This window comes from Thermodesulfobacterium hydrogeniphilum, from assembly GCF_000746255.1.
Classification (GTDB): Bacteria; Desulfobacterota; Thermodesulfobacteria; order Thermodesulfobacteriales; family Thermodesulfobacteriaceae; genus Thermodesulfobacterium; species Thermodesulfobacterium hydrogeniphilum.
The window spans coordinates 115,344-162,843 of sequence record NZ_JQKW01000009.1 but is presented as its reverse complement, the minus strand read 5'-3'; the positions used below and the strand labels follow the sequence as shown (position 1 = coordinate 162,843).

The window sequence follows — 47,500 nt, the reverse complement described above, 5'->3', positions numbered from 1 at the left end:
CAGAGAAAGCCAGAAGATGTCGTCCCTGCACAATAATTAAGCATTTTTTAAGAGTGGCAGCCAAAGTAGTAAAACATGCTCGGCGATTAAAGATATGGTTTACCAAACAGATAGTGCATATTGATTGGATATATTTTGCTGCTACTCAATTAGAAAGGGGATTAGTTTTTAGATAGTTTTTATTTAAGATTTGAGAGTAGGAGTAAAAGGGGTTTTATTTAAAAAATGGGGGTATTGTGCTTAGAAAATAATTAAAGTAGGGATTTTAATTGGGTTTATTTTTAATTTTTACGAATTTTTTAAGAAGAATTAATTTTTGGGGGAGATTTTTTTTTTAAAATTTTTGGATAGGGCTTCACAATAAAGTTTCAATTTATAGCATGAAAAAAATGATTTTGGGTAAATTTTTTTTACTCCTTCAACCTTAAGCGGGAATTTTGGTTAGTATATCTTGACAAAATGAAAAAATATAATATTTTATAAACTGGTTGCCGGGGTAGCTCAGTCGGTAGAGCAGCGGACTGAAAATCCGCGTGTCCCTGGTTCGATTCCGGGCCCCGGCACCTCCAATCAGGACTTCAGAGTAGTCAAAAATTTGACTTTAACTTGGTGCCGTAAAAATTTTTTATAGTTATAAATAATAATTAATCTTATTTTTTCTCAAAATTGGATCTACGCTGGTTTAACCAGCTATCTTTATGTTCTCCGTTCTTTACTTGATACTCTTTTAATTGATAAAACTAAAACAATCCTTGAAAAGCCCCAAAAGTCTTCTATAATAAAATCCATTCTTAAATACCAAATAAAAAATGGAAATATATATCATTTCTGGACAAAAGGGCTGTGAAAAAGTAAATGAACTTAATGGTATAGCTATTATTGTAGATGCTTTAAGAGCAAGTGCTACCTTGGCTGTTTTATTGGAAAAAGGGATAAAAGAAATTTTTGTGGTAAGTGAAGTTAATGAAGCATGGCAATTAAAAAAGAAAATCCCTGAAGCTTTACTTATAGGGGAAAGAAATAACTTTAAAATAGAAGGTTTTGATTTTAGCAATAGCCCTTCTGAAATTTGGAAAATTGAAAATTTAAAAAATAAAAAGGCAATTTTTACCTCTACCTCTGGAGCAAGAAGGATTGTATCCTGTAAAAAGGCTACTAAAATTTTAATTGGAACTACAATAAATGCTTCTGCTATAGCCAGAATTGTTAAAAATTATGTTTCTAAATATCAAAAACCTGTAGTAATTATTCCTGCTGGAGTTTATGGTAAAGAAAATTTTTTATCTGAGGAAGATCTAATAGGAGCATGGGAAATAGCCAAAAGATTAGAATTACCTTTAAAGGAATATCCTGAAATTTTAATTTCTGGTTTTTTTAAGAAAAGTGTAGAAGAAATATTCTTAACAAGCAAACATGGTTTAGAATTAATTAAAGCTGGTTTAGAAAAAGATGTAAGATTTTGTTCTAAAATAGACATAACTAAAAAAGTCCCAGAAGTAATAGAATTTTTAAATAAAGCTGCTAAATTAAAAGAAGCTTGAATTTTTTATACATTTAAAAACATGTTTAATTCAAAAACACATCGCTTAGAAAAGCTCTATCAGGAACTAAAAAACTGTCAGAAATGTCCATTGGCTTTAACAAGAACGCAGGTAGTCTGTGGAGAGGGAAATATTAATTCCAATGTATTCCTTATTGGTCTTGCTCCTGGGAAAGATGAAGATAAAAAAGGAAGAATGTTCGTGGGCAGAGCTGGAAAGGTTTTAGATGAGCTTTTAAAGAAAGCCTCTTTGCATAGAAGTTATTTTTACATGAGTAATCTCATAAAGTGTATGCTTCCTAATAATAGACCTCCCAAAAAAGATGAAATAGAAGCCTGCACCTCCTATCTTGATGAAGAAATAGAAATAATTAATCCTGATATTTTGGTTCCTTTAGGATTTTTTGCTACTAAATATATATTTTCAAAATATGGAATCTCTTGTAAAATTGAAATGAACAGCATCTGCGGCAAAATATTTTTTGCAGAAAATAAAAAAATTATGCCACTTCACCATCCAGCCTCTCTTCTTTATTCACCTAATTTAAAATCAATTATGGAAAGAACTTATATTAAACTCAAAAATTTCTTATAATGAGTTTCTTATAAGCTTGCATTTTATATAAAATCTTTTAATATAAATTTTCAATGAATATTAAAGAAAAATGGAAAAAAATTGAAGAAGCCAGAAAAATTTTGAAACTTCCTCTTAAAACAACCAGAAAAGAAATTATTACTCATTATAAGGCTTTAGTAAAGGATTTGCATCCTGATCGTGGAGGAGATGAAGAGTTAATGAAAAAACTTAATGAAGCTTATGAGATTTTAATGGATTATTGTGATAATTATTTTATAATTTTAGCTCCTAATGAAAATATATCAGATCCTGAAGATTGGTGGTTTGCTCATTTTGGAGAAGATCCTATTTGGGGAAAAGGAGGATAATATTATATGCTCATAGTTCAGAAATACGGTGGAACCTCAGTTGCTAATTTAGAGCGTATCAAAAAGGTAGCAGAGAAGATTATTAACTATAAAAAACAGGGACATGATTTGGTAGTTGTTGTTTCTGCTATGGCAGGCGAGACAGATAGATTAATCAATCTTGCTAAACAGATTACTGAAGAACCCCCTTTAAGAGAACTGGATTTACTTGTTTCAACAGGAGAACAGGTTAGTTCTTCTCTTCTTGCTATTACTCTTCACTCCTTAGGGTTTCCTGCTAAAGCTCTTTTAGGCTACCAGATTCCTATTTACACTACTAATCTTTTTACCAAAGCAAAGATAAAGGATATAAAAGTTAATAAAATAAAAAATGAACTTTACAAAGGAAATATTGTAGTAGTAGCGGGTTTTCAAGGAGTTACGGATAAAGGAGACATTACAACCCTTGGTAGAGGCGGTTCAGATACTACAGCAGTTGCTTTAGCTGCTGCTTTAAAAGCAGATCTTTGTGAAATCTATACAGATGTGGAAGGTGTTTATACAGCTGATCCAAGAATTGTCAGCAAAGCAAGAAAGCTTAAAAAGATATCCTATGAAGAAATGCTGGAAATGGCAAGCAGTGGAGCTAAAGTTTTAGAAATGAGATCTGTGGAACTGGCTATGATCTATAAGGTTCCTTTAGTGGTAAGGTCCTCTTTTTCAGATGCAGAAGGTACTCTTATAACCGAGGAGGATGAAGAAATGGAAAAAGTGGTGGTTTCAGGAATAACTTACAATAGAAATGAAGCCAGAATAAGTATCTATGGAGTTCCTGATAGACCTGGAATAGCTGCAAGTATTTTTGGGCCTATTGGAGAGAAAGGAATAATTGTAGATATGATTATCCAAACCACTCATCCTGATGGAAAAGCTGATATTACTTTCACAGTTCCTCGTACAGATTATAAACAGGCTGTGAAGATTATAAAAGAGGTTGCTAAAAAACTAAAAGCTGAAAGAGTGGAAGGAGATGAGCATATTGCAAAGGTTTCTATAATTGGCGCAGGAATGAGAACCCATTCTGGAGTTGCTACAAAAATGTTTGAAACTTTGGCTAAACATGGTATAAATATTATGATGATTTCTACTTCTGAAATTAAAATATCCTGTGTTATAGATGAAAAATATACAGAATTGGCAGTAAGAGCTTTGCATGAAGCTTTTAATTTGGAAGAAGAAATTCCTATAAAAGAAGAAATTATAAAAAAGGTAAACTAAAAATGAAAAAAATAGAAATTTATGATACCACTCTAAGAGATGGAAGTCAGGCAGAAGAAGTTAGCTTTTCCTTGGGGGATAAAATCAGAATTGCGTTAAAACTTGATGAATTCAAAATAGATTATATAGAGGGTGGTTGGCCTGGATCAAATCCCAAAGATTTGCAGTTTTTTAAGGAAATAAAAGATTATCATTTAAAACATGCTAAAATTGCAGCTTTTGGAAGCACCCATCATCCACGAAAAACTCCTGAAACAGATGAAATTTTCAAACAACTTCTGGCAGTAAAAGTTTCTGTAGTCACCATTTTTGGAAAAAGTTGGACTATTCATGTAAAAGAAGCTTTAAAAATTTCCTTGGAAGAGAATTTAAATCTAATAGAAAATTCCATAAAATATTTAAGACCTCATGTAGAAAAACTTTTCTATGATGCTGAGCATTTTTTTGATGGATTTAAAGAGGATCCTGATTATGCTATAGCAACTATCAAAAAAGCTAAAGAAGCTGGAGCAGATTGTATCATTCTTTGTGATACCAACGGAGGAACATTACCTTATGAACTTGCAGAGATTATAAAAGAAGTTAAAAACAAATTGGGAAAAGATTTTCCTTTGGGAATTCATGCCCATAATGATTCTGAGTGTGCAGTAGCTAATAGTTTAGAGGCTGTTAGACTTGGAGCTGTTCAGGTTCAGGGAACTATAAATGGTATAGGAGAAAGATGTGGAAATGCTAATCTTTGTTCTGTTATCCCAAATTTGGTTTTAAAGATGGGTTATACCTGTAGTTCTGCTGAAGTTCTTTATAAATTAACCGAAGTTTCTAAGTATGTATTTGAAATAGCTAATTTGTCTCATCCTCCGAGACTTCCTTTTGTAGGTCGTTCTGCTTTTGCTCATAAAGGCGGGGTTCATGTATCTGCTGTATTAAAAACTCCAAGAACCTATGAGCACATAGATCCTGCTTTAGTAGGTAATACCAGAAGAGTGCTTGTTTCTGAACTTTCTGGTAAAAGCAATGTTCTTTATAAAATAAAGGAATTTGGCATTAATTTGGAGTTTGAAAGTCCTCTTTTGAATAAAATTGTAGAAGAGATCAAAAAATTAGAGGCGATGGGTTATGAATTTGAAGCAGCAGAGGCTTCTTTGGAACTTCTTATTTATAAACTTATGGGAGAACCCAAACAGTATTTTGAACTTTTAAGCTATAAGGTTTTTGATCTAAAAGTAACTAAGGATGTGCCTCAGTCTGAAGCTACTGTATTGGTAAGGGTTCCACCTGGAGTGGGAGAGGTTGAACATACTGCAGCACTTGGAAATGGACCTGTTAATGCTCTTGATAATGCATTGAGAAAGGCTTTAGAGAGATTTTATCCCCAAATAAGAGAAATGGAACTGGAAGATTATAAAGTGCGAGTCCTTCCAGGACTTCCTGGTACTTCTTCAAAAGTAAGAGTTTTTATTTTATCTAAAAGTAAAGATAAAAAATGGGGAACTGTTGGAGTCTCAACAGATATTTTAGAAGCAAGCTGTCAGGCTCTTGTAGATTCTTACACCTACAAATTATTCTTGGATAAAAGGAAACATTAATTTAAATGCCTATAAAGATCTCTTTTGTAGGTAAAGGTGGAACTGGTAAAACTACATTATCTGCCCTTTTGGTAAATTATTTTATAGATCAAAAACAAACTCCCATATTAGTAGTTGATGCAGATCCTAATTTTAATTTAAATGAACTTCTTGGAGTTGAAATAGAAACTACTTTAAGTGAAATAAGAGAAGAACTATTAAAAGGTGATACTCCAGAATTTATGTCTCGTTATGACTATGTAGAAATGAGAGTAAATGAAGCCCTTATTGAAACAAAAGACTTTGATCTGTTAGTAATGGGATATCCAGAAACCTCTGGTTGTTATTGCCCTGTGCATGCTTTTTTGTCTAATTCTTTAGAAAAACTTATGAATAACTATCCTTATGTTATAATAGATAATGAAGCAGGAATGGAGCATATCTCTCGACTTAATTTAAGAGAAATGGAACATCTTATTATTGTCTCTGATGCCAATCCAAGAGGCATACTTACAGGAGGAAGAATAGCGGAATTGGTAAGAGCTTTAAAAATTCAAGTCTCTAATTTATGGCTAATTGTTAACCAAAGTCCTGAAATTATCTCTGAAGATTTAAAATCTTACACCGAAGAAATAACTAAGAAATATAACATTAAACTTTTAGGATTTTTACCTGAAGATCCCAATATCTTAAATTATGAATTGAAGCACATACCTGTTTTTGAATGGCAAACTCTTTTAAAAACCAAAGCTTATGAACTTTTTAATCTTCTTTGGGAGTAGAGGCTATGGAAAAAACTACTTTAAAAATTTATAACACTCTCTCCAAAAAAATAGAAACCTTTATTCCTTTAAACCCACCTAAGGTAACCATGTATGTTTGTGGAATCACAGCTTATGATTCTCCTCATTTAGGTCATGCCAGATCAGCTGTGGTTTTTGATGTTCTTTATAGATTTTTACAGTATTTAGGCTATAAAGTTATTTATGTTAGGAATATTACAGATATAGATGATAAAATTATCAATCGTTCCAATCAAGAAGGAATTTTCTGGAAAGATTTGGTAGAAAAGTATATAAAAGAGTATGAAGAAGCTTTAGAGGCTTTAAATGTTTTAAAACCAACTTATGAACCAAGGGCTTCTGAGCATATTTCTGAAATAATTGATCTTATTCAAAAGCTTATAGATAAAGGTTTAGCCTATGAAAGTGATGGAGATGTTTATTTTGAGGTGCAAAAGTTCCCTTCTTATGGAAAACTTTCTGGAAGAAAAATAGATGAACTTATCACAGGCGTGAGAATTGAGGTTTCTGAAAAAAAGAAGAACCCTTTAGACTTTGCTCTTTGGAAATCAGCTAAACCCGGGGAGCCTTTTTGGGAAAGTCCCTGGGGAAAAGGACGCCCTGGCTGGCATATAGAATGCTCTGCTATGGCTCTTAAATATCTTGGAGAAACCATTGATATTCACGGTGGAGGACTTGATCTTATCTTTCCTCATCATGAAAATGAAATAGCTCAAAGTGAAGGAGCAAATGATAAACCCTTTGTGAGATACTTTATTCATCACGGACTTATTACTGTAAATGGAGAAAAAATGTCTAAAAGTCTTGGTAATTTTGTAACCATGGAATACCTTTTGAATAAGTTTCATCCAGAAGTAATAAGAGCCTTCTTACTCTCTACTAATTATAGAAGTCCTTTAGATTATTCTGAAACTAATATTAAAAATATGGAAAAAGCTATATATCATTTTTATGAAACCCTGTATTGGCTTAAAAAGGTGCAACCTCTTAGAGAAGGTCTGCTATCAGATAAAGCAAGAAAACTTGAAAGAGTCTGGCAGGAATTTGAAAAGAAATTTTTAGAAGCACTCTCTGATGATTTAAATACTGCTTTAGCTCTGGGCCAACTATTTACCCTTGAAAACGAAGTTTATAATTTTATCAGCAGAAATCCTGCTATAACTACAGAAGAATCAGTATTATTGGAAAAAATAGAAAAGAGTATAAAACAAACAGCAGGAAAAATTTTAGGAATAGGAATAAGTGATCCTTCAGACTTTTGGCAAAAAGAAAGAGATAAAAAATTAAAGTCCGTAGGTAAAACTGTGGAGGAAATAGAAAAACTTGTTAAAGAAAGGGAAAAAGCAAGAAAAGAAAAAAATTTTGCTCTGGCAGATCAAATCAGAGATAATTTACAAAATCTTGGTATAATTTTAAAAGATACCAGAACGGAAACATTCTGGTATGTGGAGTAAACCATGATATGGTTTGATTATGTAGCTTTAGCTATATTAGCTTATTTTATAATAAGAGGATTCTTAGGGGGCTTTGTTAGAACAGTTTTTTCTTTTATAGGAATGATTATAGCATTTTTATATTCTGGATGGCTTTCTATTAAAATAAGTCCTTATGTAGGAAATTTAACCACTAATAATCCTAAAGTTTTACCTATTTTGAGTTTTATCATAGCTTTTATCCTGATTTATCTCAGCTTTGTTCTTTTGGGTTTTATAATTAGAATTATCTTGGGAACAATGCAACTCACTATAGCAGATTATATCTTAGGAGCTATACTGGGATTTATTAAAGGTGCTCTTTTTATCACCCTTTTTTATCTTGTTTTGGTAATACCCTATCCTAAAGCACAAGAATATTTAAACAAAGCTTTAACTTATCCTATAGTAAAACACACCTGGAAAATCTCCTCACAGTTTTTACCCCAAACTTGGCGAAGTTTCCTTAAAAAAAGAAATATTAAAATTGATTAGCTTTTACATTTTACCTTTAGTAGAAAGAATGTCTATATTTACAGGTTTTAAAGCCCTTTTAAAGGCATAAGCAAGAGCTTTAAAAATACTTTCTGCTATATGATGAGCATTTTTTCCATAAAAGTTTCTTACATGTAAGGTGAATTTTCCATTAATAGAAAAAGCCTTCAAAAATTCTTCTATGAGTTCTGTATCAAAATTTCCTATTTTTTCTGTAGGAAATTTTACATCATAATAAAAATAAGGTCTTTTTGCAAGATCAATTACTACCTGGCTCAGGGCTTCTTCCATAGGGATAGTTGCCTCTCCATAACGGGAAATTCCTTTTCTTTCCTCAAGTGCTTCATCTAAAGCCTCTCCTAAGGTAATACCTATATCCTCCACAGTATGATGAAAATCCACTTTTAGATCTCCTTTTGCTTCTATCTGAAGCTTTACACCTGAATGATATGCAAAAAGCTCAAGCATATGATCTAAAAAACCAATTTCAGTATTTATAACATTTTTTTCTAAGTCTTTTCCACTTAGATCTATTTTCAAACTGATTTCTGTTTCCAAAGTAGTTCTTTTTTTATATACCAATTTCATTTCAACCTCCCTATTCTTCATTTACCAATCTAAAAGCCTCTAAAGCAAGGATCCCTGCTTCTGTAATAGAATTTGTTCCTACCAATCCAGCCATTCTGAGGACTTTTAATTCTTTATTAAAAGTTTCTGGATCAAGTCCAGCTACTTTGTAAGCAGTAGCCCAGTTCTTGGGTAAAACTCTCACCTTTTTCTCCTTAGTATAAAGAGAGCCTATTTCCTGCAAAGCCAAAAGAATACGCATTCCAAGGGGCGTTAAAGGATTACTCATTCCTAAAGGAGCTCCTGCTATAGCACGTTTAATAAGTTTTCCTGCTTCTGTAAGAACTATAGCATGATTAGGTAATATATTTATAAAACCACGTGCTTCTAATTTATCTAAAGCATATTCTATTTCTTCATGCCAAACCTCATCAAAATTAGCATAAATATCTTCCACAAAAAAGCGCTTTTCAGGAATAGCTTGAAGAACCATCTTTTCAAATTTTGTAATATGTGGAAGCCTTTTCACATTATAAGCTAATTTAGAATAAAGTTCTCCAGAAGTACTAATCTCTCCATTACCAACTAAATGCGCTTCTACTGCTTTTTCATGCCATTCATAATTAGGTGCTGTAAATTCGCTATAATTCATATTTATAGCTTTAACAGCTGTAGCATGGATTTCTCTAACTCCCTTTTGCTTGATATCCTCTAAAACCTCTTTGCCATATTCTGTAAGTATATAAACTTCTTTGTTTTTTTCAAAAGTGCTTTTTACTAAATTAAAAGCCTCTAAAGTATAAAGAGAAGTTCTGGTTACATCTCCTAATTTTTCATACCATTTTCCACCAGCCTCATAAAAGCTTTTAAATAATTCTTCTGTAGTTTTAACTTCAGCAAATTTAGCCTTAATCTCTTCTTTTTTCTGATATCCAAGATCTTGATATAAACGACGTCCATAAAAACTATGTAAATGTTTATATTCTTTTAAAGGCTTTTCATATAAAAATTTTGCTATTTCATCTGGAGTGGGTAAAATTTCGGGATTGCTTTTATTTTTTTCCCATAAAATATCTACAATTTTTAATATCTCCTCATCAATTTGCTCAAGATTAAAGGTTTTTACAGGCTTTATACCTTTCCCTTCTTTCCAGATCCAGTAAACCTCAGTTAAATATTCTCCTGCTGGTAAAAATTCACCTTTATCATTAATATAGCCTAAACTCATTAAAGTTTCCTTTTCTGCATCTGTAAGAACTGAGATATCCTCAGCATCCCATAGTTTTATCAAAGAATCCATAATATCTTCGGAAATTATGGTGTTAAATGCTGGAATAGCATATTGGGTAACTTTTTTAATAGCCCTTCCAAGAGGAGTTAAAGTAAAAATATCTGATTTCGGAACTGAAAAGGCTATAAGTCTCATAGCTTCTAACTTGAGAAGCTCTCTACCTCTTACAGGAAGAATAGAAGCTGGTCCAGGACCTGCTGGCATATCTTTAAGATATTTAAATGTATCACCAGTAATAAGAAGTCTAGGATGCATATTTCTAAAAATCTCTAAAACCCTTCTTCCATATTCATTAACTGTATCATTTTTTAGAAATCCTCTTTTTTCCAGAAATTCTTTAATGTAAGGTCCTGGAAGTCCATCATTAACCTCAGCGTTTTGAAGCATAGTAATTACTTCAGAACCAATCCAACGAAAACCCTCTTCCCAATTAGCAGGATGTTCCAAAAGCTGTTTTTTTATCATCTCTTTGATAATACTCACTAAATATTTACTCCAATAAGTTAGAGAATAAGTAGAGGGCTTTTCTAACCTAATCAATCCCTGTAATTCCAATTCAATATAAGGATTTTCTTCTGGAGTGGGTATAGTTAAAGTTGTTACTCCAGTATGAACTGCTTCATCCAGATTTAACAAAGCAAGAACATGCTCCTTTCTTATAATCATATTTCCCCTCCTGCTTTCATTTAGACAAATATAAATTCTTTTTGTTAAAAAATTAAGTCTCATCTTTATAACTTCAAGACTATTTTATTACATTTTTATACTTTCACTTTTACAATTTTTGAGTTTAAATTATATTTATGATGAATTATTTAATTAATGGACTGTTTATTTTTATTGCAAAAATTTGTGATGTAAGTCTTGGAACTATAAGAATTGTCCTTTTAGCAAGAGGGCTTCAACTTCAGGCAAGTATTATAGGTTTCTTTGAGGTATTAATCTGGGTTATTGTTGTATCTCATATTATAAACCATTTAGATCATCCTTTTTATTATGTAACTTTTGCAGCCGGCTTCGCCTTTGGTAATTATATAGGTTTATATTTAGAGAATAAAATAGCTATGGGGAATGTTTTAATAAGAGTAATGACAAGATCAGAGCCTGAAAAATTACTAAAGCTTTTAAGAGAAAAAGGATTTATTGTTACTTCAGTTAATGCTGAAGGAAGAGATGGTCCTATAAAGATACTCTTTTCTGTTGTAAAAAGAAAACAAATTCCTAAATTTTTAACCTTAGTTCAAAAAAATTGCCCTCAAGCCTTTTATACTATAGAAGATATAAGAGATGTTAAAAGATACGGCGGAGAAACTCCACCTCCTAAAGCTGATTTTTTAGGTTTATTTAGAAGATTCATCTGGATAAAAAGAAGATAATTATAATTCCAACTTTCCTTTGGGATAGCTGTCTATGATTTTTATCTCTGGGTATTCAATTTTCTTTAAGACCAATCCCTGTGGGGGAGCTGGAGGAGGAGCTACTTTTCTATCTCTTGCTTCCATAATTTTCTGAAAATCCTCTACTGTGAGATTCCCTCTCCCTACCTCAACTAAAGCTCCTACAATATTTCTAACCATATAACGCATAAATCCTCTTCCTGTAATCTCAAAAACAAGTACATGCTTCCTTCCAGGAACTCTTTTTATGTTGGCATCATAGATAGTTCTTACTGTAGTTTTTATATCTGTCCCAGATTTTCTAAAACTAGCAAAATCCTTTTCTCCAATAATTAACGGTAAACACTCTTTCATAGCTTCTATATCAAGTTTCTCAGGAACCCACCAAGAATAAAGTCTTACCAAAGGATTTCTTACAGGATAGTTATAAATATAATAAACATAGGTTTTTTTAAGAGCATGCCTCTGAGAATGAAATTTGAAATCCACCTCCTCCACTTTCCAAATAACTATATCCTGTGGAAGCATGGCATTTACTGCTTTATAAATCACTTCAACAGGTCTATCAGAGGTTGTTAAAAAATGAGCTACTTGATACAAAGCATGAACCCCTGCATCTGTTCTTCCTGCTGCCTTGAGTTTTACTTTATGTCCAAAAAGCTTGGATAACACTTCTTGAATAACACCCTGTACAGTCGGACCTTTTGGCTGAATCTGCCAGCCTAAATAATTTGTTCCATCATAGGCTATAAATATGCGAATATTTCTGATGTTTACTTCATTCATAAACTAAAAGCCTTTTTTATTTCCTCTATAAAACTATCAAAATCACTAAGACGATCTTTAAAAACGATATGAATAAGCAAATTTCTGAATTTTACCATATTCTTATACTTATCTAAATTTTCTTCAGACACTATTCTCTTTTCCTCCAAAATCTCAAAACAATCTGCATAAGAAATAGGTTCTCTTAAATTTAATCTGCTAACTATATGTTTACATACATCTATCATTTGCTGGATCGCAAGCTCCAAGTTTCTTTCTATAAATTGCTTTATTACTATATTTTTTGAAACTCCTCAAAGCTAAGCTCTTTGATATTTTTGAGTTCTTCCACATATTGCTCTATTTTTTAAGCTTATTTCTTACTAAAGTTTTATCTATCATTTTAGTCTACATATTTAGAATATCCTGTAATATCTAAATATTCTTGATAATCATCTATAGTATTTTCTCTAAATTTGCTATATACTAAAAAATCTTTTATAAAAAGTTCTTTTCTATTTTTCATCACTTGATGTCTTAAAAGCGGACTTACCTCATTTAAAACTACAATTTCTACTTCCCTTTTTATCAAATCACTAAGTTTTTGCATAAGAGATAAAAGCTCATATTCTGAAACAGGGTTCTTTACATAAATAGCTACATCTATGTCACTATCTTTTCTAAGTTTTCCAGTTGCTGCAGAACCAAACACTAATGCAAACACTATATTAGGATCTTTTTCTAAAAAATCTTTTATTTTCCTGAAAATATTTTCCAAATTTCCTTGTGTTTGATGAGGCATATTAGAGAGTTATTTTACACAAAAAGAGGGAATTTGGGAAGTCCCATATCTTCTGGGAAACCAAACATAAGATTAAAATTTTGAATTGCCTGACCACTTGCTCCTTTTATTAAATTGTCTATAACAGAAGTAATTATACCCCAGCTTCTTTTTTTGTCCTCAAATATTCCTATTTTGCAAAGATTAGTACCTCTAACTTCTGAAATTCTCGAAACCTTCCCTAAAGGGACTACCTCTACAAAAGGACGATCTTTATAAAAATCTGTTAAATAAGTATGTATTTTTTCTATATCAGCTTTAAATTTTACATAAATAGTTGAAAATATACCTCTATTAATAGGTAAAAGATGAGGTGTAAATACAATTTTAACAGATTTTCCAGAAAATAAACTGAGTTTTTCTTCTATTTCTGGATTATGTCTATGGGAAGCTATTTTATAAGCTTTGAAATCTTCATTTACCTCACAAAAACTATAATAATTATCTGACTTTCTTCCAGCTCCAGAAGTCCCGCTTTTGGAATCAACAATGATAGGTTCTTCTATAAGACCTTCTTTTAAAAGGGGAATTAAAGGTAAAAGAATAGAAGTTGGATAACACCCTGGATTAGCAATTAAATCTGCTTTTTTAATTTCTTCTTCAAAAATTTCAGGTAAGCCATAAACAGCTTTTCTGCAAAGTTCAGAAAATTTATGTTTTATTTTATAAGTATTTTCATAGGTTTCTACATTTTTAAATCTGAAATCTGCTGAAAAATCAATAACTTTTATGCCTTTTTGTAAAAAAGCATGAGCCATTTCCTGTGCTTTACCAGAAGGGACACAAAGAAAAGCCACTTGAACTCTTTCTGCTATTCTTTCAACCACAGGTTCTTCAAAAACAAGATCAGCATATTTCCCACTCCAATTACAAAACTCTTTTAAAGTTTTTCCAGTTTGTTCACGAGATGTTATAACAGAAATTTCTAAATATGGATGTTTTTCAGATAATCTTAAAAGTTCTAATCCTGTATAGCCTGTGGCTCCAATGATAGCTGCTTTGACCATTTTTAAAAAAGACTTTGGCAGGGATAATCCCTGCCATTTTTATAAAAATATTTAAAACCTAACGTTTGGAGTATTGCTGACCTCTTCTGGCTCCCCTTAATCCATATTTCTTTCTTTCTTTCTTTCGAGGATCACGGGTAAGAAAACCTGCTTTTTTAAGAACAGGTCTTAAATCAGGAGAATAAGCCTCTAAAGCTTTAGCAATGCCATGTCTTATAGCTTCAGCCTGAGCTGACTTTCCTCCACCTTCTACAGTGCACTTCACATCAAATTTTCCTAATAAATTGGTAATTCTAAAAGGTGCAAAAATAACATCCTCAGCTACAATATGATCATAAAAATACTCTTTAAAATCTTTACCATTAACTATTACTTTCCCATCACCAGGATAAATCCAAACTCTGGCTATAGAAGTTTTTCTTTTTCCAGTAGCATAAAATCTATCCATATTCTTCTACCTCCTTATATTTCCAAAGGTTTGGGATTTTGAGCTATGTGAGGATGAGTTTCTCCAGCGTATATTTTAAGCTTTTTAAGAAGCCTCTTTCTCATTCTATTTCTTGGAAGCATTCTTTTAACTGCTAAATAAATAAGCTTTTCAGGATGTTTTTCTAAAAGCTGTCTGGCTGTTTCTAATTTTAATCCTCCCATATATCCAGAATGACGCCAATAAATCTTTTGATCAAGCTTTTTACCTGTCAGTTTTACTTTGTCAGCATTTATAATAACAAAAAAATCCCCCTGATCTACATGGGGAGTATAATCTGGACGATGTTTTCCCTGTAACATATAAGCTAATTTAGAGGCTAATCTCCCCAAAACTTTATCTTTGGCATCAATTATATACCATTCTCTTTTAACCTCTTCTTTTTTAACCCATGGAGTTTGGGTTGTAAAAATTGAAGACATCTTTACATTCCTCCCTTTATAATATTTCTAAAAAATTCCTCCAGAAAGTATTTCCTAACTTTATGACAAATTTTAAATTTGTCAAGATATGAATAAGATTCATATTCCCTTATTTTCAAACCACACCTTTTACATCAATAATAGGTTTGTTAATCTCACCCTCTATTATAAGTACAGGTCTGTTGTTTTTCATAAAAGTCATTATAAATTTTGAATTCTCCATTTTATTTCCTGCTAAGATATAACCTTTGCTTCTTATGGCTTTTTTAATTTCATTTTCTAAAATTGTTATATCTTTCTTTTTTATATTTCTATTCAAATGATAAGTCAAACGGGAAAGCATCATTGGTCCCATACTCATCTCTGAACCATCTATTAATTTGACTTCTCCAAAAATTGATATTAAAACAGGTCTTATCATATTATCCAATTTTTTACTTTTACTTCCTATTGTTAAAGTGTTAGTTTTGGAAGTAAACATATTTTTAGAACTTTTAGAAATCTCAGGAAGACGACTATAATTCATCACTACCAGAGTATATTTTTCTGAATTTTTGGACTTTAAAACTCCAATAGTTAAAAGAATTCTTTCTTTGCTTTTTTTATATGAAGCTGTATATCTTCTTGTAATTTCAAATTTAGGCATAGAAAGAGGGCCTTCAGATTCTGATTCTTTTTTATAACCACATTTTTCCATCTGAGAGGTAAAATAACTTTTGACATTTTTATAAATATCTCCCTTTTTATAATAAACAAGATTGATCACCAATCCTTTTCCTACCTGATCTTTTTTGTATGCTCCTCTTATCATATCATCATATCTTCCAATACAAGCCAGATCTTCTCCAGGAACCTCTTTTCCTGTAAATACTCCCCATGGAGTAACTAAGGAAATTTTTTCCTTTTTAGTTTCTTTAAATGCCTTTAACGCAAAAATTAAGCCAATTCCTATCAAAACTATTGCTAAAATTATGAACCACTTACCTTTGTGCATCATTTATTATCCTCCTGCAATTTTATTTAATGTGGTAAATTTTCTATTTTGGGGATATTAGTTTCTTTAACATTTTCTAAAGGTTGTAATACAAAAAGGAGTTGCCCCTCTTCTACCATTTGATTGAGTTTAACGCATATTTCTACAATCTGGGCATCAAAAGGAGCAAGAACTGGATTTTCCATTTTCATAGATTCTAAATTAGCAATTTCTTCTCCTTTATGAACAATATCACCCACTTTAAGAGTTCCTCTTTGAGGATTACCTATTCTCCATACTGTTCCACTAATTGGAGCTCCTACTTCATTTGGTTTGGTAGCCTTTCTAACTTCCTCTTTTTTAGCTCTGGGGGTTTTCACTTCAAAAACCCTTGCTTTATTATTTACTTTTAAAACAACATGAACAACTCCGTCACTTTCTGTACCTATAGAAACAAGTTCAATACAATAAGGCTTTCCTTCATATTCAAATTCTACCTTATCTCCAGGTTTTTTTAACACCTCTCTCCAAACCTTAGTAGGTAAAACTAAAGGAGCATCTCCATATTTTTCTCTAAACTTTATAAAATCTATGGCATCCTTGGGATGCATAAGATAAAGAATAAATTCTTCTTCTGAGGAAGGTCTTCCAAGCTCATTTTCTAATTGGTTTTTTAAAGCATCCAAATCTTCATCAGGGATAGATTCTAAAGGAGAAGTTTCTTTTCTTTCTTTAATTTTTTGCTCCCATTCATTTCCAAAAGCACTTTTATAAACCCAATCATCAGGCCAACCTATAGGAAGCTTTCCATAATGACCTAATATTAAATTCTTAAAATCACCCGGAGCCTGTCTAAAAAGTTGTAAAAGCTCTTCCTGTTCTTCTGGTTCCATAGCAGATAAATCTTGATTTTTCTCCTCTACAAATTTCTTTAAAAGCTTTATAACATGCTTTACCCCTTCTTCTCCTTTTTCCTTAGCATATCTATTTACTATTCCGCTACAGGTAACCCACGTGATCTGCGAACCAGGAGTAACATCAAAATATTTTACTATTTGATTGTAAAGAGACATAACTTGCAAAATGTAAGGCATTAAATGTAAAAAACCTCCTTTTTCTGCTTGTTCAAAAGAACTTGGAAAGGCTCCTCCAGGCATTTTGTGTCTTGTTACCATATGATCAAAGCCTTTAAAAGGAGATTCAGCCCATTCATAATCTCTTATCCATTCTCTAACCTTTTCAACTGCTTTTTCAGCAAGTTTTCTATCTAAATTAACAGGAATTCCATGTTCTCTAAATAAAGCCTCTACTCCTAAAATTGGAGAATGTCCATAGAATCTCACCAAAGTATCTTCCTCTACATCTATAATCTTTGCCCCTGCTTTAGCTGCAGCTAATAAAACAGGCATAGCAAGACCATCTGTAATATGCCTATGGTAATTTATTACCAAATCAGGATATTTTTGTTTAATAGCATCTATCAATTCTGTAACAGAGGTAACTGTTCCAACCCCTGCCATATCTTTAATACAAAGCACTATTTCATCTGTTCCTCCACAAAGATCTATTATCTCATCTACCACTTTTAAATAATATTTAGTATCAAACCATGGAGCCACTGTATAAGAAATAGCTGGCTCAAAAAGTTTACCTTTTTTCATTACCACTTCTGCAACAGTTCTCATATTTCTAACATCGTTAAGAAAGGAAAAACATCTCCATACATCTATATCTACTCTTTCTACCACATACTCTATTATGTTTTTAGGATAAGGACGGTATCCCCACATATTAGTTTCTCGAATAAGGGTTTGAAGAAGCACATTGGGCATAAGTTCTCTAAGAAGTTTTATTTCTTCAAAAGGGCTTTCTCTTCTATTCATTATTCCCACATGCCATCTCGCTCCACCATGACACTCAGCAGCAAAAAGTCCCATTTCGTTATAATAAGGTGCTAAAGTCTTTAAATCATACATTCTTAAACGATTTTTATAATCTGATTGCCCGGCATCTCTCATTCCAACTGAAACCAAACAAACTCCTGGAAGATCTCTTACCTTTTGAACAATTTCTTTTGGACTCATTCCAGGTTTAACAAATACATAACCCATTTTATACCTCCTGATTCTTCTTTTTACATCCAGTTCTGAGGTCCTAAAACTGAAATTTCAGCTACATATTGAGCTATTTTTAATACCTCATCATCTGCGGTTTTTTCTTTAAACATAGCTAATAATTCCTGAAAATGTTCCTCTATAAATCTGGTAGAAAAATTTCCTGCAATAAATTCTGGATGTCTTATAATACTCAAAAGAAGTGGTGCTATAGTTTTAACACCTTCTACTCTCAATCCTCTACTTAAAGCTCTATCCATAACTCTAATAGCTTCATTTCTATCTGCTCCTGCGGACATAACAAGCATTATTAAAGAATCATAATAAGGTGGAACATCAGCTCCTTCATAGACACCAGAAGCTACTCTTATTCCAGGACCTTGTGGTATTTCAAGTCTGGTAATAGTTCCAAAAGAAGGATTAAAAGTTTTAGGATCTTCTGCATTAATTCTAACTTCTATAGCATGTCTGTTGGGATAAATGTCATCTTGATTAAAAGGAAGTTCTTTACCCTCAGCAATATCAAACATAAGACTTACTATATCAAGACCTGTTATAAGTTCAGTTACTCCATGTTCTACCTGGAGTCTGGTATTAACCTCTAAAAAGTAAAATCTTTTTGTTTGAGGATCTAATAAAAATTCTACTGTTCCTGCAGAGTAATAGCCAATTTCTCTCATTAATCTTACCGCAGTAAAACATATTTCTTGTCTTAAATCCTCATCTATACTTGGAGAAGGAGCTTCTTCTAATATTTTTTGGTTTCTTCTTTGAATAGTGCATTCTCTTTCATAAAGATGAACTATATGTCCATGCTTATCTGCACAAACCTGAACCTCTATATGTCTTCCTCCTTTTATATATTTCTCTACTAACAAAGTATCATCTCCAAAAGATTTTTTAGCCTCTGATTTTGCTTTTTCAAAAGCTATAGACAATTCTTCCTTGTTCTCTACCCTAACCATTCCTTTACCGCCACCACCTGCTGCTGCTTTAATCATTATAGGAAATTCTATTTCTTCTTCTTTCATCCATTCTAAAATATCATCTACACTTTTTACTTTTAATAAAGCTGGTATAGCAGGAACATTAGCTCTCTGAGCTATTTTTTTAGCTTTTATTTTATCTCCCATAAGCCTGATAACTCTTGGTGGAGGACCTATCCAGATGAGTCCAGCATCTTCAACCATTTCAGCAAAATTAGGATTTTCTGCTAAAAAACCCCACCCAGGGTGGATAGCATCACATTTTTTCTCTAAAGCTGTATTTATAATTTTTTCCATATTTAGATATGAATCATGGGGGGGAGCCTCTCCTATATGTACAGCTTCATCTGCTAAGAATACATGATAAGCAAGCCTATCAGGGGTGCTATAAATAGCCACTGTTTTTATCCTCTTATCTCTACAGGTGTTCATAACTCTTACAGCTGGCACCCCACGATTAGCAATAAGAACTTTTTTAATTTCTTTCATTACTTCCCTCCTAAAAAATTTTACACATTTTGATTATTATAACATAAAAAATTTCTTTTCAATTTTTTTTATTCTCAGAGAATTTAAGGTTATATTTATTAGCTAAAAATATAGCTATTCTGCTATAAGAGGATTTAAAAGACCCTTCATAGCTATGGGAACAAATTATAAAAAAACCAAAAAAGATTCTGTTTCTATGCCCAGTTTTTTAGCTACAAAACTTGCTATCTGATAATTGTCCCCCTGTTATCATAACAGTTTTTATTCCCAAGGTTTTTAACTTTTGAATAGCCTCATAAGAATCTTTTCTCAATGGATCCTCTATAGCTAAATAACATAAAATTTTTCCATTTTCTCTTATCTTTATAACTATTTTTTTCATCTTTTAATAACCTTTCATAAATAATTTTTACCTTTCTGCAATAAATTGACACCTGCGAGCTGTTATAATTTGGAAAAGTTATAAATTAAAACTTTTTATAGAAGCTATAAATTCCTAAGATTCTATCTATAAAGATTGAGGCTGCGGAACGAACTGAAAGATGATTATAGGTATCAAGCCTTCCCCAGATAGGTTCTAAAAAATAATCGCACCTGTCAAGCACTTCCTCACAAAGACCCCAAGCAGTGCCTAAAACTAAAGCTAAGGGCTTTTCCCATAAAAGATTTCTTATCTCCTCACACCTTATATACTGCCTTTTAGGAGAAGCATCTGTTCCCAAAAGTAAAGGCTCCTCCCCTTCTATCTCTTTAACTTCAAAGATAGCCTCTTCTAAATTCTCAAAAATCTTTACCAGTTTGATAGCTTCTTTCCTTAAAGGATTATATTTAGCCCCTCCTCCTTCTAACCAATAATCTATAAGCTCATTCCCTATTTCTCTTTGATCTTCCAAGGGCTGAATAATATAAACTCCTTTTAGTCCATAAGTCCTTGCCAGTCTTGATAAATCATGAAGATCTATATTGGTAATAGCAGAAGCTATAACTTCTTTTCTTTTGTTATACACAGGATAATGTAGCAAAAATATATATAATCTCTGCCTGCTTAAAATTTCATTTAAAATTTTTCTATCCTCTTCAGATAAAACAATATCTTTAAATAAATATGGTTTTCTTTTAATAGTAGCTTTTAAAGACTGTTTTCTTCTATATTCTTCTATTTTTGCATGATTTCCGCTTAAAAGAATATCTGGAACCTTTAACCCCATGAAATCTCTGGGACGAGTATAACAAGGGTATTTCAAAAAACCTGCTGTAAAAGATTCTTTTTCCACAGAATCCTTTTTCCCTACCACTCCTGGAATAAGCCTTGCTACAGCTTCTATAATCACTAAACTTGCTACTTCTCCTCCAAAAACCACATAATCTCCTATAGAGATTTCTTCATCTATAAAATTAGCTCTTATTCTTTCATCTATTCCTTCATATCTACCACAAATTAAAGCAATATGTTTTTTCTGAGCTAATTTTTCTGCTTTTCTTTGATTAAAAACTTCTCCTTGAGGTGAGAGATAAATTATGCAGGCTTCTGGATCTTTATTTTTTATAAATTTAATAGCTTTATAAAGAGGCTCTGGTTTAAAAACCATTCCCTCACCACCACCAAAAGGCTCATCATCTACAACTTTGTGTTTGTCTTGTGTAAAATTTCTTAAATTGTAAATATTAATATTTAAAAATCCTTTTTTTATAGCCTTTCCTAAAAGACCTATTTTTAAAGGTGACTCAAAGTATTCTGGAAAAATGGTAATTATATCTATCTGCATTTTAAAAAAATTTTTAGATTTTTTGACTTTCTACCAGATCTTTTATATCTTTAACAAGAATAATACCTGCTTGAAAATCTATTTCTTCCACATATTCTTCTACTAAGGGAATATAGAACTCTTCTTTATCTTTTTTCACTAAAATTAGATCATATTCACCAATAGGCATAATCTCTTTAACTTTTCCCCAATAATTTCCTTTTTTATCTTTTACCTCAAAATTTAAAATTTGATGATAATAGAATTCATCTTCTTCTAAGGAAGGTAAATCCTGCAAATCTACATATAGGGTTTGATTTATAAGAGTTTTAGCTTTTTCAAAGTCTACATTTTTAAATTTTATAAGTATAATCTCAAAACCAGGACCTTTACGAACGCTTCTAACCTCTAAAAGATCAGTTTTATTCTTTGATAAATAGAACTTCTTAATCCTAAATAAAAGTTCAAAATTAAAAGTTAAGGGAGAGACCTTAACCTCTCCCTTAATTCCATGAGTAGTTAATATCTTTGCAATAGGAATCAGCACTATTCTATAATTTCTAATACCACCCTTTTACGCAATTTACTTCCTGCTGCTCCTAAGATAGTTCTTATAGCTTTAGCAGTTCTACCTTCTTTTCCTATAATTTTACCAAGGTCTTCTTTTGCTACTTTTAATTCAATTACAGAGGTTTGTTCTCCTTCAATTTCATTAATCTGAACTGCTTCAGGATTATCCACTAATACCTTGGCAATGTGCTCTACCAGATCTTTGAGTTTGCTCATTCTTACCCCCTTTAGCGAATTCGTATTTAAGCCTTTCTATCCACTTTAATTCCTATTTTACGAAGCAAAGCTCTTACAGTTTCTGTAGGTTCTGCTCCTCTTTCAAGCCATTTTTTAACTTTTTCTGGATCTACTTTAAATTCATAAGGTTCTTTTAATGGATCATAATAGCCTAAGATTTCCAAAAATTTTCCATCTCTCGGAGCCCTGGAGTCTGCAGCTACAACTCTGTAAAAAGGCCTCTTCCTTCTCCCAAATCTCATTAACCTTATCCTTACAGGCACTTTTCTCTACCTCCTCAATATAAGTTTTAGCTTCCCTATTTTAACACCTCTTTTATTTTTAGCAATCCTTATTTACATACCAAACATTCTTCTAAGAAAATTTTGCATTCTTCCGGGTTTCCTCATCTGTTTAAGCAATTTTAACATTTCTTCATAACTTCTTAAAAGCTTATTTACATCCTGAACAGTTGTCCCACTTCCTCTGGCAATTCTTCTTTTTCTGCTGGCATTTATAATTTTAGGATTTCTTCTTTCTTCTTTAGTCATAGAGTTAATAATTGCTTCCATCTTTACTAATTCTTTTTCATCAAATTCCATTTCACTCAATTTTTTACCAATCCCTGGTAAAAATCCTAAAATATCCTTTATAGATCCCAATTTTTTCATCTGACGTAATTGTTCTCTTAAATCTTCCAAATCAAATTCTAATTTTTTTATCTTCTTTTCTAACTCTTTGGCTTTTCTTAAATCAAAAGCTTCTTGAGCTTTTTCTATAAGTGTAAGAATATCTCCCATTCCAAGAATTCTTCCAGCTAATCTTTCAGGATAAAAGACCTCCAAAGCATCAAGCTTTTCTCCAACTCCCAGAAATTTTATAGGACAACCTGTTACCTCTTTAATGGATATTGCAGCTCCACCTCTGGCATCACCTTCTACTTTAGTAAGAATTATGCCTGTAACCCCTACTCTTTCATTAAAGGTTTTAGCTACATTTACAGCGTCTTGTCCCATCATAGCATCAGCAACCAATAAAACTTCTGAAGGATTAAAAGTATTTTTAATCTCCACTAACTCTTCCATAAGAACTTCATCTATATGAAGTCTTCCTGCGGTATCTATTATCACTATGTCTCTTCCATTATTTTTAGCCATATCTATAGCATTTTTAACAATCTCTAAAGGTTTTTCTCCTTGTTTAGCTTCATAAAAAGGAACATTTACTTTTTGTGCTAAAATCTTAAGCTGTTCTATAGCTGCGGGGCGATAAATATCTGCTGAAACAAGCAAAGGATGATAACCTTTTTTCTTTAAAAATCTTGCAAGCTTTGCTGCAGTTGTGGTTTTACCAGAACCCTGAAGACCAGCAAGAAGAATTTTAACAGGCTTTTGCCCTCCTAAATCTAATCCTTTAGCTTCACCCCCCAAGGTTTTAACAAGCTCTTCATAGACTATTTTTACTATCTGCTGAAAAGGTGTAAGACTTTCTATTACCTCAGAAGAAAGAGCTCTTTCCTCCACTCTACTGATAAGATCTTTTACTACTTTATAATTAACATCAGCTTCCAAAAGTGCTAATTTTATCTCTCTGAGACCTTTTTTAATATCATCTGTGCTGAGTTTACCTTTTTCTTTAAACTTATTTAAAGCTTCTTCTAATCTTTCACTTAGATTATCAAACATATCTTTTTATCACCTCTTTTTGATCTTTGATTTTATGTTAAAATTTAATGTAAAAATTAGCACAGCTTTTGGTTTTTACAAGGTTTTTGCTAAATTGTAAAATTTTCTTTGAAATTGATTAAAAAGGCAATTCTAATTTTAGAAATCGCCGCTTTTTATAAAAAATCCAAATTGACTTTTACCAGGTTAGGATTATTCTAATATCTAAATATAGTGGTATTGTTTAAACAGGCAATACAAGATATTGTGGTGGGAGGTTAAAATATGGAACCTTTAGTTAGGAAAAGAAATGGAAAAGTGGTTCCCTTTTCAAGATTCAGAATTATAAATGCTGTTTATAAAGCCATGAAGGCTACTCATAAAGGTTCTAAGGAAGATGCTGAAAGAATTGCAGATGCAGTAGCAGTTTATCTCTACAGGCATTATTTCAAAAAAGGTGATATTCCCCATGTAGAAACTATTCAGGATATTATAGAAAAAACTCTAATGGAAAAAGGATTTTCTGAAGTTGCTAAGGCTTATATTCTTTATCGTGAAAAAAGAAGACAGGCAAGAGAAATAAGTAAGGCTCTTGTTGATGGAATAAATCTTATTGAGGAATACTTAGGAAATGAAGACTGGAGAGTTAGAGAAAATTCTAATATGAGTTTTAGTTTGCAAGGACTTAATTTCCATGTCTCTTCTTCTATAATTGCCCGTTATTGGCTTGAAAAACTTTATCCAGAGGAAGTAGCACAGGCTCATAAAGATGGAGATTTTCATATACATGACCTTGGATTACTTTCTGCCTATTGTGTAGGATGGGATTTATATGATTTACTTCTTAGAGGATTTGGTGGAGTTTATGGGAAAGTGGAAAGCAAGCCTCCTAAGCATTTTAGAAGTGCTCTCGGTCAAATTGTGAATTTCTTTTATACATTGCAAGGAGAGAGTGCAGGTGCACAGGCTTTTTCAAATTTTGATACCCTGCTTGCCCCTTTTGTAGCCTACGATAAACTCTCTTATCAAGAGGTAAAGCAATGCATGCAGGAGTTTCTTTTTAATGTAAATGTGCCTACAAGAGTTGGTTTTCAAACACCGTTCACCAATTTGACCTTTGATCTTAAACCATCAAAGCTCTATGCTGAGCAGGCAGTTATTATTGGAGGAAAGCCGCAGGAAGCTGTTTATAAAGAATTTCATAAAGAAATGTCCATGCTTAATAAAGCATTCTGTGAGCTCATGATGGAAGGAGATGCTAAAGGAAGAATTTTTACTTTTCCTATTCCAACTTATAATATAACCAAAGATTTTGATTGGGATAATCCTGATTATGAACCTATCTGGGAAATGACCAGAAAATATGGAATTCCCTATTTTGCAAATTTTGTAAATAGTGATATGGATCCAGATGATGCTCGCTCAATGTGCTGCAGACTTAGACTTGATCAAAGAGAACTTAAAAGAAGAGGAGGAGGCTTATTTGGATCTAATCCTCTTACTGGTTCCATAGGTGTTGTAACTATTAATCTTCCTCGTATAGGATACCTTTCTACTTGTGAAGAAGAATTTTTTGAAAGACTTGAGCATCTTATGAATCTTGCCAAAATCTCTCTTGAGATTAAACGGAAAGTTATTGAAGATTTTACAGAAAAAGGACTATATCCTTATTCTAAAGTCTATTTGGAAACTATCAAACAATCTCAGGGACAATACTGGGCTAATCACTTTTCTACTATAGGTGTTATAGGTATGAATGAAATGTGCTTAAACTTTCTTGGTAAACCTATCTATGACCCTGGTGCTAAAGAATTTGCTATAAAAATTTTGAAATTTATGAGAGAAAAAATAGCGGAATTTCAGGAAGAAACAGGAAATCTTTACAATCTTGAAGCAACCCCTGCTGAGGGAACAAGTTATAGACTTGCTAAAATTGACAAAAAGAAATTCCCAAGAATCAAAACTGCAGGAACTGAAAAAATTCCTTATTATACCAATTCCTGTCATCTTCCAGTTAATTATACTGATGACATTTTTGAAATCCTTACTCATCAGGATGACTTACAAATCCTGTTTACAGGAGGAACAGTAGTTCATCTTTTCGTAGGTGAAGAAATTACTGATACAAAGATAGTAAGAGAATTGGTTAAAGCTATTGTAGAAAGATTTAGATTGCCCTACTTTTCTATTACTCCTACTTTTTCTATTTGCCCTGTGCATGGATATATTCCTGGTCGCCATGATTTTTGCCCTTATCCTCATACTGAAGAGGATTTACAAAAATATGGTATAGAAATTGAGTTGCCAATTACTGTTATTTCTAAATTACCTGCTAAAGCTTATAAAGAAATAAACTAAAAAGGAGGAAAAATTATGAAAAAAAATGAAACCAAAAAGGTAAAAGTTGTACCTTGTGAAGTGTATTCCAGAGTGGTTGGATATTTCAGACCTGTGCAAAATTGGAATTTAGGTAAGCAACAGGAATTTAATGAAAGAAAAACAGTAAAATTGGATAGTTTTATAAAGCTAAAAGCTGCCTCCCAGATGTAAATGTCTGAGAAGAAAAAACGAAAAAAAATTGGCAAAGGGGTTTGTGATTGGTGTGGTAAAGAACAACCTCTTTGTTTTATCTGCATCAATTGTGGCTTTACTATTTGTCAAAAATGTTTTATAGAAAATCAACACCTTTTTACCAGAAGTGGAGTTACCTGGGTTTGTATAAATTGCTGTTCGTGGCAAAGTTTATAATTCTTCTAAAAATTTTGTAATCTTTTCTCCGTATTTGTCTAAAAATATTTTAACTTCTTCTTCTGTAGGTGGTTCTATTTTTTCAGGATTATCTTTATCTATTTTTACCAGCATTATTCTTTGGATATTCTTTTTAAAAAAGGTTAAAGTAAAATGAAAATTCTGAGAGGAGGTATAATCAAACATTAATTCTAATTCATCAAAATCTTCTAAATTTTCAGGCAAATAAGCATATTTAAAATCGTATTTTTTAATTAAATCTTCAAGTTCTTTTTGGGTCTTTATTTTTAACTCTTTTCCTACAAATTTTTTTAAACTTTCCATAATTAGACCTCCTAAAAATTAAACTTGGCTAAAAGTGGAGTGTGATCAGAAGGCTTTTTCCAACCTCTGGGAGTCTTTTCTACCCAGATATCTTCCAGTTTATCAATCAGAGGGTGGGTAATAAGAATATGATCAAGTCTCATTCCTTGATTTTTTTGAAAAGCAAAAAATTGATAATCCCACCAAGTAAAAATTCCCTGTTTATCAGGATATTTTAATCTCAAAGCATCAAATAAACCAAATTCAAGAAGTGCTTTAAAAGCATTTTTTTCTCTTTCTGTGCAACAAATTGTCTCTTTTAATATTTCAGGATCATAAACATCCATATCCTCTGGAGCTACATTAAAATCTCCCATAATGATTAAAGGTGTATCCTTAGAAAAATATAATTCTAAAAAATCTCTGAATTTCCATAAAAACTGAAGTTTATAAAAATAATAATCTGAATTTACAGAACCTCCATTAGGAATATAAACAGAAAAAATCCACAATTCTTTTAAAACTTCATTAGAAATTTTTATTCCTAAGATTCTTTCTTTAGCATCTGGGAAAAAATCAGCATCTTTTAACCCTTCAAACCCTATTTTTGTGTCTTCTGCTTTTATTTTAGAAAGCAAAGCTATTCCATTTCTACCTTTTCCTCCATGATGATAAATCTCATATCCCAATTTTTTAAACAAAAGACCAGGGAAGTTCTCTGTTTTTACTTTAGTTTCTTGCAAAGCAAGAACATCTACAGAAAATTCTTGCAAAAATTTAGAAACATGGTCTTTTCTCATATTAATAGAATTAACATTCCAAGTTCCTATTAACATCTTGCCAGCCCTAATTCTCTTGCTTTTTGAGCTACTACCTCTGCAACCCTTTTTGCAACTTCTTTATTAAAAATACTTGGTATAATATAATCTTCTCTTAGGTCCTCTTCTTTGACAATATCAGCTATAGCATGGGCTGCTGCGAAAAACATATCTTTGTGCACACCTTTAGCTTTTACTTCTAAAAGTCCTTTAAATATTCCTGGAAAAGCAAGCACATTGTTTATCTGGTTAGGATAATCTGATCTTCCAGTAGCCATAATTTTTACTAAAGGCAAAGCTAATTCCGGAGAAATTTCTGGATCTGGATTGGAAAGAGCAAACACTACTCTAACCTCTGACATCTTTTTAATATCCTCTGGTTTTAAAATATCAGGCGCAGAAACCCCTATAAAAACATCTGCTCCCTCTAAAGCATCTGAAAGAAAACCTTTAATTTTTTGTAAATTGGTTTTTTTAGCAATTTCCTCTTTATAAGGGTTCATATTAGATCTTCCTTCATAAAGAATTCCCTTGCTATCACAAACAAGGATATTCCTTATTCCATAATCACAAAGCATATTAGCAATAGCAATCCCTGCAGCCCCAGCTCCAGAAATTACTATTTTAAATTTCTTAATATCTTTCTTTAATAATCTTCCTACATTAATAAGTGCTGCTAAAACAACTATAGCTGTTCCATGTTGATCATCATGAAAAACCGGTATATCAAGTTCTTCTTTAAGTCTTTTTTCTATTTCAAAACAACGGGGAGCAGAAATATCTTCCAAATTGATTCCACCAAAAGGAACAGAAATATTTTTTACAATACTTACAAATTCATTTACATCTTTAGTTTTTATAGCAATAGGAAAAGCATCTACTTCACCAAATTCTTTAAAAAGCATGCACTTTCCTTCCATAACAGGCATAGCTGCTTCAGGACCTATATCTCCCAAACCTAAAACAGCAGATCCATCAGTAATAACTGCTACCATATTGCTTTTTATAGTAAGAGAATAGACATGGTCTCTATTTTTAAAAATGTCCATACAAACTCTGGCAACTCCAGGTGTATAAGCTCTTGAAAGTTCTTCACTATCTTTTATTGGAAATTTATTATATATTCCTATTTTACCTCCTTGATGAATATGAAAAGTTTTATCAATGATTTCTAAAATTTTTACACCCTCAAAATTTTTTAAAGCTTCTATAATTATCCTCTGATGTTCTTCATTCTGAATGTTTATAGTAATCTCCCTGATTGTTTTGTTTTTTTCTGCTTTTATGAAATTCATATTACGAATATCTCCTCCTAATTCACTAATAGCAGAAACTAAATTAGCAAGTATTTTTGGATGATTTTTAATTTTTAATTTTACAGATATAGCAAACCCAGGTCCAGATTTATATGTCATCAACACATCCCTTTTTTAATTTTAATATGAATCTATTATATCATAAAATTAAAAAAACTTTTTCATATCTTTTTAATAATTAAAAATCTACTATTGATTTTTAAAAACTTAGCTTTAAATTTATTTGTAATATGACTTTTTGAAAAAGGAGGGGCAAATATGAGTAGATTGTTTTTAAGCAAAATTCTAAGTTTACTTCTTATAGTCCTGTTTTCTGTGAGTATTCTTACAGGATGTGTTCCTCAAATGAGTGAAAAGACCCAAGAGGGAGCAGGGTTTGGTGCTGTTGCTGGAGCAGCTTTGGGAGCCTTGATAGATAGAAATAATAGATGGAGAGGAGCTGTTATTGGAGCTGTTGCAGGAGCTTTAATAGTAGGGACAGCTGTACATATTTCTGAAAAAGCAGCTCAAGAGGCTGCTGCTACTAAAAAACCTGTTGAATACGTAAGTGAAGACGGTGTTCAGAAAGTTTACGCTAAACCCCTGAAATCCGAAGGAAAATGTGAATGGGTAACTGTTCAATATTATGAGTATGGAAGATTGGTAAAAGAAGAAAGAAAGCTTGTCTGCCCAAATTAAATCTGTAAAACCCCACCCTTAAAAAGGCGGGGGGTTTTGCTATTTTAATCTTCCTAAAGCTTTTCTTATTCTTAAACAAGCTTTCTCCAGATTTTCTTCTGAATTAGCAAAAGATATTCTTATAAAATTATCATCTCCAAAAGCTACTCCAGGAACAACTGCTACTTTTGCAAAATCTAAAAGATATTCTGCAAAATCTACTGAATTTTTTATCTCTTTTCCTTCTGGAGTTTTTTTACCATAATAGAAAACCTTAGCAAAAAGATAAAAAGCTCCTTGAGGTGGAATAAACTCTATACCCGGAATTTCTTTTAATAAACTTGTTAAAAATTTTGCTCTTTTAGCAAAAATTTGGCACATTTTTTCTACTTCCTCTTGAGAAGAAGTTAAAGCTATTTCTGCACCTTTTTGAGCAAAAGCGGTAGCATGAGAAGTGCTTTGCCCTTGAATATTAGCACAAATTTTAATAATATCCTTTGACCCAACTAACCAACCTATCCTCCATCCTGTCATAGCATAGGTTTTAGAAACCCCATTTACTATAAAAACTTTATCCTTTAATTCTGGAGCTACAGATAAAATATTTTCAGGTGATTTAAAATCAAATCTTAATTTATCATAAATATCATCACTTAGAACCCACAAATTGTATTTTTTTACTAAACTTGCTATATCTTTTAAAAACTTATTAGAATAAATAAGTCCTGTAGGATTAGAAGGGCTATTTAAAATAATACCAACTGTTTTAGAAGTAATTATTTTTTCTATCTCAGAAATGGATGGTTCAAAATTATTTTCCATAGAAGAAGGGATTATCTTAGGTATTCCGCCTGCAAGTTCTACCATGGCAGGATAAGAAACCCAATAAGGAGATAAGATTAATACCTCATCTCCTGTATCCACTAAAGCTAAAAGAAGATTAAAAATAGCCTGTTTAGCTCCTGTAGTTACTAAAACTTCTTCAGGTTTATATTCAAAGCCATAATCTATTTTTAATCTTTGACAAATAGCTTCTCTTAAACTTAAAAGTCCGGGAGTAGCAATATATTTAGTAAAACCTTTATCTAAAGCTTTTTTACAGGCTTCTTTTATATAATTAGGAGTATCAAAATCCGGTTCTCCTGCAGATAGATTTATTACATCTATACCCTTAGCTTTTAAGGCTTTAGCTTTAGCATCTACTGCTAAGGTAGCTGATGGCTTAAGTGTTTTAGCTCTTTGAGAAAGCTTTAACATTTTTAAACCTCCAATATTAAATTTATCTCAATTTCCCTATTCCTTCACTTCTAAATTCTACTATTATTTTGGCTTTCTTGTTTACTGGTAAAGGCGAAGAAGCCTTTAAACATCTTTCTACTGCTTGATTAAATTCTGGAACTGAAGAATTTTTTAAAAAAGTATAATGCAAAATTTCTCCTTTTGATGAAACATCAATACTCACAATAACATAAAGATCTTTTTTGTTTCTTAAATAAATAGGAACTTCAAAATTGTTCTGTAATTTCGCTTTGACCAAAAGCAAATAATCCAAATTCAACCCTTCTTGTAAAGTTCCTTTAGAACCTTTTTTTCCTAAGCTCTGCTCTTTAATTTTTTGTTTATTTATTTCTGAAATATTATTAGTTCCTGCTCCTTTTGTGATTTTTTCTATTCTTTGCAAGGCTAATAATTTTTCCTTAAGAACTTGAAGTTCCTGTTTAGATAGTTGCACTTTTTGGGAGGTCTTTTTAGAACTTATTTTCTTTTCTAATTCTGCTATTTTCTTTTTTATCAGTCTTTCATTTATTTTGCTTTTGTTAACTTTTTTAACTAATTTCCCTGTTTTTTTAATTAATTTAGGTCTATTTTTTGATTTTGGCTTAGAAATAGATTTAGACTTCTTTGGAAGTTCTAATTTATTAGAAAGAGTTTGAAAATCAGGAGCAGGAAGATTTAAAGTTGGAGATAAACTTTTAGTTTGATAAGAAATCAATTTTACTTTTATCTTTTTTTCTTTATTGTATTTAAAATTTAAAGAAGAAAAAAATATCAAAAGGAATAAAGAATTCAATAATACAGAAAAGAAATAAGATAATAGATCGTATTTATTCAGCATAAAATATCAGCTTTCTGGTTGAGTTAATAAATCTAACTCATCAAATCCTGCTTTTTTTAATTCAGAAAGTACTTCTGCTACTATTCCATAAGGACAATCTTTATCTGCCTCTATTTGAACTTCTTTTATTAAATTTTTTTTCTTTGCTTCTTCTGCCCAAAAACTTAAATCTTCAAGACTAATTTCTTCTCCATAAATTTTTATTTTTCCTTTTTTAGTAATAGTTATTTTTAATGGTTTCTTCTCCTTTTGAGTTATGGGGAAATCCTTAGTTTTAGGAAGATCTACTTCTATTCCAGATGTTAATAAAGGTGCGGTTATCATAAAAATAATAAGAATAACAAGAATTATATCTACCAAAGGGATAATGTTTATTTCCCCCTGTAAATCCTTACCAATTTTCATGTTTTACCAATTAAGATTTTCTTCAGTTAAAATTTTGTCTTTTATATACAGCAAACCTTTTTCTAAAAGTTTTTCATCTGGAAGATCTGCTGTGTCTTCAGAAAAACTAGGAATTTCTTTGTTTTTTATACTTCTTCTAAATTCAGGAAGACTGTAAGCTATTAAGAATATAAGTTCTAACATATCTCCTGTAAGAGGAGTATTAGCAAATTTTTGCCTTTTTAAAACTACTTCTCCCCAAAGATCATTATAATAAAGATAAGGTTCTAATTCTTGCTCTTTAAGATAATCTTTTATTTTTATAGGCCGATTTTCATAATGTCCTTTACAATGAGTTTCTCTAATTATCTTAAAAAATTCTTTTTTTTCTCCCTTTTCATTTTTTGAAACAAAACGAGCCAAAGGATACAAACGGCAGGGAGCAGGCCTGTCCTTATATACTTTGCAACCCTCTTTTTCATCTAAAAAAGGACAGGCCAAAGAATAAGGAATCATATTTATTGAAATAACAGGAAGCTGAGTTACCTCTCCAATGTAGACCTCTCCATACTTTTCTATAAACTCCTCTACTCCTAAATCAAGAGCCTTCCTAAGCCTTAAAAATTCGTAAGGGGTTAAAACTAATTTAACATCATAACAGCATTTATTAAAGCAAACAATTCCTTTATAACAATGAAATTTTATTTCATCTTCCAAGGTATAGTCCTTAGGATCAAAGACATAATTATACATTATCTATCGTCTCTCCTTATAAAGAAATTTTGGGCTTTTCAGGTTCTACTAATTTAAATCTATCCTTAAGTTTTTCAAGAACCTTAGGTAAAGTAGTATATTCCATTTCTTCAGGTGGTAACCTATGAGGTTCAAAAATACCCTGTCTTCTCAGAATATCTGCTATTTTATTGCACTCTTCACGAGCCTTATTAAAGGCAGGATCATCAAAAAGATCAGAAGGTCCGATTAAATATCCATCAGCAATTTGATACCCTGCAGCTATTACACGGGGAGGACCGTCAAATCTGGTAGGTTTAGCATTTTTAAAAGGAACCGGCATAAGTGGACCAGTATGAGAGCCTCTCATCCATCCTTCTACTAACCAAGGACGGGCAAAGGGTTCTAAAATTTCTCCTACAGCAGGAAATCCGCTCTGAGCTCTTACAATAAGAACAGGATCATCTTTTCCTACATATCTACCTGCCATTAAAGATAATCTTTGTGTAGATGCAGCTGCAGCAATTTCTCTATCTTTCTTTCTATAAACATGCCTTATAACATATCTGCTGGTTGCACCTATAAAAACTAAAAGATCATAAAGTTCTTCTGGAGCTTTAAGTTGTATAGCCATTCCAGAATAGACATCCATTACATCAAAAATAAAGCCTTCATGCATAGAAGGATCTATAACTAAACCTGCTGTATTCATAGGATCTGCAAATATTTCAAAAAGAGGCAAATTCCAGGCACTGGGAGAGGTTTTATCAGCAAAAAATACCACTACTGGTTCACTTTTTCTTTCCTCAAATTCCATTTCAGCAACGCCAGGCCCCATTCCTCTGACATTACCAGAAAAAGCATCTGCCAAAAGATCCTGTCCTGCCCCATACATTTTCAATTTCTCAGAAACCTCTGTTCCTTCTTTAAAAGCATTCCAAGCAAGTTCATGCACCTCTGAAGAATCTATTCCTTTAGTATGAGTCATTACCAAAGCTATATCATCTCCACAAACCAGAACAGAAAGATCTCTAATAATTCCTCTATCTTTTCCATCTTCTGCTACTTCTTTTACTTTATCTACAACTTCTTTATGAACAGAAGAATGGCCTACAAAACCGCCAATATCTGCTTTTATAACACTTAAGGTGAGTTTCATATCACACCTCCTTTACAAATTCTATTTTTAACCGAAAATATTAATTATAATATTATTTTTATAAAAAAATTATAGCATAACCCCCAAAAAAAGTAAACTAAATATGGCTAAAAAAGAGAAAAAAGCAGTAGCTTTAAAATATAGTCCTGAAGAAGGAATCCCTAAGGTTATTGCTAAAGGACAAGGATATTTGGCAGACTTGATCTTGAAAATAGCTAAAAATCATAATATACCTATTAAAAAAGACTCTAAATTGGTAAAAGAATTATATAAATTAGAAATTGATAAACCCATTCCTCCTGAATTGTATAAAGCTGTAGCAGCAATCTTAGCCTGGGCTTTTAATTTAAATCAAAAATTAAAAGAAAAAATTTTAAAAAATTTTTCATCCTAAGGTCTTGCTAATTTTAAAAAAACGGATATAAAACACTAAAATAACTTTTTATTGGAGGTTTTTTATGTTTAAAATTCCCGAAGATAGAGTTTATTCTGAACACCATCTTTGGGTCAAAAAGAAAAAAAGAAAGTTAGCAAGAATTGGACTGACAGAATATTTTAGTGTTAAAAATTTAGAAATTATAGAAATTGATTTGCCAGAAGAGGAAGAAGAATTTGAAAGAGATGAAGTATTTGGGAGTATTGAAACTATAGAAGAAGTTTTTGATCTCATTATGCCTGTTTCAGGGAAAATTGTTAAAGTAAACGAAAAAGTTTTAGAAGATTTGGATATTTTAAATGAGGATCCTTATGATGAAGGATGGTTAATAGAGGTACAACTTTACAATCCTTCAGAAGTTGAAGAACTTCTTCCACCAGAAGATTATGAAATGAAATATTTAGAAGATATAGAAGATATTCCACCTGAAAAATTTTTGGAGGAAGAAGAATAATGATAGCTTTGGTATTTCCAGGACAAGGATCACAATATATTGGAATGGGAAAGGAATTTTATGAAAATTTTGAATCTGTTAAAAATATTTTTGATTTAAGTGAAAATTTAAGTCAAATTCCTGTAAAAAAATTATGCTTTGAAGGCCCTTTAGAAGAACTAACCCAAACTCAAAATCTTCAAGTCTGTTTAACAGTTACTAATATTGCCTGCTATTTAGCATTTAAAGAGTTTTTGATAAACAAAAATATAAAACCTTTATTTGTAGCAGGGCATAGTCTTGGAGAATATAGTGCTCTTTATACTTCTGAAGTTTTATCTTTAAAAGACCTTTTAATAGCTGTAAAAGAACGGGGCAAATTAATGGATGAAGAAGGTAAAAAAAGCTCATCAGCTATGTATGCTATAATTGGAATGCCTTTAAGTGACCTTGAAAATTTAGTTAAAAAAGCTTCTGAAATAGTAGTAATTTCTAATTATAATTCTCCAAAGCAGTTAGTAATAAGTGGAAAAACTCCTGCAGTAGATGAAGTGGCTCAGGAAGCTAAAGAAAAAGGGGCAAGAGTAGTGAAATTAAAAGTAAGTGCAGGTTTTCATAGTCCTTTAATGAAAAAAGCCCAGGAAAAATTTAGCCAAGTTTTAGAAAAATTAACCTGGAACGATTCTAAAATTCCTTTTGTAAGTAATGTAACAGGCAAAGCTGAAATTTCAGCCAATAGTATTAAAAATCTGATGAAAGAACAAATCACTTCTTCTGTGCGTTGGATTGATTGTGTAAACTATATGTATAATCAAGGAGTAAAAATTTTTATAGAATTGGGTCCTAAAAAAGTTCTATCAGGTCTTATTAGTCAAATTTTAAAAGGAAAAAATTTTAAATGTTTTAATGTGGAAAACTTGGAAACTTTAAAATTTCTTTCAGAAGCCTTGCCAAAATTTTAAGTTGTAATAAATTAGCATATTAGTTTTGGTTAAGGAGGGTTAAAAATTTTTGAGATAAAAATTTTAGAAGAACGTTGTAAATCTTGTGGTTTATGCGTTCATTTTTGTCCCAAAAAAGTTTTAGATATATCTTCAAAAAGAAATTCACATGGTTATAGGGTAGTGTATGCTAAAAATCCTGAAAAATGCACTATGTGTGGTATATGTTATTTAGTTTGTCCTGATGTAGTCTTTGTAAAAGAGGAAGGGTAATGAAAACAAAAAAAATTTTAGTTAAGGGTGTAGAAGCTATAGCACTTGGAGCCTTAGAGGCAGAATGTAAGTGTTATTTTGGATATCCTATTACTCCTCAAAATGATATTCCAGAATTTATGGCTCGGGAACTTCCTAAAAGAGGAGGAGTTTTTTTGCAGGCAGAAAGCGAACTTGCTGCTATTAATATGTTATTAGGTGCCTGTGCCACAGGAACAAGAGCTATGACCACTTCCTCAAGTCCTGGAATTTCTCTTATGTGTGAAGGGTTTTCTTATATTGCAGCTTTAGAATTGCCTGCAGTAATAGTAAATGTAATGAGAGGAGGTCCTGGTTTAGGAGGAATTGAAGCTTCTCAGGGAGATTATTTCCAAGCTGTAAAAGGTTCTGGACATGGAGATTTTCATTTTCTGGTTTTAGCGCCTTATAATGCTCAGGAAGCTTATGAATTAACTGCTAAAGCCTTTGAACTCGCTGAAAAATATCGTAATCCTATTATGATACTTTCTGATGCTATCTTAGGGCAGATGAAAGAACCCTTGGTTTTAAAAAAATTAAAAATAAAAAAGTATCCCAAGGATGACTGGGCTCTTACCGGAGCTAAAGGAAGACCTAGTAGATTTTTAAGGAGTTTATTTCTGGATGCACAAGAATTAAAAGAAATGAATATCAAACTTATGAAAAAATATAAAGCTATGCAAAAAGACATAAAATTTGAAAGTGATATTAGTGAAGAGGATAATATTATTGTAGTAGCCTTTGGTTCTATAGCGCGTATTGCTAAGGAGGCAGTGAATAATCTAAGGGAAAAGGGATATTCAGTGGGATATTTCAGACCTATTACTCTTTTTCCTTTTCCAGAAAAACCTATTAAAAAAATTATAGAAAAAGCTAAAAAGCCTTTAAAATTTATAGTTCCAGAGTTAAACTGTGGACAAATGATAGAGGATGTAAGATTAGCTGTTGAAGGTAGAGCTTCTGTAATTTCTTTACCCTATCCTCCGAGTGTAATTCCATTTCCAGAAGAGATAGAAAAGGAGATAAAAAAATGCTTAAATTCTTTGAGTTCCCGAAAAGTTTAAAAAATACTCGCTTTCATTATTGTCCAGGATGTCATCATAGTATAGCTCATAGATTACTTTGTGAAGTGATAGATGAACTTGGCATCCAAGACAAAAGTTTGGGTATTGCTTCTATAGGTTGTTCCTGTTTTTTGTATTTTTATATAGATGTAGATATAGTAGAAGCTCCTCATGGTAGAGCCTGTGCTGCAGCAACTGGTGCCAAAAGAGCCAGACCGGATCTGGTAGTATTTACTTATCAAGGGGATGGAGATTTTGCTTCTATAGGTTTTAATGAGAGCTTTCATACTGCTTTAAGAGGAGAAAAAATTACTGCTATTATGATAAATAATACTGTTTATGGAATGACAGGAGGACAAGCCTCACCCACCACTGTTCCAGGACAAAAAACTACTACTACTCCTGAAGGTAAAGATCCTCAATACTTAGGCTATCCTCCTAAAATCGCAGAAATTCTGGCAACCTTAGAGAGTGTTGCTTTTTCAGCCAGAGTAGCTTTAAACACTCCTAAAAGGATTATAGACGCCAGAAAAGCTATCAAAAATGCCTTTTTAGCTCAAATCAATAATTTGGGTTTTGGATATGTAGAAATTTTATCAGCCTGTCCTATTAATTGGAAAATGGATCCTGTTTCTGCTAATAAGCACATAGATAAATTAACTGAAATTTTTCCTTTAGGCATTTTTAAAGATAAAGTTAGTGAATCCTTAAAATCTAAAAAAGGAGATTAGCCTTGAAGTTAGAATTAATAATATCAGGTTTTGGAGGTCAAGGGGTCCTTTTTGCAGGAAACCTTATTGCTCAAGCAAGTATGATAGCTAATTATAATGTTACCTATTTGCCTGTTTATGGACCTGAAATGAGAGGAGGAACCTGTAATTGCACAGTAATTATTTCAAAGAAAAGTATTGCCTCTCCTATAGTAGCTCGTCCTTCTTTTTTAATTATCATGAATTATCCTTCTTTTATAAAATTTGTTCCTAAGCTTAAAAAGGCAGGTTCTGCTATTATAAACTCTGATTTTGTCAAACCTGAAAATATAGAAGATTTTGAAAAATTAGAAAAAAAATATAAATTTTATTTTATTCCTGTATCAAGTTTGGCAGAAAGTCTTAATACTCCTCTTTTGGCTAATCTCTGTGCAATAGGAGCTTTTTATCAAATTACTAAAGTTTTTAATAGAAAACAATTTGAAAAAGCTTTAAAAGAAATTTTAAGCAAAGGTAAAGCCCATCTTTTTGAACCAAACTTAAAGGCGTTTGAATTAGGCGCTCAATATATTAAAAAGAATTACAAAATTTAAATGAAAATTGTTATTCAAAGGGTTAAAAAAGCCTCTGTCTGGGTTGAAGATAAATTAATTTCTCAAATTAATTGTGGTCTTCTTGTACTTGTCTGTTGTGAAAAAGAAGATAATGAAAAGACTTTAGATTGGATAGCAGATAAATTAGTAAAATTAAGAATTTTTTCTGATGAAAGTGGAAAGTTTAATTTAAGTGTCAGAGATATAAAAGGAGAGATATTACTTGTTTCCAATTTTACAGTGTGTGGGTATTTAAAAAAGGGAACAAGACCCACCTTTCACCTGGCAGAAGAACCAGAAAAAGCAAAAGAATTATTACAAACATTGGCAGAAAAGATAAAAGAAAAAGGCATTTCTGTAAAAGAAGGGATATTTGGAGCTCATATGGAAATTCATTTAGTAAATGATGGACCTGTGACCCTATATTTGGAATATTTAAAGAAAATTTAGATATTTATTCTCTTTCTTTATAAATTTATCAATTTTTAACATTAGTAGATTTGTTTTTTTATTTGATATTAAATTTTTTAAATATTGAAAAATTTTAAAAAAATTATTAATATAATAATATGAAAAAGAAATTTTCGGGTATTACCCTTGTTGAAATTCTTTTAGTTATAGCTATTATAGCTATTTTGGCAAGCATAACTGTACCATCTCTGAAAAGATTTTACAGGATTTATAAATTTAATGAATACTCCTTTGAAACGGAAAATCTTATAAAATGGGCAAAAATTACAGCCATAGAACAAAGTTCTTATATTTGGATTTGTATAGAAAAAAGTGGAAGTTTTACAGATACATGCTCTGGAGGAAATGGTTGTAAGATAGAGGTATATAATGTAGGAACTTGTAGTGAAAGTTCCTGTTCTAATAAAATAGCTCTTAAATCCTTAGTAATTCAAGATAACTGGGTTACAATAACACGATCAACCCTTTTCCCTAAAGGTTATTCCTGTTTAACTTTTGATCCCCGAGGTCTTGCTAAAACCAGTGGAAATATTTGTATTACTGATGGAAACAGGTATTACAAAATTACTTTACAATTAAATAGAGGAACTATAACAGTTAATAGTGGTGATGGAGGTTGTTCTTAGATGAATATCCAGAAAAACAAATTTTATGGTTTTACTATAATTGAAGCTTTAATTGCTATATTAATAACTTCTTTTATAGCTATAAGTATTGCTGCCTTAATCACCGAATTTGGCTTAAAAACTTCTAATAGAATTTTATTATCCTGTTTGATAGAAGGGGCAGCTTCAGGTATAGAAGCCTGTAGAGGTGGGCAAACTATAAATCAAATTACTTGCGGAGGATTAACAGTAAATATAAGTATAACTGGTGATTGTCAACCAGCTCCTAATACCTGCTCAGATATTACAGCAACTGCTTCTACTAAAGGAAAAAGTTTGAGTTTAACAGACAAAGTTTGTAATTTTCAATGAGGTATAAATTATGAGAAAAAAAGGATTTACTTTAGTTGAAATTTTGGTTGCTATAGTTTTAGCAAGTATAATACTTATAGCTGTAGTAGGACTTTATATAGCTTCTGATAGATCCTTTAAAAAGACTAAACCCGTTTCAGATGTACTTGAGGAAATGAGGAGTGGCATTGCAACCTTAGATTTTGTTTTTTCCAGATGGGGAGCAGGTGTTCCTTGTTACAATAATACCTGCAGTATAGGATCTACTATACCTGCTTGTAGTGGTTATCCTCCTACAGATCCTATGTGTATGATATGTAATGATGGAGATTTAGCTAATGGTTGTTCAGATATAGAATTTTATGCTAATCTTTATGGATTAGGTTTTGTAGTGAATGCAACAGGAAGTTTTGCAAATATAATAAGTTGCAGATTAAGCACAACTGATAATCAAAACTGTTATTATATCTGGCAGGGAGGAAAAGTGGTTAACTATAATTCTACTGCTACACTTCCACCTGCTTATGGATTTAATGTTAATTTTGATTCTATTGATTGTATAAATTTTAGTGGTTCTCCTAATCTAACAATAGATAATCCTATTATGTGCCAATGGATTAATGGTACTCTTGACTGCGATAATAATAATACTTATTCTCTTCAAGCAGGCGATGTGATAATAAGGGTTCCTCATAAAGTTAGATTTTATGTAGCTCAAGATACAGATGGAAGTTATTGGCTTATGATGGATAAAACAGATATGGAAAGCGGGTGCAATAGTAATGAAAATGCTCTTAAAGTAGCAAGAATAAAAGATGCTAATTCTTTTAAAGTTTATGCTATTGGTAGATCTGTAAAAGTAGTGATAACCTTTGCTACACAAGGACCAAAAGAACAAACTTTTACTGTTGAAAGATATTTTGGGAGGTAAATAATGAAAAAAAACATATATAACAAAGGGTTTGCAATTATTAATGCTTTAGTTTTTTGTGTAGTTCTTATTATTTTAGGAGCTGCAATAGCCTATATAACTCAAATAGGATATTTTTCTATAAGTGCAGAAGCAAGATATCAAATCGCTGAAAAAAATGCTAATAAAGGATTATTAAAAGCTATAAGTGAAATTTATAATGGAACCAGAATATGTAATGGAACTGAAAATATTTCTTTTTCCACTGGAGAGGCACAGATTAGATTTGTTCCTGATGAAAATGATCAAAATTGTTTTATCTGGATTAAAGGCATTTTTAAAAACTCCAATATATTTAAAATTGCTGTTATTTTTCCTGTAAACTCCTATTGGGGAGCAGCTGTTTTTAGGAAATTAAATTCGTTAGATATAAAATGTCATGCAGATATTATAAGTTGTAATGAAACCTGTAAAATTCCTGCTTTAATTACTGGTAATAATATAACTTCAAGTTCTTATTTTACTACAGGGTATTGTTCTGAATATAAAGATATAAGAGCATTGGTTGACGAACCTTATAAAATAAATCCTGAGCTTTTAGAATCTCCAATTTATTTAGCAAACACAGTGTTTAAAAATGCAAAAGATAGAAATGATATTTTTAATATTCTTTCTCAAAAATATGGGATCTCTTTTAGTAATGGAACACCAACAGGAATTACAGGTCAGAATATCTGGAATGGCACCAGTATTAATACCTGTACTGCTGAAGATACTACAATTACATGTACATATACCAATGGAACTGATATAACTATAAACTATAATCCTATTACAGGGAATTTTACTCTTGGTTCTGAGGAATACGAAGCTATAGATCTGGGAAATGCTTCATTAACAATAAACAGTTTTAATGGTGGAGTTGGAGCTAAAATAGCTGCAGGAACAGTAGAATTCACAGGGAAAAGTGCTGTCTCCAATCTTACTTTAGTAGCAAGAGAAAAAATAAACATATACAATTACATGAAAGCCACTACTTCTATAATAAATTCTAATTTTTTTGCCAAGGATTACGATATATTTAATTGTCACTTTGATTATGAAGGAGGAATCCTTTATAGTAGTGGTAGTGGTTATTTAAAGCTGCGTTCTGATAGTAATATAGGAACTCCTGATAATCCAACTCTTATTATTGCCGATAATCAGTTAAACATTGATGGGAAGTGTCACACAGATATATATGGTTTGGTATATGTAACCGAGGCTAATCCCGGTTTTGGACTTGATTTAGATACATCAGGACATTTTGAGATTCATGGAGCTATTATAAGTAATTCTCTTTCTAATTCTCTAAGTATGAGATGTCATACTACAATAGAGTTTGATCCAGATATTCTTAGAAAACTCAGTTCTAATTTAGGTTTTATAAAACCACCTATTTGCAATTTTTCCCAAAAATATCAATTAATAACTACTAAAATGAGAATTTATTAAATTTAAAATTTATTTCAGGAGATTCTTTTGAAAATCTATAAAAGTTTTAACAAAAAAAGTGGTTTTACTATTTTAATTGTATTAACTATAGGAGTGTTACTTCTTATTTTAGGAATTACAGTAGCTTATATAACTCATATAGGATATTTTTCTATAAGTGCAGAAGCAAAATATCAAATCGCTGAAAAAAAATCTAATTTTGGATTAATGAAAGCTATAGATTATATAATGAATAATAATGTTAATTGTGCTGATTTAAGTTCTCAATCATATGAATATGGGATTGAAATTCAATCCAAGCTTGTAAATAATTCTTGGGGAAGTGCTTGTTTTATTTGGTCTAAGGGTAATTTTATGAATGCTAAGGTGATTAAAATAGGAGTTATAACTATTCCTATATCTACTTATGGTGCAGCTATTATAAAGAATTTATCTTATTTTAATATAAGAGGGAGCAGTGCTATAGTAAGCTGTAATGAAAACTGTACCACACCGGCTTTGGTTATAGGAAACGAATATAGTGGACTCACTGGAAGTACTGTAGATAGTTGTCCTCATAACCCCAAAGGAATTATAGCTCTTGTTAAACCAATAAAACAGAATGCAATATTTAATCTTTATAATTTAGCATTTAATGAAATAGACACCAGAACAGAATTATTAAATAATCTTCAAACTTTGTTTGGTGTAGAATTTAATAATGGAACTCCAGTAGGAGTAAATGGAACCAAGGTATGGACCCCACCTTCTGATATAAAAATTTATAATTGTACAGCTAACACTAATATCACTTGCACAACTAATGGAACTTCAATTGATTTTATCTATAATTCCGATAGCAATACATTTACTTCCTCTTTAGATTCTAAAAGCTATGATGCACTTGATTTAGGAAATGCAACATTAAATATCAACAGTTTTAATGGGTCTGCAAAAATCGCTGCAGGTACTATTAACATATCTAATTTTCTTTCTCAAGCCACCTTAGTAGCTAAAAATCAAATTAACATTACTTCTAATAATGTTAATATTACAAATGCTAATCTTTTTGCTCAAAGTTATGAAATGACGGGAAATAATTTAAATATAGCTGGGGGTATTATATATGCCGGTGGATCAGGAACTGCAATTTTTAATCTCAATTCTAATACTAATATAGGTTCCCTGAATAATCCTACTTTAATAATTTTGGATAACACAAATGTCAATATCGGGAAGAATGGTAATGTAGATATATATGGTTTGATTTTTATTACAGAGGCCAATAATAATGTTAATATAAAAGGTTCTGGAAATTTTGAATTGCATGGTGTTTTAGCAAGCAATTCTCAAAATACTAATATTGATTTAAGCGGAAATTTTGAAATATTATTTGATAAACAAGTTATAGAAAAATTATCAAATATTTCAGGTTTGATTAGATATCCTATTTGTGAAAATCTGAGCATAAAAATTCCTTTAATCTTTACCAAAATGCGTATTTATTAAAATCATTCTTTTTAAAGTAAAATTTAAAAAAAATTTTCATTTTTAATTATCTTGGAAATTGAAAAAAATTATTTAATATAACAAATATGAGAGAAAGATATTCAGGTATTACTATAGTTGAGCTTTTTTTAGTTATAGCTATTATGGTTATCATAGCAAGTATAGCTATACCTTCTTTACAAAGATTTTTTAAAATTAATAAATATTTTAATGATGTAATTAAAATTGAATATTCTATAAATAAAGCAAAAATGATGGCAATGGAAAGAACAACAAATATTGGAGTTTGTATTGAAAATAACGAGTTAAAACTTTATGACACAGGATATGAAAGGGGGAACAATCCTTGCATAGGAACTTTAATTTTTGTAGTTAAACCTGAAGATAAGCATACTCAAATTATAAGTAACGGAACAATTATCTTTGATCCAAGGGGCTTAAATATATCATCAGGAGGAAATATATGTATCCCAAACAGTAATTTAAATGTTTACTATAGAATTATAGTAGGACAAGGATATTTAAAAACTGAAAAAGGAGAAGGTACATGTCTTTAAAAAATGTAAAGGGTTTTACTCTTATTGAAGCACTTATAAGTATTTTTATTGTGATTATTATAGTATTAAGCATAACTCACCTTATCACCTATGCTTTTTTTTCTACAAGAGATAGGTTCATTATGGAATGTTTAATAAATGCTAAAAGTTCTGCTATTGAAGCTTGTAGAGCAGGAATCAATTTAAATCAAATTCAATGTGGGGGATTAGTTATTAATATTGAAGCAGATAAAAGTTGTAATAATATACCTATTCCTTCAAATCCCTGGCAAGCCAATTGTGAAAATGTTACTTTTACTGTGAGTTATAAAAATTTTCAATATACAAGTAAAGATCTTATCTGCAAATTTTGGGATGGTAAATAGATGTATAGAAAGGGCTTTACTTTAATAGAGTTATTGATTTCTATTTTGATAGGTATTCTCATAGTTGGAGCTATAACTTCTCTTTACATTGTTAGCCAAAGGCTTCAAAATCCTGCAAAATCTGCATCTGACATAATTGAAATTCAGAGAGCAGGAATGGCTCAATTGGAGTGGATTTTCAACAGATGGGGAACAGGAACGCCTTGTAATGATCCAACACATGCTAATATTTGTTCAAAAATTAGAGCCTGTGATTTATACTCTCAAGGAAACTATACATATCCTCCACCAAGTACTCTTTGTATAAGTATTCATCATAGAAATCCCTGTGATGAGGTAGTTTTTTATGCAAATCTTTATGGAATGGCTATTGTAAACAGAGTAACCTCAAAAAAAGCACATTTAGTAAGCTGTAGATTACAAACTGAAAATAACAACAATTGTTTTCACATAATAAGATATGGAAAATTTTTTAGAAATATGAACAATCAATCTCAAGTTCTTATTTTTGGTTTAAAAGATCTATCTTCTCAAAATGCAGAATGTATTGATTCTATCTATAGTGATCTTCAAAAATATAATGCTGAAGTTAACAGAAATGCCACTATTTACAACGGATATATACAAAATCAACATGGTCAACCACAAAATTGGCTACTTTTAGAAAGTGGAGATATTATTGTTAGGGTCCCAAAAAGAGTGCGTTTGTATTGCAAAGAAAAAGATAGTATAAAATGGCTTATGATGGATTTAACAGATATGGCTTCTCAATGCAATGCAACTAAATCTGAAATTCAAATATCTCCTGTAGTTCAATTTCATGTTTCTATAGTATATAACAATACAGAAATCAATGATACTGCAAATCCTATAAGCAAAATTGATCCTTCTTCTACAGATTACATAAATTTTCCTTATGCTTCAGTTAAGATGGATATAGTTTTTAGAAATTTTGAACCAGAGGGAAGCAAAAATTATAGAACATTAAGAATTATTAGGTATTTTGGGAGGTAATAATGGGAAAAAAATTGAAAACCAAAGCATATATATTGATAACAGTTATCATTTTTATGGCTGTCATTGCTCTTATAGGAGCGGGGTTAGCTTTAATGACTCAATATGGATATTTTTCAACAAGATCTGTAGCTAAATTTGATAAGTTACAAAAAGGTGCACAATATGGAATGATTGAAGCAGTAAGAAGGATTACTAATTCCGGAGGAATATGTGAAAATGCGAGTTTTAATATTAATAAAGATGGAATTAATATAAATGTAAAAACTGCAAGAAATGGTCTGGTATGTTATGTTAGATCCGAAGCTTTTGCGGGAAATTCCAAAGTTGTAGTTGTTGGAACAACACAAGGATTTTATGGAATAGGAACTTATACTGTAAAAGGTGAAGTTAATGCGAATATTCAGGGTGGTCTAATTTCTGGTTGTGATAATACCAATAATTGTTCCATTCCTGGATTTATTGCTTCTGGAAATGTTATTGTAAATACTTATGAAAAAACCTGTGATCAAAGTGGAAACATAGGAGTTTTTGGGAATCCACCTGTTAAAGAAAAAGTCCCTTTTTTTGATCTTGTACCTTTGAGCTTTAATGCTAATTGCTTTTACGAGCTTCTTAATATATTAGAAAAAGAAAGTAATAGCACTTCTTATCCTATGGGTTTAGGAAGTAATCCATTTTGGATGGAAAACGGTACTGCAAGACAGGATATAACATTTAACAAAGGTGGATTAAACAGTTGCCCTATTCCTCCTTTTGATGAGGCCAATACAGTTATGGGAAAATTAACCGTCAATTTTCCTGACATACCCAATATTTCATCCTCCTGTCAAATCAATGAAAACAGAGAGTTGCATCTTAATTTAAAAACAATGATAGTATCTGGAGGTTCTTCAACAATTGATTTGAGCAATTGCACTCAAATTTTGATTAACTCTGGGACAGGAAAACTAAATATAACTGGAAAATCTTCTAAAATGATATATATTTACACTACAAGTAATAATGGTATAAGCATAAGTGGTGCTGAAAACGGAACCTTAATTAATGACACCACGTCTGAAGTTGATGTTAACAGCAGCTTCAATCCTTTTGTTATTTATTCAAAAGGTAAAGTATCTTTGAATAATGTATCTTATATAAGAGTAATTTCTTTAAAAGATATTAACATAAAACATCCTTACATTTCATATTCAACTTTGATTACCCAGAAAGATATAGAGAATTATGCAAGTAATTTAAATCTTTACAAAGTAAATATTTTTGCAAAGAGATTTCTTTTTGGTTCATTTGTTAAAGTAAATATAGAAGGAGGTTTATTGTATCTTTATACACTTGCTGATAGGCCAAGGAGCAATAATGTAGTTCTTAAAGGATGTTATCCTATTGGTTGGTGGCCTCAATATGACTGTGCTTGGATTGGTAAATCTTTAAAATCTGTAAATATCGGAACTCCTGAAAATCCTGTTCTCATCATTTTGGTGAACTCTGCTACCTGGATAGGTTCTACCAATACTGTTAATATCAATGGTATCCTTTTTGGAGAAGGAGTAACATATTTAGAATGGTATGGAGTGAATAAACAAAATTATAGAGGGATATTAATAAGAAATTTTCCCAATAATGAAACTCTCAATATAAATATAGGAGGTGATATTTCTTTACTTTTTGATTATGGAATTATAAATACTTTAAATCAAGAATTTTGGTTTGTAAGAAGATTTGAATGCATAAAAGATGATCCTATGCCAAGAATACAAATTATTCAAACTACTCATTCATCTTATTGATTTAAATCAAGGGGGAATTTGTACCCCCTTGTTGATTATTATCTCTTAAGGTTTATCAATTCTTCAAGCATGCTATCAGAAACAGTGATAATTCTGGCATCTGCCTGGAATCCTCTTTGAAAGATTATCATCTTTACAAA

Annotated in this window: 54 protein-coding genes, 1 tRNA gene and 1 pseudogene (1 of these 56 running past the window's edge); 30 read left to right on the top strand and 26 right to left on the bottom strand. The window is 31.4% G+C overall.

All coding sequences use genetic code 11. From position 1 onward, the window contains the following. Window positions 1-490 precede the first annotated feature (490 nt). From CC87_RS05665 to CC87_RS05625, 9 genes are all read left to right on the top strand, one after another. A tRNA-Phe gene (locus CC87_RS05665) sits at window positions 491-563 on the top strand. 246 nt (window positions 564-809) lie between these two features. Then, window positions 810-1,541 carry a 2-phosphosulfolactate phosphatase gene (locus tag CC87_RS05660; RefSeq protein WP_038057043.1) on the top strand — a complete coding sequence of 244 codons (732 nt, stop codon included), beginning with the start codon at window positions 810-812 and terminating at the stop codon, window positions 1,539-1,541. Between the two features lie 21 nt (window positions 1,542-1,562). After that, window positions 1,563-2,135, top strand: a complete 573-nt coding sequence (locus CC87_RS05655; RefSeq protein WP_038057041.1) for a uracil-DNA glycosylase — start codon at window positions 1,563-1,565, stop codon at window positions 2,133-2,135. A 53-nt stretch (window positions 2,136-2,188) separates the two neighbouring features. Then, complete coding sequence (locus CC87_RS05650; RefSeq protein ID WP_038057039.1) at window positions 2,189-2,485, top strand: J domain-containing protein; 297 nt, start codon at window positions 2,189-2,191, stop codon at window positions 2,483-2,485. Between the two features lie 6 nt (window positions 2,486-2,491). Next, window positions 2,492-3,742 carry an aspartate kinase gene (locus CC87_RS05645; protein ID WP_038057037.1) on the top strand — a complete coding sequence of 417 codons (1,251 nt, stop codon included), beginning with the start codon at window positions 2,492-2,494 and terminating at the stop codon, window positions 3,740-3,742. Window positions 3,743-3,744: 2 nt separating this feature from the next. Next, window positions 3,745-5,331, top strand: a complete 1,587-nt coding sequence (cimA, locus tag CC87_RS05640) for a citramalate synthase (protein ID WP_038057034.1) — start codon at window positions 3,745-3,747, stop codon at window positions 5,329-5,331. 5 nt (window positions 5,332-5,336) lie between these two features. Continuing rightward, on the top strand, window positions 5,337-6,092 hold the full coding sequence (locus CC87_RS05635; RefSeq protein WP_038057030.1) for an ATP-binding protein: 756 nt from the start codon (window positions 5,337-5,339) through the stop codon (window positions 6,090-6,092). Between the two features lie 5 nt (window positions 6,093-6,097). Further along, the gene (gene cysS / locus CC87_RS05630) at window positions 6,098-7,567 is read left to right on the top strand and encodes a cysteine--tRNA ligase (RefSeq protein WP_038057028.1); all 1,470 of its coding nucleotides are present in this window, start codon (window positions 6,098-6,100) and stop codon (window positions 7,565-7,567) included. 3 nt (window positions 7,568-7,570) lie between these two features. Beyond that, the gene (locus CC87_RS05625) at window positions 7,571-8,080 is read left to right on the top strand and encodes a CvpA family protein (protein WP_038057026.1); all 510 of its coding nucleotides are present in this window, start codon (window positions 7,571-7,573) and stop codon (window positions 8,078-8,080) included. 3 nt (window positions 8,081-8,083) lie between these two features. Here the strand turns inward: CC87_RS05625 and hisB are convergent, their stop codons facing one another. Beyond that, on the bottom strand, window positions 8,084-8,668 hold the full coding sequence (gene hisB, locus CC87_RS05620; protein ID WP_038057093.1) for an imidazoleglycerol-phosphate dehydratase HisB: 585 nt from the start codon (window positions 8,666-8,668) through the stop codon (window positions 8,084-8,086). A 10-nt stretch (window positions 8,669-8,678) separates the two neighbouring features. After that, window positions 8,679-10,604 (bottom strand): DUF505 domain-containing protein, encoded by a 1,926-nt coding sequence (locus CC87_RS05615; protein WP_038057022.1) that lies wholly within the window; start codon window positions 10,602-10,604, stop codon window positions 8,679-8,681. A gap of 137 nt (window positions 10,605-10,741) precedes the next feature. Between CC87_RS05615 and CC87_RS05610 the strand changes: the two genes are divergently transcribed. After that, window positions 10,742-11,314, top strand: coding sequence for a DUF2179 domain-containing protein (locus CC87_RS05610; RefSeq protein ID WP_084222215.1), 573 nt, complete (start codon window positions 10,742-10,744; stop codon window positions 11,312-11,314). Here the strand turns inward: CC87_RS05610 and truA are convergent, their stop codons facing one another. The 15 genes from truA to ffh form a co-directional block, all read right to left on the bottom strand. Next, window positions 11,315-12,121, bottom strand: coding sequence for a tRNA pseudouridine(38-40) synthase TruA (truA, locus tag CC87_RS05605; protein WP_038057020.1), 807 nt, complete (start codon window positions 12,119-12,121; stop codon window positions 11,315-11,317). Continuing rightward, window positions 12,118-12,393, bottom strand: a complete 276-nt coding sequence (gene hepT / locus CC87_RS05600) for a type VII toxin-antitoxin system HepT family RNase toxin (protein WP_281170015.1) — start codon at window positions 12,391-12,393, stop codon at window positions 12,118-12,120. Before hepT ends, truA begins: the two co-directional genes overlap by 4 nt. 110 nt (window positions 12,394-12,503) lie before the next feature. Then, complete coding sequence (gene mntA / locus CC87_RS08685; RefSeq protein ID WP_051920631.1) at window positions 12,504-12,902, bottom strand: type VII toxin-antitoxin system MntA family adenylyltransferase antitoxin; 399 nt, start codon at window positions 12,900-12,902, stop codon at window positions 12,504-12,506. Window positions 12,903-12,916: 14 nt separating this feature from the next. Next, window positions 12,917-13,948 (bottom strand): N-acetyl-gamma-glutamyl-phosphate reductase, encoded by a 1,032-nt coding sequence (argC, locus tag CC87_RS05590; protein ID WP_038057017.1) that lies wholly within the window; start codon window positions 13,946-13,948, stop codon window positions 12,917-12,919. 58 nt (window positions 13,949-14,006) lie between these two features. Then, window positions 14,007-14,396 (bottom strand): 30S ribosomal protein S9, encoded by a 390-nt coding sequence (rpsI, locus tag CC87_RS05585; RefSeq protein ID WP_038057013.1) that lies wholly within the window; start codon window positions 14,394-14,396, stop codon window positions 14,007-14,009. 14 nt (window positions 14,397-14,410) lie between these two features. Then, window positions 14,411-14,857, bottom strand: coding sequence for a 50S ribosomal protein L13 (rplM, locus tag CC87_RS05580; RefSeq protein ID WP_038057010.1), 447 nt, complete (start codon window positions 14,855-14,857; stop codon window positions 14,411-14,413). 115 nt (window positions 14,858-14,972) lie between these two features. Further along, entirely contained in the window at window positions 14,973-15,851 is an 879-nt protein-coding gene (locus tag CC87_RS05575; protein WP_156955589.1) for a hypothetical protein, read from the bottom strand. A gap of 26 nt (window positions 15,852-15,877) precedes the next feature. After that, window positions 15,878-17,941 (bottom strand): biotin/lipoyl-containing protein, encoded by a 2,064-nt coding sequence (locus CC87_RS05570; RefSeq protein ID WP_038057006.1) that lies wholly within the window; start codon window positions 17,939-17,941, stop codon window positions 15,878-15,880. Between the two features lie 23 nt (window positions 17,942-17,964). Beyond that, window positions 17,965-19,419, bottom strand: coding sequence for an acetyl-CoA carboxylase biotin carboxylase subunit (locus CC87_RS05565; RefSeq protein ID WP_038057005.1), 1,455 nt, complete (start codon window positions 19,417-19,419; stop codon window positions 17,965-17,967). A gap of 208 nt (window positions 19,420-19,627) precedes the next feature. Next, window positions 19,628-19,801 (bottom strand): HAD family hydrolase, encoded by a 174-nt coding sequence (locus CC87_RS09045; RefSeq protein ID WP_156955588.1) that lies wholly within the window; start codon window positions 19,799-19,801, stop codon window positions 19,628-19,630. An 85-nt stretch (window positions 19,802-19,886) separates the two neighbouring features. After that, a complete protein-coding gene (gene trmD / locus CC87_RS05560; protein ID WP_038057004.1) occupies window positions 19,887-21,185 on the bottom strand; it encodes a tRNA (guanosine(37)-N1)-methyltransferase TrmD in 1,299 nt (432 codons plus the stop codon). Between the two features lie 13 nt (window positions 21,186-21,198). Continuing rightward, window positions 21,199-21,711 carry a ribosome maturation factor RimM gene (rimM, locus tag CC87_RS05555; RefSeq protein ID WP_038057002.1) on the bottom strand — a complete coding sequence of 171 codons (513 nt, stop codon included), beginning with the start codon at window positions 21,709-21,711 and terminating at the stop codon, window positions 21,199-21,201. Further along, complete coding sequence (locus CC87_RS05550; protein ID WP_038057001.1) at window positions 21,711-21,950, bottom strand: KH domain-containing protein; 240 nt, start codon at window positions 21,948-21,950, stop codon at window positions 21,711-21,713. Before CC87_RS05550 ends, rimM begins: the two co-directional genes overlap by 1 nt. Before the next feature lie 26 nt (window positions 21,951-21,976). Continuing rightward, complete coding sequence (gene rpsP / locus CC87_RS05545) at window positions 21,977-22,234, bottom strand: 30S ribosomal protein S16 (RefSeq protein WP_038056999.1); 258 nt, start codon at window positions 22,232-22,234, stop codon at window positions 21,977-21,979. A gap of 72 nt (window positions 22,235-22,306) precedes the next feature. Then, window positions 22,307-23,635, bottom strand: coding sequence for a signal recognition particle protein (gene ffh, locus CC87_RS05540; protein WP_038056998.1), 1,329 nt, complete (start codon window positions 23,633-23,635; stop codon window positions 22,307-22,309). A gap of 264 nt (window positions 23,636-23,899) precedes the next feature. On the opposite strand from ffh, the pseudogene CC87_RS05535 reads away from it, so the two are divergent. Then, window positions 23,900-26,164: pseudogene (locus CC87_RS05535) on the top strand (ribonucleoside triphosphate reductase). Next, a complete protein-coding gene (locus CC87_RS05530; RefSeq protein ID WP_038056997.1) occupies window positions 26,165-26,362 on the top strand; it encodes a hypothetical protein in 198 nt (65 codons plus the stop codon). Here the strand turns inward: CC87_RS05530 and CC87_RS05525 are convergent. Genes CC87_RS05525 through CC87_RS05515 form a run of 3 tightly spaced genes read right to left on the bottom strand, consistent with a single transcriptional unit; the run spans window position 26,357 to window position 28,898 of the window. Beyond that, the gene (locus CC87_RS05525; protein WP_038056996.1) at window positions 26,357-26,686 is read right to left on the bottom strand and encodes a hypothetical protein; all 330 of its coding nucleotides are present in this window, start codon (window positions 26,684-26,686) and stop codon (window positions 26,357-26,359) included. The two genes, CC87_RS05530 and CC87_RS05525, sit on opposite strands and share 6 nt — an antisense overlap. Before the next feature lie 11 nt (window positions 26,687-26,697). Continuing rightward, window positions 26,698-27,501, bottom strand: a complete 804-nt coding sequence (gene xth / locus CC87_RS05520; protein WP_038056995.1) for an exodeoxyribonuclease III — start codon at window positions 27,499-27,501, stop codon at window positions 26,698-26,700. Then, on the bottom strand, window positions 27,495-28,898 hold the full coding sequence (locus tag CC87_RS05515) for an NAD-dependent malic enzyme (protein ID WP_038056994.1): 1,404 nt from the start codon (window positions 28,896-28,898) through the stop codon (window positions 27,495-27,497). The genes xth and CC87_RS05515 overlap by 7 nt, the downstream gene beginning before the upstream one ends. 159 nt (window positions 28,899-29,057) lie before the next feature. On the opposite strand from CC87_RS05515, the gene CC87_RS05510 reads away from it, so the two are divergent. Continuing rightward, window positions 29,058-29,477 carry a YMGG-like glycine zipper-containing protein gene (locus CC87_RS05510; protein WP_051920629.1) on the top strand — a complete coding sequence of 140 codons (420 nt, stop codon included), beginning with the start codon at window positions 29,058-29,060 and terminating at the stop codon, window positions 29,475-29,477. 39 nt (window positions 29,478-29,516) lie between these two features. Here CC87_RS05510 and CC87_RS05505 read toward each other — a convergent pair whose 3' ends face one another. From CC87_RS05505 to fbp, 5 genes are read right to left on the bottom strand one after another with little or no spacing between them, the layout of a single operon-like run. Continuing rightward, the gene (locus CC87_RS05505; protein WP_038056993.1) at window positions 29,517-30,713 is read right to left on the bottom strand and encodes a pyridoxal phosphate-dependent aminotransferase; all 1,197 of its coding nucleotides are present in this window, start codon (window positions 30,711-30,713) and stop codon (window positions 29,517-29,519) included. 22 nt (window positions 30,714-30,735) lie between these two features. Beyond that, a complete protein-coding gene (locus CC87_RS05500; RefSeq protein ID WP_038056992.1) occupies window positions 30,736-31,572 on the bottom strand; it encodes a TonB C-terminal domain-containing protein in 837 nt (278 codons plus the stop codon). Between the two features lie 6 nt (window positions 31,573-31,578). Continuing rightward, complete coding sequence (locus tag CC87_RS05495; protein ID WP_038056990.1) at window positions 31,579-31,977, bottom strand: ExbD/TolR family protein; 399 nt, start codon at window positions 31,975-31,977, stop codon at window positions 31,579-31,581. Between the two features lie 3 nt (window positions 31,978-31,980). Further along, window positions 31,981-32,709 (bottom strand): YkgJ family cysteine cluster protein, encoded by a 729-nt coding sequence (locus tag CC87_RS05490; RefSeq protein ID WP_038056988.1) that lies wholly within the window; start codon window positions 32,707-32,709, stop codon window positions 31,981-31,983. A gap of 16 nt (window positions 32,710-32,725) precedes the next feature. Further along, a complete protein-coding gene (fbp, locus tag CC87_RS05485) occupies window positions 32,726-33,847 on the bottom strand; it encodes a fructose-1,6-bisphosphate aldolase/phosphatase (protein ID WP_038056980.1) in 1,122 nt (373 codons plus the stop codon). Between the two features lie 103 nt (window positions 33,848-33,950). Between fbp and CC87_RS05480 the strand changes: the two genes are divergently transcribed. The 17 genes from CC87_RS05480 to CC87_RS05405 all read left to right on the top strand — a co-directional run bounded on the left by CC87_RS05480 (window position 33,951) and on the right by CC87_RS05405 (window position 47,360). Next, window positions 33,951-34,241: an EscU/YscU/HrcU family type III secretion system export apparatus switch protein gene (locus CC87_RS05480; RefSeq protein ID WP_038056978.1), complete on the top strand. Its 291-nt coding sequence runs from the start codon at window positions 33,951-33,953 to the stop codon at window positions 34,239-34,241. A gap of 64 nt (window positions 34,242-34,305) precedes the next feature. Beyond that, the gene (locus tag CC87_RS05475; protein ID WP_038056975.1) at window positions 34,306-34,737 is read left to right on the top strand and encodes a glycine cleavage system protein H; all 432 of its coding nucleotides are present in this window, start codon (window positions 34,306-34,308) and stop codon (window positions 34,735-34,737) included. Continuing rightward, window positions 34,737-35,678, top strand: coding sequence for an ACP S-malonyltransferase (gene fabD, locus CC87_RS05470; RefSeq protein ID WP_038056974.1), 942 nt, complete (start codon window positions 34,737-34,739; stop codon window positions 35,676-35,678). The genes CC87_RS05475 and fabD overlap by 1 nt, the downstream gene beginning before the upstream one ends. 45 nt (window positions 35,679-35,723) lie before the next feature. Further along, window positions 35,724-35,930: a 4Fe-4S binding protein gene (locus tag CC87_RS08895; protein ID WP_084222211.1), complete on the top strand. Its 207-nt coding sequence runs from the start codon at window positions 35,724-35,726 to the stop codon at window positions 35,928-35,930. Further along, complete coding sequence (gene vorB, locus CC87_RS05465; RefSeq protein ID WP_038056972.1) at window positions 35,930-37,012, top strand: 3-methyl-2-oxobutanoate dehydrogenase subunit VorB; 1,083 nt, start codon at window positions 35,930-35,932, stop codon at window positions 37,010-37,012. Before CC87_RS08895 ends, vorB begins: the two co-directional genes overlap by 1 nt. Continuing rightward, on the top strand, window positions 36,979-37,743 hold the full coding sequence (locus CC87_RS05460; protein WP_038056969.1) for a thiamine pyrophosphate-dependent enzyme: 765 nt from the start codon (window positions 36,979-36,981) through the stop codon (window positions 37,741-37,743). The genes vorB and CC87_RS05460 overlap by 34 nt, the downstream gene beginning before the upstream one ends. Before the next feature lie 2 nt (window positions 37,744-37,745). Further along, a complete protein-coding gene (locus CC87_RS05455; protein ID WP_038056965.1) occupies window positions 37,746-38,315 on the top strand; it encodes a 2-oxoacid:ferredoxin oxidoreductase subunit gamma family protein in 570 nt (189 codons plus the stop codon). Beyond that, a complete protein-coding gene (dtd, locus tag CC87_RS05450; RefSeq protein ID WP_038056962.1) occupies window positions 38,316-38,765 on the top strand; it encodes a D-aminoacyl-tRNA deacylase in 450 nt (149 codons plus the stop codon). 119 nt (window positions 38,766-38,884) lie between these two features. Next, complete coding sequence (locus CC87_RS05445) at window positions 38,885-39,412, top strand: GspH/FimT family protein (RefSeq protein ID WP_038056959.1); 528 nt, start codon at window positions 38,885-38,887, stop codon at window positions 39,410-39,412. Continuing rightward, on the top strand, window positions 39,413-39,763 hold the full coding sequence (locus CC87_RS05440) for a prepilin-type N-terminal cleavage/methylation domain-containing protein (RefSeq protein ID WP_038056952.1): 351 nt from the start codon (window positions 39,413-39,415) through the stop codon (window positions 39,761-39,763). A 10-nt stretch (window positions 39,764-39,773) separates the two neighbouring features. Continuing rightward, on the top strand, window positions 39,774-40,673 hold the full coding sequence (locus CC87_RS05435) for a PilW family protein (protein WP_038056950.1): 900 nt from the start codon (window positions 39,774-39,776) through the stop codon (window positions 40,671-40,673). Between the two features lie 3 nt (window positions 40,674-40,676). Next, the gene (locus CC87_RS05430; protein WP_038056948.1) at window positions 40,677-42,146 is read left to right on the top strand and encodes a hypothetical protein; all 1,470 of its coding nucleotides are present in this window, start codon (window positions 40,677-40,679) and stop codon (window positions 42,144-42,146) included. Window positions 42,147-42,173: 27 nt separating this feature from the next. Then, a complete protein-coding gene (locus CC87_RS05425; RefSeq protein ID WP_038056946.1) occupies window positions 42,174-43,634 on the top strand; it encodes a hypothetical protein in 1,461 nt (486 codons plus the stop codon). Between the two features lie 86 nt (window positions 43,635-43,720). After that, the gene (locus tag CC87_RS05420) at window positions 43,721-44,191 is read left to right on the top strand and encodes a pilus assembly FimT family protein (protein ID WP_038056943.1); all 471 of its coding nucleotides are present in this window, start codon (window positions 43,721-43,723) and stop codon (window positions 44,189-44,191) included. Next, a complete protein-coding gene (locus CC87_RS05415; protein WP_038056940.1) occupies window positions 44,182-44,556 on the top strand; it encodes a prepilin-type N-terminal cleavage/methylation domain-containing protein in 375 nt (124 codons plus the stop codon). The genes CC87_RS05420 and CC87_RS05415 overlap by 10 nt, the downstream gene beginning before the upstream one ends. Further along, a complete protein-coding gene (locus tag CC87_RS05410) occupies window positions 44,557-45,570 on the top strand; it encodes a prepilin-type N-terminal cleavage/methylation domain-containing protein (RefSeq protein WP_038056935.1) in 1,014 nt (337 codons plus the stop codon). 2 nt (window positions 45,571-45,572) lie between these two features. After that, window positions 45,573-47,360, top strand: a complete 1,788-nt coding sequence (locus CC87_RS05405) for a hypothetical protein (protein ID WP_038056934.1) — start codon at window positions 45,573-45,575, stop codon at window positions 47,358-47,360. A 38-nt stretch (window positions 47,361-47,398) separates the two neighbouring features. Here CC87_RS05405 and CC87_RS08680 read toward each other — a convergent pair whose 3' ends face one another. After that, window positions 47,399-47,500: the 3' portion of a flagellar hook-basal body complex protein gene (locus CC87_RS08680; RefSeq protein WP_051920628.1), read on the bottom strand. 2,241 nt of this gene lie beyond the right edge of the window; only the last 102 of its 2,343 coding nucleotides appear in the window; its start codon lies off the right edge, out of view; it ends in the stop codon at window positions 47,399-47,401.

Bases quoted from the DNA above. Each gene is read 5' to 3' on its own strand.
- CC87_RS05420 (WP_038056943.1), top strand. From the start codon at position 43,721: ATGAGAGAAAGATATTCAGGTATTACTATAGTTGAGCTTTTTTTAGTT.
- CC87_RS05570 (WP_038057006.1), bottom strand. From the start codon at position 17,941: ATGGGTTATGTATTTGTTAAACCTGGAATGAGTCCAAAAGAAATTGTT.
- CC87_RS05615 (WP_038057022.1), bottom strand. From the start codon at position 10,604: ATGATTATAAGAAAGGAGCATGTTCTTGCTTTGTTAAATCTGGATGAA.
- trmD (WP_038057004.1), bottom strand. From the start codon at position 21,185: ATGCAGATAGATATAATTACCATTTTTCCAGAATACTTTGAGTCACCT.
- CC87_RS05645 (WP_038057037.1), top strand. From the start codon at position 2,492: ATGCTCATAGTTCAGAAATACGGTGGAACCTCAGTTGCTAATTTAGAG.
- CC87_RS05525 (WP_038056996.1), bottom strand. From the start codon at position 26,686: ATGGAAAGTTTAAAAAAATTTGTAGGAAAAGAGTTAAAAATAAAGACC.
- argC (WP_038057017.1), bottom strand. From the start codon at position 13,948: ATGGTCAAAGCAGCTATCATTGGAGCCACAGGCTATACAGGATTAGAA.
- CC87_RS05550 (WP_038057001.1), bottom strand. From the start codon at position 21,950: ATGAGCAAACTCAAAGATCTGGTAGAGCACATTGCCAAGGTATTAGTG.
- CC87_RS05655 (WP_038057041.1), top strand. From the start codon at position 1,563: ATGTTTAATTCAAAAACACATCGCTTAGAAAAGCTCTATCAGGAACTA.
- dtd (WP_038056962.1), top strand. From the start codon at position 38,316: ATGAAAATTGTTATTCAAAGGGTTAAAAAAGCCTCTGTCTGGGTTGAA.
- fbp (WP_038056980.1), bottom strand. From the start codon at position 33,847: ATGAAACTCACCTTAAGTGTTATAAAAGCAGATATTGGCGGTTTTGTA.
- hisB (WP_038057093.1), bottom strand. From the start codon at position 8,668: ATGAAATTGGTATATAAAAAAAGAACTACTTTGGAAACAGAAATCAGT.
- CC87_RS05610 (WP_084222215.1), top strand. From the start codon at position 10,742: ATGATGAATTATTTAATTAATGGACTGTTTATTTTTATTGCAAAAATT.
- CC87_RS05435 (WP_038056950.1), top strand. From the start codon at position 39,774: ATGAGAAAAAAAGGATTTACTTTAGTTGAAATTTTGGTTGCTATAGTT.
- CC87_RS05405 (WP_038056934.1), top strand. From the start codon at position 45,573: ATGGGAAAAAAATTGAAAACCAAAGCATATATATTGATAACAGTTATC.
- truA (WP_038057020.1), bottom strand. From the start codon at position 12,121: ATGAATGAAGTAAACATCAGAAATATTCGCATATTTATAGCCTATGAT.
- CC87_RS05660 (WP_038057043.1), top strand. From the start codon at position 810: ATGGAAATATATATCATTTCTGGACAAAAGGGCTGTGAAAAAGTAAAT.
- CC87_RS05625 (WP_038057026.1), top strand. From the start codon at position 7,571: ATGATATGGTTTGATTATGTAGCTTTAGCTATATTAGCTTATTTTATA.
- CC87_RS05440 (WP_038056952.1), top strand. From the start codon at position 39,413: ATGAATATCCAGAAAAACAAATTTTATGGTTTTACTATAATTGAAGCT.
- CC87_RS05650 (WP_038057039.1), top strand. From the start codon at position 2,189: ATGAATATTAAAGAAAAATGGAAAAAAATTGAAGAAGCCAGAAAAATT.
- ffh (WP_038056998.1), bottom strand. From the start codon at position 23,635: ATGTTTGATAATCTAAGTGAAAGATTAGAAGAAGCTTTAAATAAGTTT.
- CC87_RS09045 (WP_156955588.1), bottom strand. From the start codon at position 19,801: ATGAAAAAAATAGTTATAAAGATAAGAGAAAATGGAAAAATTTTATGT.
- CC87_RS05410 (WP_038056935.1), top strand. From the start codon at position 44,557: ATGTATAGAAAGGGCTTTACTTTAATAGAGTTATTGATTTCTATTTTG.
- CC87_RS05575 (WP_156955589.1), bottom strand. From the start codon at position 15,851: ATGCACAAAGGTAAGTGGTTCATAATTTTAGCAATAGTTTTGATAGGA.
- CC87_RS05635 (WP_038057030.1), top strand. From the start codon at position 5,337: ATGCCTATAAAGATCTCTTTTGTAGGTAAAGGTGGAACTGGTAAAACT.
- CC87_RS05515 (WP_038056994.1), bottom strand. From the start codon at position 28,898: ATGACATATAAATCTGGACCTGGGTTTGCTATATCTGTAAAATTAAAA.
- CC87_RS05460 (WP_038056969.1), top strand. From the start codon at position 36,979: ATGCTTAAATTCTTTGAGTTCCCGAAAAGTTTAAAAAATACTCGCTTT.
- rpsI (WP_038057013.1), bottom strand. From the start codon at position 14,396: ATGGATAGATTTTATGCTACTGGAAAAAGAAAAACTTCTATAGCCAGA.
- CC87_RS05490 (WP_038056988.1), bottom strand. From the start codon at position 32,709: ATGTATAATTATGTCTTTGATCCTAAGGACTATACCTTGGAAGATGAA.
- CC87_RS05495 (WP_038056990.1), bottom strand. From the start codon at position 31,977: ATGAAAATTGGTAAGGATTTACAGGGGGAAATAAACATTATCCCTTTG.
- CC87_RS05480 (WP_038056978.1), top strand. From the start codon at position 33,951: ATGGCTAAAAAAGAGAAAAAAGCAGTAGCTTTAAAATATAGTCCTGAA.
- xth (WP_038056995.1), bottom strand. From the start codon at position 27,501: ATGTTAATAGGAACTTGGAATGTTAATTCTATTAATATGAGAAAAGAC.
- fabD (WP_038056974.1), top strand. From the start codon at position 34,737: ATGATAGCTTTGGTATTTCCAGGACAAGGATCACAATATATTGGAATG.
- CC87_RS05415 (WP_038056940.1), top strand. From the start codon at position 44,182: ATGTCTTTAAAAAATGTAAAGGGTTTTACTCTTATTGAAGCACTTATA.
- rplM (WP_038057010.1), bottom strand. From the start codon at position 14,857: ATGTCTTCAATTTTTACAACCCAAACTCCATGGGTTAAAAAAGAAGAG.
- CC87_RS05510 (WP_051920629.1), top strand. From the start codon at position 29,058: ATGAGTAGATTGTTTTTAAGCAAAATTCTAAGTTTACTTCTTATAGTC.
- CC87_RS05475 (WP_038056975.1), top strand. From the start codon at position 34,306: ATGTTTAAAATTCCCGAAGATAGAGTTTATTCTGAACACCATCTTTGG.
- mntA (WP_051920631.1), bottom strand. From the start codon at position 12,902: ATGCCTCATCAAACACAAGGAAATTTGGAAAATATTTTCAGGAAAATA.
- CC87_RS05565 (WP_038057005.1), bottom strand. From the start codon at position 19,419: ATGAAAGAAATTAAAAAAGTTCTTATTGCTAATCGTGGGGTGCCAGCT.
- CC87_RS05500 (WP_038056992.1), bottom strand. From the start codon at position 31,572: ATGCTGAATAAATACGATCTATTATCTTATTTCTTTTCTGTATTATTG.
- CC87_RS05430 (WP_038056948.1), top strand. From the start codon at position 40,677: ATGAAAAAAAACATATATAACAAAGGGTTTGCAATTATTAATGCTTTA.
- cimA (WP_038057034.1), top strand. From the start codon at position 3,745: ATGAAAAAAATAGAAATTTATGATACCACTCTAAGAGATGGAAGTCAG.
- cysS (WP_038057028.1), top strand. From the start codon at position 6,098: ATGGAAAAAACTACTTTAAAAATTTATAACACTCTCTCCAAAAAAATA.
- CC87_RS05445 (WP_038056959.1), top strand. From the start codon at position 38,885: ATGAAAAAGAAATTTTCGGGTATTACCCTTGTTGAAATTCTTTTAGTT.
- CC87_RS05530 (WP_038056997.1), top strand. From the start codon at position 26,165: ATGTCTGAGAAGAAAAAACGAAAAAAAATTGGCAAAGGGGTTTGTGAT.
- CC87_RS05505 (WP_038056993.1), bottom strand. From the start codon at position 30,713: ATGTTAAAGCTTTCTCAAAGAGCTAAAACACTTAAGCCATCAGCTACC.
- vorB (WP_038056972.1), top strand. From the start codon at position 35,930: ATGAAAACAAAAAAAATTTTAGTTAAGGGTGTAGAAGCTATAGCACTT.